The organism is Pseudarthrobacter sp. S6, from assembly GCF_050156575.1.
Lineage (GTDB): Bacteria > Actinomycetota > Actinomycetes > Actinomycetales > Micrococcaceae > Arthrobacter.
The window spans coordinates 1-40,664 of record NZ_CP189582.1 but is presented as its reverse complement, the minus strand read 5'-3'; the positions used below and the strand labels follow the sequence as shown (position 1 = coordinate 40,664).

64 protein-coding genes and 1 tRNA gene are annotated in these 40,664 nt (G+C 60.4%); 5 read left to right on the top strand and 60 right to left on the bottom strand.

The window, feature by feature from the left end:
* The first annotated feature begins 466 nt into the window (after positions 1 to 466).
* Together ACQCS0_RS19855 and ACQCS0_RS19850 are read left to right on the top strand one after the other, a co-directional pair.
* Positions 467 to 712 (top strand): hypothetical protein, encoded by a 246-nt coding sequence (locus ACQCS0_RS19855; protein WP_426940261.1) that lies wholly within the window; start codon positions 467 to 469, stop codon positions 710 to 712.
* Between the two features lie 8 nt (positions 713 to 720).
* Positions 721 to 2,028 carry an O-antigen ligase family protein gene (locus ACQCS0_RS19850; protein WP_426940260.1) on the top strand — a complete coding sequence of 436 codons (1,308 nt, stop codon included), beginning with the start codon at positions 721 to 723 and terminating at the stop codon, positions 2,026 to 2,028.
* Here ACQCS0_RS19850 and ACQCS0_RS19845 read toward each other — a convergent pair.
* From ACQCS0_RS19845 to ACQCS0_RS19805, 9 genes are all read right to left on the bottom strand, one after another.
* Positions 2,009 to 3,727, bottom strand: coding sequence for a hypothetical protein (locus ACQCS0_RS19845; RefSeq protein WP_426940259.1), 1,719 nt, complete (start codon positions 3,725 to 3,727; stop codon positions 2,009 to 2,011). The two genes, ACQCS0_RS19850 and ACQCS0_RS19845, sit on opposite strands and share 20 nt — an antisense overlap.
* A 9-nt stretch (positions 3,728 to 3,736) precedes the next feature.
* Positions 3,737 to 4,033 (bottom strand): hypothetical protein, encoded by a 297-nt coding sequence (locus tag ACQCS0_RS19840; RefSeq protein ID WP_426940258.1) that lies wholly within the window; start codon positions 4,031 to 4,033, stop codon positions 3,737 to 3,739.
* Positions 4,033 to 4,887 carry a hypothetical protein gene (locus tag ACQCS0_RS19835; RefSeq protein ID WP_426940257.1) on the bottom strand — a complete coding sequence of 285 codons (855 nt, stop codon included), beginning with the start codon at positions 4,885 to 4,887 and terminating at the stop codon, positions 4,033 to 4,035. The genes ACQCS0_RS19840 and ACQCS0_RS19835 overlap by 1 nt, the downstream gene beginning before the upstream one ends.
* Before the next feature lie 628 nt (positions 4,888 to 5,515).
* On the bottom strand, positions 5,516 to 5,779 hold the full coding sequence (locus ACQCS0_RS19830; protein WP_426940256.1) for a hypothetical protein: 264 nt from the start codon (positions 5,777 to 5,779) through the stop codon (positions 5,516 to 5,518).
* Between the two features lie 39 nt (positions 5,780 to 5,818).
* Complete coding sequence (locus ACQCS0_RS19825) at positions 5,819 to 6,421, bottom strand: hypothetical protein (protein WP_426940255.1); 603 nt, start codon at positions 6,419 to 6,421, stop codon at positions 5,819 to 5,821.
* 9 nt (positions 6,422 to 6,430) lie between these two features.
* Positions 6,431 to 7,369, bottom strand: a complete 939-nt coding sequence (locus tag ACQCS0_RS19820; RefSeq protein WP_426940254.1) for a hypothetical protein — start codon at positions 7,367 to 7,369, stop codon at positions 6,431 to 6,433.
* The gene (locus ACQCS0_RS19815) at positions 7,369 to 8,532 is read right to left on the bottom strand and encodes a hypothetical protein (RefSeq protein ID WP_426940253.1); all 1,164 of its coding nucleotides are present in this window, start codon (positions 8,530 to 8,532) and stop codon (positions 7,369 to 7,371) included. The genes ACQCS0_RS19820 and ACQCS0_RS19815 overlap by 1 nt, the downstream gene beginning before the upstream one ends.
* Before the next feature lie 334 nt (positions 8,533 to 8,866).
* Entirely contained in the window at positions 8,867 to 9,733 is an 867-nt protein-coding gene (locus ACQCS0_RS19810) for a hypothetical protein (protein ID WP_426940252.1), read from the bottom strand.
* The gene (locus tag ACQCS0_RS19805) at positions 9,730 to 12,681 is read right to left on the bottom strand and encodes a phage tail tape measure protein (protein ID WP_426940251.1); all 2,952 of its coding nucleotides are present in this window, start codon (positions 12,679 to 12,681) and stop codon (positions 9,730 to 9,732) included. Before ACQCS0_RS19805 ends, ACQCS0_RS19810 begins: the two co-directional genes overlap by 4 nt.
* A 46-nt stretch (positions 12,682 to 12,727) precedes the next feature.
* Between ACQCS0_RS19805 and ACQCS0_RS19800 the strand changes: the two genes are divergently transcribed.
* Positions 12,728 to 12,943 (top strand): hypothetical protein, encoded by a 216-nt coding sequence (locus ACQCS0_RS19800; RefSeq protein WP_426940250.1) that lies wholly within the window; start codon positions 12,728 to 12,730, stop codon positions 12,941 to 12,943.
* On the opposite strand, the gene ACQCS0_RS19795 is transcribed toward ACQCS0_RS19800, so the two are convergent.
* The 50 genes from ACQCS0_RS19795 to ACQCS0_RS19550 form a co-directional block, all read right to left on the bottom strand.
* Positions 12,940 to 13,245, bottom strand: a complete 306-nt coding sequence (locus ACQCS0_RS19795) for a hypothetical protein (RefSeq protein ID WP_426940249.1) — start codon at positions 13,243 to 13,245, stop codon at positions 12,940 to 12,942. The two genes, ACQCS0_RS19800 and ACQCS0_RS19795, sit on opposite strands and share 4 nt — an antisense overlap.
* A 65-nt stretch (positions 13,246 to 13,310) precedes the next feature.
* Complete coding sequence (locus tag ACQCS0_RS19790) at positions 13,311 to 13,868, bottom strand: hypothetical protein (protein WP_426940248.1); 558 nt, start codon at positions 13,866 to 13,868, stop codon at positions 13,311 to 13,313.
* 101 nt (positions 13,869 to 13,969) lie between these two features.
* A complete protein-coding gene (locus ACQCS0_RS19785) occupies positions 13,970 to 14,461 on the bottom strand; it encodes a hypothetical protein (RefSeq protein ID WP_426940247.1) in 492 nt (163 codons plus the stop codon).
* On the bottom strand, positions 14,461 to 14,619 hold the full coding sequence (locus tag ACQCS0_RS19780) for a hypothetical protein (protein WP_426940246.1): 159 nt from the start codon (positions 14,617 to 14,619) through the stop codon (positions 14,461 to 14,463). The genes ACQCS0_RS19785 and ACQCS0_RS19780 overlap by 1 nt, the downstream gene beginning before the upstream one ends.
* Before the next feature lie 20 nt (positions 14,620 to 14,639).
* Complete coding sequence (locus ACQCS0_RS19775; protein WP_426940245.1) at positions 14,640 to 15,050, bottom strand: hypothetical protein; 411 nt, start codon at positions 15,048 to 15,050, stop codon at positions 14,640 to 14,642.
* Positions 15,047 to 15,430, bottom strand: a complete 384-nt coding sequence (locus ACQCS0_RS19770; protein ID WP_426940244.1) for a hypothetical protein — start codon at positions 15,428 to 15,430, stop codon at positions 15,047 to 15,049. The genes ACQCS0_RS19775 and ACQCS0_RS19770 overlap by 4 nt, the downstream gene beginning before the upstream one ends.
* Positions 15,427 to 15,768, bottom strand: coding sequence for a DUF6093 family protein (locus ACQCS0_RS19765; protein ID WP_426940243.1), 342 nt, complete (start codon positions 15,766 to 15,768; stop codon positions 15,427 to 15,429). The genes ACQCS0_RS19770 and ACQCS0_RS19765 overlap by 4 nt, the downstream gene beginning before the upstream one ends.
* A gap of 53 nt (positions 15,769 to 15,821) precedes the next feature.
* Positions 15,822 to 16,406, bottom strand: a complete 585-nt coding sequence (locus ACQCS0_RS19760; RefSeq protein WP_426940242.1) for a hypothetical protein — start codon at positions 16,404 to 16,406, stop codon at positions 15,822 to 15,824.
* A 21-nt stretch (positions 16,407 to 16,427) separates the two neighbouring features.
* Complete coding sequence (locus ACQCS0_RS19755) at positions 16,428 to 17,603, bottom strand: SU10 major capsid protein (RefSeq protein ID WP_426940241.1); 1,176 nt, start codon at positions 17,601 to 17,603, stop codon at positions 16,428 to 16,430.
* A gap of 66 nt (positions 17,604 to 17,669) precedes the next feature.
* Positions 17,670 to 18,284, bottom strand: a complete 615-nt coding sequence (locus ACQCS0_RS19750) for a hypothetical protein (RefSeq protein WP_426940240.1) — start codon at positions 18,282 to 18,284, stop codon at positions 17,670 to 17,672.
* A gap of 42 nt (positions 18,285 to 18,326) precedes the next feature.
* Positions 18,327 to 19,382 carry a hypothetical protein gene (locus tag ACQCS0_RS19745; protein ID WP_426940239.1) on the bottom strand — a complete coding sequence of 352 codons (1,056 nt, stop codon included), beginning with the start codon at positions 19,380 to 19,382 and terminating at the stop codon, positions 18,327 to 18,329.
* The gene (locus tag ACQCS0_RS19740; RefSeq protein ID WP_426940302.1) at positions 19,379 to 20,836 is read right to left on the bottom strand and encodes a phage portal protein; all 1,458 of its coding nucleotides are present in this window, start codon (positions 20,834 to 20,836) and stop codon (positions 19,379 to 19,381) included. The genes ACQCS0_RS19745 and ACQCS0_RS19740 overlap by 4 nt, the downstream gene beginning before the upstream one ends.
* Positions 20,837 to 20,904: 68 nt before the next feature.
* Positions 20,905 to 22,527: a hypothetical protein gene (locus ACQCS0_RS19735; protein ID WP_426940301.1), complete on the bottom strand. Its 1,623-nt coding sequence runs from the start codon at positions 22,525 to 22,527 to the stop codon at positions 20,905 to 20,907.
* Positions 22,517 to 23,329: a hypothetical protein gene (locus tag ACQCS0_RS19730; protein ID WP_426940300.1), complete on the bottom strand. Its 813-nt coding sequence runs from the start codon at positions 23,327 to 23,329 to the stop codon at positions 22,517 to 22,519. Before ACQCS0_RS19730 ends, ACQCS0_RS19735 begins: the two co-directional genes overlap by 11 nt.
* 148 nt (positions 23,330 to 23,477) lie before the next feature.
* Positions 23,478 to 23,549 (bottom strand) — tRNA-Asn (locus tag ACQCS0_RS19725).
* 150 nt (positions 23,550 to 23,699) lie between these two features.
* On the bottom strand, positions 23,700 to 24,305 hold the full coding sequence (locus ACQCS0_RS19720) for a hypothetical protein (RefSeq protein WP_426940299.1): 606 nt from the start codon (positions 24,303 to 24,305) through the stop codon (positions 23,700 to 23,702).
* Positions 24,306 to 24,307: 2 nt separating this feature from the next.
* Entirely contained in the window at positions 24,308 to 24,880 is a 573-nt protein-coding gene (locus ACQCS0_RS19715) for an HNH endonuclease signature motif containing protein (protein ID WP_426940298.1), read from the bottom strand.
* A gap of 106 nt (positions 24,881 to 24,986) precedes the next feature.
* The gene (locus ACQCS0_RS19710; RefSeq protein WP_426940297.1) at positions 24,987 to 25,412 is read right to left on the bottom strand and encodes a RusA family crossover junction endodeoxyribonuclease; all 426 of its coding nucleotides are present in this window, start codon (positions 25,410 to 25,412) and stop codon (positions 24,987 to 24,989) included.
* The gene (locus ACQCS0_RS19705; protein WP_426940296.1) at positions 25,409 to 25,570 is read right to left on the bottom strand and encodes a hypothetical protein; all 162 of its coding nucleotides are present in this window, start codon (positions 25,568 to 25,570) and stop codon (positions 25,409 to 25,411) included. Before ACQCS0_RS19705 ends, ACQCS0_RS19710 begins: the two co-directional genes overlap by 4 nt.
* Entirely contained in the window at positions 25,567 to 26,088 is a 522-nt protein-coding gene (locus tag ACQCS0_RS19700) for a hypothetical protein (RefSeq protein WP_426940295.1), read from the bottom strand. Before ACQCS0_RS19700 ends, ACQCS0_RS19705 begins: the two co-directional genes overlap by 4 nt.
* Before the next feature lie 100 nt (positions 26,089 to 26,188).
* Entirely contained in the window at positions 26,189 to 26,458 is a 270-nt protein-coding gene (locus ACQCS0_RS19695) for a hypothetical protein (protein WP_426940294.1), read from the bottom strand.
* 308 nt (positions 26,459 to 26,766) lie between these two features.
* Complete coding sequence (locus ACQCS0_RS19690; protein WP_426940293.1) at positions 26,767 to 26,988, bottom strand: hypothetical protein; 222 nt, start codon at positions 26,986 to 26,988, stop codon at positions 26,767 to 26,769.
* 26 nt (positions 26,989 to 27,014) lie between these two features.
* Positions 27,015 to 27,383: a hypothetical protein gene (locus ACQCS0_RS19685; RefSeq protein ID WP_426940292.1), complete on the bottom strand. Its 369-nt coding sequence runs from the start codon at positions 27,381 to 27,383 to the stop codon at positions 27,015 to 27,017.
* The gene (locus tag ACQCS0_RS19680) at positions 27,384 to 28,334 is read right to left on the bottom strand and encodes a hypothetical protein (protein WP_426940291.1); all 951 of its coding nucleotides are present in this window, start codon (positions 28,332 to 28,334) and stop codon (positions 27,384 to 27,386) included.
* A gap of 27 nt (positions 28,335 to 28,361) precedes the next feature.
* Positions 28,362 to 28,682: a hypothetical protein gene (locus ACQCS0_RS19675; RefSeq protein WP_426940290.1), complete on the bottom strand. Its 321-nt coding sequence runs from the start codon at positions 28,680 to 28,682 to the stop codon at positions 28,362 to 28,364.
* 205 nt (positions 28,683 to 28,887) lie between these two features.
* Positions 28,888 to 29,565, bottom strand: a complete 678-nt coding sequence (locus tag ACQCS0_RS19670; protein WP_426940289.1) for a hypothetical protein — start codon at positions 29,563 to 29,565, stop codon at positions 28,888 to 28,890.
* Between the two features lie 98 nt (positions 29,566 to 29,663).
* Complete coding sequence (locus ACQCS0_RS19665) at positions 29,664 to 30,137, bottom strand: single-stranded DNA-binding protein (RefSeq protein WP_426940288.1); 474 nt, start codon at positions 30,135 to 30,137, stop codon at positions 29,664 to 29,666.
* Between the two features lie 2 nt (positions 30,138 to 30,139).
* Positions 30,140 to 30,331, bottom strand: coding sequence for a hypothetical protein (locus ACQCS0_RS19660; protein ID WP_426940287.1), 192 nt, complete (start codon positions 30,329 to 30,331; stop codon positions 30,140 to 30,142).
* Positions 30,328 to 30,870: a hypothetical protein gene (locus ACQCS0_RS19655; protein WP_426940286.1), complete on the bottom strand. Its 543-nt coding sequence runs from the start codon at positions 30,868 to 30,870 to the stop codon at positions 30,328 to 30,330. The genes ACQCS0_RS19660 and ACQCS0_RS19655 overlap by 4 nt, the downstream gene beginning before the upstream one ends.
* The gene (locus ACQCS0_RS19650; protein WP_426940285.1) at positions 30,867 to 31,664 is read right to left on the bottom strand and encodes a PD-(D/E)XK nuclease-like domain-containing protein; all 798 of its coding nucleotides are present in this window, start codon (positions 31,662 to 31,664) and stop codon (positions 30,867 to 30,869) included. Before ACQCS0_RS19650 ends, ACQCS0_RS19655 begins: the two co-directional genes overlap by 4 nt.
* A gap of 190 nt (positions 31,665 to 31,854) precedes the next feature.
* Positions 31,855 to 32,421: a hypothetical protein gene (locus ACQCS0_RS19645; protein ID WP_426940284.1), complete on the bottom strand. Its 567-nt coding sequence runs from the start codon at positions 32,419 to 32,421 to the stop codon at positions 31,855 to 31,857.
* Between the two features lie 161 nt (positions 32,422 to 32,582).
* On the bottom strand, positions 32,583 to 32,786 hold the full coding sequence (locus tag ACQCS0_RS19640) for a hypothetical protein (RefSeq protein WP_426940283.1): 204 nt from the start codon (positions 32,784 to 32,786) through the stop codon (positions 32,583 to 32,585).
* 112 nt (positions 32,787 to 32,898) lie between these two features.
* A complete protein-coding gene (locus ACQCS0_RS19635; RefSeq protein WP_426940282.1) occupies positions 32,899 to 33,270 on the bottom strand; it encodes a hypothetical protein in 372 nt (123 codons plus the stop codon).
* The gene (locus ACQCS0_RS19630; RefSeq protein WP_426940281.1) at positions 33,267 to 33,434 is read right to left on the bottom strand and encodes a hypothetical protein; all 168 of its coding nucleotides are present in this window, start codon (positions 33,432 to 33,434) and stop codon (positions 33,267 to 33,269) included. The genes ACQCS0_RS19635 and ACQCS0_RS19630 overlap by 4 nt, the downstream gene beginning before the upstream one ends.
* Positions 33,431 to 33,601 (bottom strand): hypothetical protein, encoded by a 171-nt coding sequence (locus ACQCS0_RS19625; protein ID WP_426940280.1) that lies wholly within the window; start codon positions 33,599 to 33,601, stop codon positions 33,431 to 33,433. Before ACQCS0_RS19625 ends, ACQCS0_RS19630 begins: the two co-directional genes overlap by 4 nt.
* Positions 33,598 to 33,738: a hypothetical protein gene (locus tag ACQCS0_RS19620; RefSeq protein WP_426940279.1), complete on the bottom strand. Its 141-nt coding sequence runs from the start codon at positions 33,736 to 33,738 to the stop codon at positions 33,598 to 33,600. Before ACQCS0_RS19620 ends, ACQCS0_RS19625 begins: the two co-directional genes overlap by 4 nt.
* Before the next feature lie 140 nt (positions 33,739 to 33,878).
* Entirely contained in the window at positions 33,879 to 34,103 is a 225-nt protein-coding gene (locus ACQCS0_RS19615; protein ID WP_426940278.1) for a hypothetical protein, read from the bottom strand.
* On the bottom strand, positions 34,100 to 34,243 hold the full coding sequence (locus ACQCS0_RS19610) for a hypothetical protein (protein ID WP_426940277.1): 144 nt from the start codon (positions 34,241 to 34,243) through the stop codon (positions 34,100 to 34,102). Before ACQCS0_RS19610 ends, ACQCS0_RS19615 begins: the two co-directional genes overlap by 4 nt.
* Positions 34,240 to 34,902: a hypothetical protein gene (locus tag ACQCS0_RS19605; RefSeq protein ID WP_426940276.1), complete on the bottom strand. Its 663-nt coding sequence runs from the start codon at positions 34,900 to 34,902 to the stop codon at positions 34,240 to 34,242. The genes ACQCS0_RS19610 and ACQCS0_RS19605 overlap by 4 nt, the downstream gene beginning before the upstream one ends.
* Positions 34,899 to 35,021, bottom strand: a complete 123-nt coding sequence (locus ACQCS0_RS19600; RefSeq protein ID WP_426940275.1) for a hypothetical protein — start codon at positions 35,019 to 35,021, stop codon at positions 34,899 to 34,901. The genes ACQCS0_RS19605 and ACQCS0_RS19600 overlap by 4 nt, the downstream gene beginning before the upstream one ends.
* Entirely contained in the window at positions 35,018 to 35,209 is a 192-nt protein-coding gene (locus ACQCS0_RS19595) for a hypothetical protein (protein WP_426940274.1), read from the bottom strand. Before ACQCS0_RS19595 ends, ACQCS0_RS19600 begins: the two co-directional genes overlap by 4 nt.
* 112 nt (positions 35,210 to 35,321) lie before the next feature.
* Complete coding sequence (locus tag ACQCS0_RS19590; RefSeq protein WP_426940273.1) at positions 35,322 to 35,549, bottom strand: hypothetical protein; 228 nt, start codon at positions 35,547 to 35,549, stop codon at positions 35,322 to 35,324.
* A complete protein-coding gene (locus ACQCS0_RS19585) occupies positions 35,543 to 35,719 on the bottom strand; it encodes a hypothetical protein (protein WP_426940272.1) in 177 nt (58 codons plus the stop codon). The genes ACQCS0_RS19590 and ACQCS0_RS19585 overlap by 7 nt, the downstream gene beginning before the upstream one ends.
* Entirely contained in the window at positions 35,716 to 36,117 is a 402-nt protein-coding gene (locus ACQCS0_RS19580; protein WP_426940271.1) for a hypothetical protein, read from the bottom strand. The genes ACQCS0_RS19585 and ACQCS0_RS19580 overlap by 4 nt, the downstream gene beginning before the upstream one ends.
* 142 nt (positions 36,118 to 36,259) lie before the next feature.
* Positions 36,260 to 36,532: a hypothetical protein gene (locus ACQCS0_RS19575; protein ID WP_426940270.1), complete on the bottom strand. Its 273-nt coding sequence runs from the start codon at positions 36,530 to 36,532 to the stop codon at positions 36,260 to 36,262.
* Entirely contained in the window at positions 36,529 to 36,804 is a 276-nt protein-coding gene (locus ACQCS0_RS19570) for a hypothetical protein (protein ID WP_426940269.1), read from the bottom strand. Before ACQCS0_RS19570 ends, ACQCS0_RS19575 begins: the two co-directional genes overlap by 4 nt.
* A complete protein-coding gene (locus ACQCS0_RS19565) occupies positions 36,801 to 37,037 on the bottom strand; it encodes a hypothetical protein (protein ID WP_426940268.1) in 237 nt (78 codons plus the stop codon). Before ACQCS0_RS19565 ends, ACQCS0_RS19570 begins: the two co-directional genes overlap by 4 nt.
* A 92-nt stretch (positions 37,038 to 37,129) precedes the next feature.
* The gene (locus ACQCS0_RS19560) at positions 37,130 to 37,642 is read right to left on the bottom strand and encodes a GIY-YIG nuclease family protein (RefSeq protein ID WP_426940267.1); all 513 of its coding nucleotides are present in this window, start codon (positions 37,640 to 37,642) and stop codon (positions 37,130 to 37,132) included.
* 2 nt (positions 37,643 to 37,644) lie between these two features.
* Positions 37,645 to 37,827 carry a hypothetical protein gene (locus ACQCS0_RS19555; protein ID WP_426940266.1) on the bottom strand — a complete coding sequence of 61 codons (183 nt, stop codon included), beginning with the start codon at positions 37,825 to 37,827 and terminating at the stop codon, positions 37,645 to 37,647.
* A complete protein-coding gene (locus ACQCS0_RS19550) occupies positions 37,824 to 38,081 on the bottom strand; it encodes a helix-turn-helix domain-containing protein (protein WP_426940265.1) in 258 nt (85 codons plus the stop codon). Before ACQCS0_RS19550 ends, ACQCS0_RS19555 begins: the two co-directional genes overlap by 4 nt.
* A gap of 138 nt (positions 38,082 to 38,219) precedes the next feature.
* Here ACQCS0_RS19550 and ACQCS0_RS19545 point away from each other — a divergent pair, with 138 nt between their 5' ends.
* Together ACQCS0_RS19545 and ACQCS0_RS19540 are read left to right on the top strand one after the other, a co-directional pair.
* Positions 38,220 to 38,477 (top strand): helix-turn-helix domain-containing protein, encoded by a 258-nt coding sequence (locus ACQCS0_RS19545; protein WP_426940264.1) that lies wholly within the window; start codon positions 38,220 to 38,222, stop codon positions 38,475 to 38,477.
* A 344-nt stretch (positions 38,478 to 38,821) separates the two neighbouring features.
* Entirely contained in the window at positions 38,822 to 39,079 is a 258-nt protein-coding gene (locus ACQCS0_RS19540; RefSeq protein WP_426940263.1) for a helix-turn-helix domain-containing protein, read from the top strand.
* 54 nt (positions 39,080 to 39,133) lie between these two features.
* On the opposite strand, the gene ACQCS0_RS19535 is transcribed toward ACQCS0_RS19540, so the two are convergent.
* Positions 39,134 to 40,474, bottom strand: coding sequence for a tyrosine-type recombinase/integrase (locus ACQCS0_RS19535; RefSeq protein WP_426940262.1), 1,341 nt, complete (start codon positions 40,472 to 40,474; stop codon positions 39,134 to 39,136).
* Positions 40,475 to 40,664: the final 190 nt, after the last annotated feature.

Here is a 40,664-nt window from a genome sequence, read left to right as displayed (position 1 = left end):
GCACGACTCATAATCGTGAGGTCGGGAGATCGAGCCTCCCCACCGCTACCAAAGAAAATCCCCTAGAACTCAACGGTTCTAGGGGATTTTTGCTTGTCTGGGAAGTGTCGCAAATAGGCCAACTTGAGCCGTCGCTGTAGCCTATCCCCAAAAAGCGTAACCGAGGGTCATTCAGCAGCGACCCCGGAACCCATTGAACCCAAGTAGCGCAAGTCTTGCATCCTCCACGAGTCACCACTATCATGCCCCATTCCCCACTCAAGAACCCCGGAATCTAGCGGTTTTCCTACCCGCTCCACCACTACGCGTCACGTCACGCCAGCATCCGCCACTCTTCAAACAACGACTAAACGACGAGTAAATGAGGGCACAAAAGAAGCGCCCCTCTCAGCCATGAGACTGAGAGGGGCGTAACTTTTGCAGGTAGGACAAAGCCGGTATTTATGTGCCGGGTAGAATCGGGCTCATGCTGAATACCCTCGTCACTAAAGTTGCCCTCGATCTTCTGGCAATGTCGCAGAAGGATCAGTGGTACCGGTACTGCATGTGGCTCGTGGTCATGGCCCTTGTTCCGCTCGCGCTCGTCGGGTTCCTTGTCGGTAACGCTTTTCTAACCGCGGCCGTCGGCGCGGTAGGTTACGCACTGTGGGCCTGCTGGATGGTACAAGTCCGGGCCAGGGTGAGGCACCTCAATGCCCTGTCTGACGTTTAGTGGCACGCATGCAGCCGTTTCAAGGTAAGCGTGCGTCACGCATCGCCACATCGTTCGTGTTCTTCTGGGCAGCCGGACTCGGCTTCCTGTGGTGGATCGTCACGCCGATATACCAGGCGATGAAATCCAAAACTAAACTCAAGGCCGCATCTGAGACTACGATCCTGATCGCGCTCGGCCTTTGGCTCTTGGTCACGCTGGCCGCCTCCATGGCTGCCGGGGTGGTGCAGTTTAGTCGAGTCCCTGGCGCGGCCTATGGGGCGCTGGTGTGGATTTGCGCGGGCATCCTGTTCCATGCGCTTCGAAAGCTCACTCCTGAGCAGAACAACTACTTCATCCGGGGGCTGATCTTCATCGGCTCCATTCAGGGCCTGCTTACCTCGGCCGCCGTGACACTGCACCCTTCCCCACTGAGCAAGTTCAATCTACTGGCCTCACCTGTCATTGGAGACTCATCAGGCATTGGCACGTGGGCGACGTCGAATCTCGCCTACGTGGACTACTTCGGCGGCGGCATTGTACGAAGCGCGGGGATGATGGCCACAGCAGCATGGTCCGGTGGCTACGCCTGTCTCGTCCTTATTCTGCTACTCATTGGCGGGAGGAAGCTGCGGGCCGCAGGCATGTCTAATCTGACATGGCTAGCTGCGGTTGCGCTGAATGCCGCGAGCCTTTACTTCTCATACTCCCGCGTGTCCATCGCCATTCTTGTCCTAATCGTGGCCGCCTATGCGTTGTACCGGATCTTGAGTGTTATTGATAGTGGTGGCCTGCTGGCAACCGTGACAGTGATTATAGGGGCGGTGTTCATGTTCACTCTGAGCCCTTGGCAGTCGTACATCTTGGAGCAGGACTCGCTTCGTCCGGGTTCCTCTGGTGCCAGGTTCCTGTCCTACGACGAGGGCTTCTCGGCCGCGTCTGAATCTGGCCCGCTGGTGTTCATCGCCGGTAACGGGGTGAAGCCCTTCCTGGAAGAGATCGGGCGCGGCGCTGGAAGTGAAAGCACCTATATGAGCCTACTTGTGCGCGGCGGGCTCATTGCCGTAGTGCTATTCCTTTGCTTCCTCATGACCCGCCTGAGCCGGGCATGGAAGGCGAGGGACTGGACCGGCGCTCTGCTGTTCCTCGCGCTGGCGATTCACGCGCTGGTGGAAGACCTCGACATCGGGACACTCACGCTCCTGCTGATCCTCATCGAACCAGCCCGCGTAGCGCTCAGCACGAAGCCAGAACTAGCCCCGGCCGTGGATCTATCCCCGGCCTACCGCAACATGGCAGAGCAGGCCGGGGATAATGTCACACTGCCGGGAAGATGACACCCGACAGACTGACAATGGTCGAGGACGCCACTGCCTGACCGAAGAACATTTCTCCGTTTGGCTCAACGTAGATGTCCGCCGTATGGTCGGCGCCGCCCGCATTTTGCGCCAGGAACCGGACACGGTTGGCGGGGCGGTGCCCAACCGGCAGCGTGCCGAACTTGGTGGACGCTGAGATGGTGCCGGACTTCATGGCCCCGTCCAGGATGATCATGCCGTCAGACGTGCGGTACGCGCTGGGCGCGTCGTGCGGTGCGCCGAAAGCAACCCATGAGGCAAGCAGGGGGATGGTGACCTTGCGGGGCTTCTTGTAGGTGACGTTGGCTCCGGTGGTCACGATGGTGAAGCTACAGTCTCCGGAGACGCTAAGGTCCGTGACCTCAGAGACGTTGAAATCCTGCGTCCCGGCGGCCACACTCCGAACCCTGCGGAGGGTGGCCCTATCGGTCAGACCAAGGCTTATACCCGTGGCCGAAGCATTGACAACTACGCCATCCAGCAGCACGTCGCTATTGCGTGCCCCAGCGTCACCAGACGTGATGTTGACGCCAATGCCGGTGGCTGAGATGACTTGCACGTCACGGAGCGCGATACGGTGGCAGGCGGTTTCGATGGCGATACCGTCAACGCCCGCCCTGGTTACGACGATCCGCTCCCAGGCGATGTTATCGATGCCATACTGGGCCGTGAGGCCCTTGCGGTCAGCGTCTAACGTAACGTCTGAGATATGGCAGTTTTTAACGCGAACGACGCCCAGCGCGTTGTCGGCAGTGCCGGAACCGCTGGCGACGATCTTGCCGCCCCTCCATCGGAAGCTGTTCCGTTGGGGTGTGGATACGTTGTTGGGGCTCAGAACGCCGTTGCCCATGAATGTCACGGCTGCGCCTGTTGTTGTGGCCGCAGTTGTGCGGATAACCGTGGAGGGGTCACACTCAACGGCGATATTTTCGCCGTCGAGAAGCCAGTTGTTGGACAGCCGATAATCGCCTGGACCAATGACAATCTTCGAGGGCGCACCGGAAGCGACCGCAGCAGCCACAGCGGCATTGAATGGAGCCAGGTTGTCCGTGCCTGTTGAGCCGTTCCAGTCGCCTACTGCACCGTAGTCCGCGACATTGATTTCCCGACGCTTCGCATAAGTGGCAGAAAGTGCCGCTACGGTGAGGTCTGGCCGGAGGTTCGCGTCAGGGACGACGCCGGTCAGTTTGGTGGCTGCGGCTCCGGTTGCTTCGAACTTCGCCGCGTCATAGCTGCCCGTGCTGGTGTGCGCGGTGGTGACTTTGACGAGATCGCCGGACGGGTTGGTGACGGGGGTGTTGAGCGGGTAGAAGGTTGTTGGCTTCCAGGTGGACACGTCGCCGGGTACACCCTGCGCGCCCGTGGCACCTGTTCCACCCGTGGCGCCGGCTGGTCCCGGTACTGGATCCGAGGTCGTCAGGACGGTTGCGAACGATACGCCCGCCTGCTTCCATACGCAGCTCGTCCGGTCCAGCAGCGTGAAGTCCGGGAGCAGTCCGTTAGCGTCCGAGCTGATCGACGTAACCACAGACCCGCCCACAACCAGCGTCATGTTCAGCGGGGTCGTGTAAGTCGTGTCACCAATCGCATAGACCGAGCCCGTAGCAGACCGGGCAATACTCGCGGGCGTGGTGTTGAAGTTGATCGTGGGAAGTTTCGAGTAGGTGTAATTCACCATAGCTGGCTCCTATTTGTCCGGGGCGAGGAAGGGGAGGTAGTCGCGCGTCCACGCGATCACACCGGGAATAGCAGCCACGCGGGCAATGGTTGCCGACGCCGCCGTGATAACCACGACAGCACCAGCGAGCAGCCCATAAATGTCCGGGGGAAGATGCCTGCCGAACCCGTCAAGGATCGCCTGCAACACCAGCGGGAGGATACCTAACAGGCCAATCACGGCGGGGAAGAAGGTCTGCACTGCTGTTCGGAGCGCGGCCCGGTTCGGGTATGCGGCCTGTGTTGACTCTGCGGAGTGGTCGCCCATTACTTGCCCGCCTCAACTGTGATCGTCAGGCCAGCCGCGATAGCCGACGACACGGCGGCACGTACAGCCTCCACGTCCAATCCCTGCTTCTCGGCCAGCAGTGTGGCGAGCTGGTTAGTTGCGGCGGTCAATGCGGCGAGCTGCCTGCCCTTGTTCGCCAGATCGCCGCGCAAGTCGATGTTCAGGTCAGACAGGCCGCGGACTTCGTTGGTGATGTTTTGCAGCGAACCGCGAACGTCCTTATCAAATGCGTCATTCCAGGGCATGTCGTCCTCCAGGGGTGTGATTGATTCGCTGCTGAATTGCAGGCCGCCGAGTGCTTGGGCGGTGTAGTTGAAGAAAAGCGCCCAGTTGAAATCAGCGCCGGGATCGGATCGGGCCACGCCGGAATCGCCGTGAGCCGCAAAGCCGGGAACGCGGGCTCGTGCTTCAGCCCCGGACAGTCGCCGGAGTGGAACCGCGACACCCTTAGATGCCATGTAGGTCACGAAGTCCGCGGCCATCCGGGCCATGTTCCGGTAGTAACCTTCGCGGACATCCGCCGGCATTATCGCCCAGTCAGAAGTCCGGCAGGCTGCTGCGATACCGACAGCCCAGTTATTCGTTTCGGAGTCCTGCCACGCCTCCCACTCCCACGGGTAGTACAGGGCAATGTCCTGCCAGTCGCAGGCGCGGTGGTAGCAGCCGTAGTCTGAGCGGGTCTGTACTAGCCGGGTCAGGGAGTCCACGCCAGCGGCCCAGTTGCCTTCGGACGTGTGGACAATACAGGTGCCGGAAAGGTTCGCGCCACCACGGCGCGGGAATACACCCTGCGCAGTGTATGGGTTTGGTGTGTCAACCAGGATGTAACTCATGGCAGCGGCCCTCCATCTGAAGCGCAGGTATATGTGGATGACCCGGGCGGGTTAGGCGTGCATGTGTATGCGGTGCCGGTCTTGTCTGTGAACGTGAATGATGATGGCGACTGTCCCGCCGCGCCATCCTGGCCGTCATTGCCCGCTGGACCCTGCGCGCCGGTAGCACCAGTCGCGCCCGCAGATCCAGACTCACCCTGCGGTCCTACCGGTCCGGGCGGGCCGGGTACGCTACTATCCAGCCCGTTGGCGCCGGTAGCGCCGCTGGATCCAGAAGCGCCCGCCGCCCCAATGTCGCCCTTAGCTCCAGCAGCACCCTGCGGTCCCGGCTGGCCCTGCTTGCCGTCCGCGCCTTGGGGTCCAGGCGGGCCGGGCACGAGCTTCTCCGGGGATGCGGCCACAGCTGCGGCCTTCTCGCAGAGGTTCCGGTCATTGCCTGTCAGTTGGTCCGTGGCGCACGCCTGCTTGACCTGCTCTGCGAGGGTTGCCGCGTTTGATGAGGCAACCTCGGAACGTTGCGCCGCCGCCGTACCCCACAGAAAAACGGCGATCAGTAACGCGGCCGTCAACATCCCGGTCAGCGCCGCGTATAGGTTGCGTTTCCTTCGTGTCGCTGAATCATGCACCACTAGTTACCGCCCATCTCGGGGTATCGGCAAGCCATAAGCTCGTCGTAGGTTTTCCGTTCCTTGGCTTCGGAATCAGCCAGCCTCTTAGTGAGGTCCACAATTTCCCGATCTTTCCGGGCAATGATCGTTTCCGTGTCAGCCCTGACGGCGCGGGATTCGCGCATCCACAACCACACGAACCCGCCGATGACGGCGAGGCCGAGACCGAAGATCCCGAGCTGAGCGAGCCAGGAGGACACGATGCCCGCTGCTTCTGCTTCCACACGTTCAGTCCTCCCGCGGGTATGCCTCTACAGGGCGGCTCACAGGTACCAGCCGGTGTTGAATGACAGGTGCGCGCCGGATGCGATGGCGACAGTAGAGACTGTGGCGTGCAGGATCAGCGCGCCCGTCGTGTCCACGGTGACGATTGGCTCGCCGTTATGCACGGTGCCTGTCGTGACGGGAGCGAGTGAGCTAATCGGGACGGTGGGACGCCATCCAGAAGGAATGTAGACGCCCATCGAAACGTCAGTACCAACGTTGACCGTCACAGCGCCACCAGCCTGGCGAAACATGATGCCGGTTAGTTGGATGAACGTTTTGCCCGACGTGATGGTCTTGACGAGCCCGCCGCCGTAGATCCAGTTCGTGTCCGTGGTGATGAAGTTGGAGTATTTTTGCTGCGTGTTCCAGACGGTCCCATCCCACGTCTCGTAGGTTGCGAGGTCTGCCCGGTAAACCATCGTGGGAACGGGCAGCACGCCGCCCGGTGCCGTGGCAGCGAGGCCGTTGCGTTCCGTCACGTTGGCGACACCGAAGACCAGTCCCGAAGTCTCTATGGCCTTCTTCCAGTCAGGTACGCCATTCCAGGGGTCTGTACCTGCTGGGACGGTTGCCTTATTCCAAGTTGTCTGACCAGCCATAGCGGGCTCCTATCGTTGCCAAGTAAGGTTTATTTGCCCGGATGCCGGATCGGCGTCACGGCCCACGAGCCCCATGTATGGGGATCCGGTAATGCCGATTCCGCCGCCTGTGATGAGTGCCGCGCCCCAGCCCGCTGGGAGGTCCACCCAGCCGCCGCCGTACCCTGCTGGGATACTCACGTCGATTGGGCCGGTTGTGCGGCTTACGTCGCCACCTGGGCGGGACGGGTTAGTGTGCAGCCACAGGTGAACGGTTGCCGCGCTACCGGACGCGCCACCGGAGCGGCGGGCCGGGATTCGGAACTGAACACCCGTCACGGTCGCGCCGGCCAACTGGCCCGCGCCGTTCCCGTAGAACCATGCGCCAGAGTTAGCGGACGGTGCGCCCCATGTGGAGCCGTCGCCCTGATAGACGCTATTGCCGTAGTATGCGTTCCAGCCGTAGAGCGAACCGGAGTAGGTGGCCGAATCGATAGCCGCGACGGGGAGTGTCCCTGAGGATGACGCGGGCGGTGGTGGTGCCGTCGATGGCGGGGCCGGTGCGGTGGTGGGCGTGATACCTACCTTGCCCAGTACGGTCCCGGATCCGCCCTGCCAGAACAGCCGCACCCGGTCACTGACAGTCGGCGCGTAGGACGTTAGGAAGGTGGCCGTGTAGTCCACGCCAGCAGCCGTGACGGTGATCGTGTCAGACCCGCCCGGTGCGGCCGTCACTGTCGCCTCGGTAGGGCCTGGAGCGCCAACCCTGCCAAGGACTAGCATCTGTGCCGGTGCGTCAGGCTTGCCGATAGTGCCAACGATGATCGACTCACCCGGCGCCGCATAGTCGCACAGCCATGTCGCGGGCTGCACCAAGCCGCGGTGCCTGATGTTGGGGTACACGTCAGCGAACCCGCCAGATACTTCAAACTCGCCAGCAGACGCGCCCAGCATGTCAACGAGACTCACTATGCGGCCTGCTTTCTCACGTACAGCCCAACGGTTGCGGCGTCCGTAGCGGAGACCTCCACGGTCAGGCTCATTGCGTCCACGCCAGCCGTTCCCCCAGAGAGAGTCATTGCGGTCACGATCCCGTCGAGCGGGAACGCCTTGCCGCCGATGACAGGCTGCGCGACACGAACCCAATCCCCGATCTGAATCCCAGGGTTAGGCAAACAGGTAACGTCGAGCTTCAGCGTCTTGGCGTAGGTTTTGTTATCCAGGTACGTTTGCGCGTCAGCCTGAACACCATCCGACGTATTCGCCAGTGCCGTGTGTTCCTGAATGAGCCAGCCGGCAGGACCGCCATACCGCAGCGGCCCGGAAGCAACCGTGGCGAGCTTCCGAATCTCTAGCGCCGGATCATTCGACGTGGACGCGACACCGTTTAGAATGTCCGTGCGGCGCTGCGTCCTAGCCACCTTGACGAGCGCCCCGCCAGACCCGCCCTGAATCGTCCATACCGGGGCCGTGCGCTCTTGTGAATAAATCTCCATCGACCCGTCCCCGGCCATGCGCACCCAAGCACCGATGCTGCGTACGAGGTCTAGGACGTGCGCGCCGTGATTGTCCTTGTAGACCATCGACGCGGGCACCGGCTTATCCGCGACACCAGCCGCGACAGTCACCGCGCAAATCTCAGCCATCAGCCGGCGAACCTCAGAAACAACCGTCGCACCAGCCGGGGGAGCTTCAGGAGCCCAGAACCTGTAGTCAGCAGCAAGTCGCGTCAGTTCCTCATAATCAACCGGGATCGACGCGCCACCGGACACCCATTGCAGGTTAGCCCCGGCAATCCGCCACATCTCGTTAGGCTGGTTCTGGGTGACCGTCCACCAGCCCAAGTTAGTGTCAGTCCCGGCGCACCTGAACACCGCTTGCAGCTTCGAGCCCGCCGCAGACAGTGGCTCATCCCAGCCCCACGGCGCCAACTCGCCCGTATCATCCACGACGGTCAGGTTCGCCTTGCCCTGAACAACCGCCGTATCCGAGCCATCCCAAGACAGGGACCACTTCTCAATCGGCAGATCCTTCTTGACAAGCACGCCGTCATACCACGCATGGCAGACAAGCCGCGCATCCTGAACCGAACCCGATAACGCATCCAACAAACCAGCCGGGAGAACCCGCACGGCGCCTCCTTTGGGCAACAAAAAAGCGCCCACAGGGAGCGCCTATTAATCGAACGGGCAAAATGAGATAATCGGATATGGCTAAATACGTGTTCCCTGAGTGGCTTACGCCCAAACCATCGGATAGAAAGATAGTTGGTGGCTGGCCCGCAAAGACCGCGCCAGGCCCGACTCTGACGCGATCCACGGAAGGCCCCGACTTTGAGGATTACGGCAAGGGGTACCTACCCGGAGGCAAGCGCGGCTTCGGGACGCATGGCGTCTGCATCGAATGCGGCGCGATGGTAGACGGCGAGTTCCTAAAGAAGCACGCCGCCCACCACGCAACGACCGCCTAGAGCGTCTGGTAGATCAGCGGGTCCTTCTGCACATCCAGATACGTCAGGCCGCTGTACTTCGCCTGCACCGCGTCATAGGTGACACCCGCGAGTAGCTGCTGGACTTGGTCATACGTGACGTAGCCGCTGATAGCCGCCTGTTTCACCGCCGCGATAAGGTCGCCCGTTACGGACCAATGGGTGAGTGAACCGCCAATATGGACATTCACCGGCTGCTCCTGCACATCCGCCAGCAAGTAGCTGAGTGCCGGGAGTGGCACCATGTCCGCCGTCGTCCGCAGCAACAGAATCGGAGTACCAGCCCGCAAATCACGGAACTTCGACGCCGTAACAGCATCATCCGAAGCAACCGACGTAGACACCTTCGACGCCGCAGCAACCTGCCCACCAATCGCCACCGGATACCTTGAGCCCATTACCTGGATCCGGGTAGACGGCGCCGAATAATCAGCCGTCTTGAGCGCATCACCTGCCATTGTCAGCGCGCCAGGATTCACGCCCGACGTGTAGACCTCCAAGAACTTGTCTGGCTGGATCGGATCTTGAATGATCGCCGTGGAGCTCGTCAGCGTAATTGTTGCCGACACCAGCGCACCCGCCGCCGTGGAAAGCGTATACAGGACCGGCCTGTTCAACGGCGCCGCCCAATCGATACTCACGTCCGAATCCGTGAACGTCTTCGGCGCATACCCTGGAACCGTCCAAGACTCGCCCTCACACAACCGGGTCAGCGTGAACGCCGTAGACGACGCCACACCCGTCACAGTCACCCGCACCCGCGGCGGAAGTGCCGCGGGTGCCGGATCAACCAGTGTCTCCAACTGCAACTGAACTGTGCCGCTGGACGCAACAACAACCGTCATCGCCTACCCCCTGCCATAGTTGCAACGTTGTTCATACCCGAGCTCACGCGCCCATCAACCTGCGCCAACAGATACTCGCCAGTGAATGGATTCTGAACATAAATCGGCGGCGCCTGCTGTGGAGTGCTACCGCCGCCACTGCTCATAGTTACCGCAGCCGGTGCTGATGCCCCGTACATGGGACGCACGCCGCCGTTATGGAGTTGCTTACGGAAGGCGTAGACCGCATCCTGACCGCCCATCGCGTCCACGTCAGAATCAGACAGAACATGCTCACCCCTAGCGCCCATGAATAGCTGCGAGTCAACACCCTTAGGGCCGCGAGCCATGTCCAAGTCGCCACCAGACGCACGGCCCGGAGTCAGTGCCGTCATTGATGGGTCGTCCGCGTAGCCGCCGCCCTTCACCTGGTTGTTGATGTGGTTGATAACGACATCCACGGACTTGCCCTTGATGCCGTCGATAGCGGTCTTGATCTGCTGAGCCTTTGCCATCGTGTCGGCGTAGTTCTGGATTGCCGTGTTGATCGGGACATCCTTGGGGATGCCCATGACCTTCCGCGCCATCGTGTCCGCTTCGTCGCCAGTGATGCCAAACTTCCCCGCGGCGCGGATCAGTGCGTCATATGTGCCCTGAAGTTGCTTCTGCACTTCCGGCTGAGTCGCGCCAGCCTTCGCCATCGCCTCTGCCGATCGCAGCCCAGCCCCGGCAATCCCGTCAAACGCGGCCTCGTTATCGCGGCCCTTCTGCGTTGTGATGTCCAGCGTTGTGCCGTTCTTCTTCAGTGACTCATCGAGGTCGTCGAGCGATTTCTCAAAGGCTCGTGCTGCGTCCTTCGCGGATAGGGTTATCAGCCCCGATGCGATCATCGACGCCACCAGCTTGTCCAGGTGAAGAATCGCACCGTCAGCGGCGATGCCAAGATCATCAAGGGCCTTCTGCTGCGCCTCGGTTGCCTTGGCGGCAATCTCCGCCATCTTCGCCTGACCCTCGGTAGAGTTCTTCGCATCAAGCATCTTCTGCGGGACTTCACCAAGAGCCCAGTTCAGGAGCTCCTGCTGGTCCAGCGGAACCTTCATGTCATTGGCGAGCTTTTGCAGGCTTGCCATGTACTGAGGGAAGGACTTGGCCGTGGTCTCGAAAGTCACGCCCTGCTTCTTGGCCTCATCCGCAATCTGCTTGAACCCCTTGGCAGCCATGTCGGCGCTACCACTGGAAGCGAGGTTTGACATTGCCGAGTCGATACCCTCAAGGGACTTGCGCAGCTCGGGCAGCTTGCCGCCGAGGTTGATAAAGCCATTCATGAAATCGTTGACGTTATCCGAGAATGACAAGTCATTCAGGCGGGCAATCGCGGAACCGGCAGTATCGATCTGCTCCGTCATACCCTTGATGCCGAACAGGCCATTGTTTGCCCTAGAGAACACGTCCTTGCCGAACGCCTCGTCAACAGTCTTCTTGCCCTTGCCCAACTCAAGGAGGGAGTTCGTCATTTCCTGCGTTGACTTCGACGCGGGCAGCATATCTTCGCCAATTTTCTTGACGATCAACAAGCCTACGAGTGCGGCAGCGGCAGGGAGCGCCACCTTGCCAAGGGATTCGATGGCGGCCATAGCATTAGGGGAGGCAGCCTTTAGCGCCTGGATAGCCTTCACGGTGTCGTAGATTTTCGGGATGGTCGTCAAGAGGGCGCCACCCAAAAGCAACGTGCCGCCCGACAGCCCGGCAATCGTCATAATGCTCCGCTGCGCAGCCGGGTCAAGGTTGCTAAACCCGGTAATCACATCCGTGATGCCCTGTACTAGCGGGCGCAGTGCGCCGTCAGCGGTGGACCCCATTTTGATCATTCCGGTTTCAAAGGACGCCTGCAATTTCTTGAAGTCGCCATTGAGTGAATCCATCTTGCCCGCGGCCTGCGTGGCCGCGAACCCCTGATCATTCACGTCAGAAATCCACTTGCGGATCCCGGTCGAGCCTTCCTTCATAAGGACGGCGGCGGAACGCATAGCATCCGTACCAAAGATCGTAGACAGTGCGGCGTTACGCTGCGCATCCGAGAGCGGCCCGAGCTTGTCATGCAACTGCCCAGCGAGGTTGGTAACGCCCTTGAAGTTACCCTTCGCGTCATACGCGCTGATGTTGTACTCGTCCAAAGCCTTCTGCGCAGCCTTCGACGGTGACGCCAAGGCTAGGAACATGGTCTTCATGGACGTGCCGGCGTCGGAACCCAAAATGCCAGCGTTAGCGAATGCCGAAAGCGTACCGACCGTGTCATCAATCGTGAGCCCGAACTGGGATGCGATCAGGCCACCCTGCTTCAGCCCGTCGCCAAGCTCAGAGACGCCACCGAGCGCCTTGTCAGCACCCGCGGCCAGAAGGTCAGCGACGTGCGGCACGTCCTTGCCCTTGAGGTTGAACTGGGTCAGTGCGATAGTTGCAATCTCAGTAGCCTTGCCCACGTCAATCTGACCAGCCGCAGCAAGAGCCAGAGCGCCAGGCAGTGCGCCGCCCATCATCTCTTTCACCGAGACTCCAGCCTTCACCAGCTCAATCTCAGCGTCAGCGACATCGTTCGCAGACAGCCCAAACGCCGTGCCCATCGACAATGCCGAGTTGGTGAGTATGTCCATCTCAGCCGCAGACGCATGGGAAAGAGACTGAACCTGAGCCATGCGGCCGGAAAACTCGCTGTATGCGTGAACCGCCAAGCCCATGCCCGCGAGAATGGCACCGCCCATAATCATGGCCCCGGTTCCCACCGACTGCATGTGGTCCCGGTTCTTCTCAACGAAACCCTGCGTGGTCTTGGATGCCTTCTCAGCCTCGGTCCCATACTTCGAGAATCCGGTCCCCGCCTTGCCAAGATCCTGCTCAGCCTTCGAGAGCCCCTTGGATAGCTCGGTTGTATCCGCCCGGACCTTGACATCAATCACATGCTCAGCAGCCACGAGGATCTCCTATTTAATTGAGGGAACCAGCAGTATGATTGCGTGCATGGCTCAAAATGACGTAGTACACGAAGAACCGAAAACGCCGTTCAAGTACAAGGCGGGAACGGTGCAGGTTTTCTTGGGGGCGGTTCTTCTATTGGCTGCGGCGGCGATTGGAAGCATGCGCCCGGAAACAGGCGCGATACTTGCGTGGTTTCTCGTCATTCTTATAGGCGTGAGCTTCTGCGCAACGGGCATCTTCCGCCGCGTCAGGCGCTAGCCGGCAACCTTCCGAACCACCCACACGTGTCCGGCCCTGTCCGCGTCCGGGTATGCCTTGTAGTAGGCTTCGGACGCCTGATCGCGGGCCTGCGCTGCGTAGTCCACGAGAGGTAGCCCTGGTGATCCAGCGAGCCCGGCAATGAACCCGTACTTCCGGTTCGGGTTGCCGGGGTCCGCGTCAGGCGAGATGGCCTCGGACAAGAGCTGCCCATGATTGCCGATATCCGCCTCATAATCAGCGAGTGCCGCAAGTAGCTCGTACTGCTCTTGATCGAACTCAGGCTCGGGGGCGGAAGACAACACCCTGCCGTCATCGTCGTGGGTGTAAACCGTTTCCGGCTCCCAGCCCCACAGCCTGCGCGGCGCTACTCCGAGGTCGCGGGCAAGCCTAACGTCCCGGTAGAGTCGGGCGTCTTCGTGGAACCTTTTTTTAGGAACCCAACACCAGCCCAACCGTCAGTCTCATTCAGGCGGGTAACGGCGCCCCAGATCCGGTCAAAGTCGCCACCGGACAGGTTCTCCCACAGGTCAGCCCATTCATCGGCGGGGATCGGCTCAGTTTTGTCGCCATCGACAACCCAGCCCGACGCTTCGGCCGCTGCCTTCGTCACGCCAACAATGTCATAGCCCTTGCGTGAATCCAGCGCCACACCCTCACGCGGGGGACGCAGCGCGATAATCCCATTCCAGCGATCAAAGGACAGCGCCCGGAGCCGCAGCGTCACAAGCTCGTCACGCATCGTCGCCTCAAGCGCATCAATGCGCGCCTGCACTGCGGCTACATCCTTGAAAGAACCGTTGGCCGCGGCGCCAAGTTCCTTGAGTAGAGCATCACGCTGCACACCCAACTCGCCATCCAAGCAAATCTCAACATCTTCAAAACGAAACGACGCCTTATCCAGGCTCTTACGCAGCTTCGACACGGTATAACTCCTAAGTGGGGTAGGTGGTGGGACGAAAGATTGGGGGTGGTGACCTGTCCGCCCGCGGTCCCACAACACACGGGCGGACAGGAGCTTGGGGGTTACGTAATCAGGACCGCGTCAGTCTGCACGGCGCCGGTCACGAACAGCTTCTGCTTCTTCGTGAACACGCCATTAGCAGTCGGTGCCGACTTCGCCTGGATGCCGCACTTGATCGGGATGACATCAACCTTCTGACCGATGGTCCACGCGGTAGCGTTCGGAATCGCATAGCGAACCACGATCCAGCCCGCAGTGTCCTTCGTGAGAGCGGCGCCGGCAACATCCCCGGCGTCACCAAACACGTACTCAACTTCGAGGGTTTCCTTGACGCGGCCGGCCTGCTCCAAAAGCTGAAGCATCGTCAGTCGCTCGTCAGAAACAGTGTCCTGAGTGGTCGCCCGGTTGAACCCGCCCGGAGTCAGGGAGTAGGTGATCGCCTTCGTCCCGGCTGCGATCAGGTTGGCGACAGACAGTGGGTTTCCGGTCGGTACGAACGAAACCAGAAGGTTGCCGTCCGAGTTGACGGAAAGCGGCGCAGTTTCAAGAGCCATTATTTATTCTCCTTATCGGTGCCGCTGGACGGCTTTGCAGACTTGGCGGGCGCCTCGTCAGGAATGGGGGTAAAGTCTTCGGGCCAGCGGGTCAGCCAAGACTCATCAACTGCCCCCTCGTCTCCCGTGTGGTTATTTTTGACGCGGATGATCGCCATGACGGCCTCCTACTTTTGGGTTATGCCTTGCGCGTTGTCAGGGAAAGGACGTCGCTGATGTACTGGGTTGGTGGTGACACGGCGTTGTCCGTCTGAACCGGCGCTGTGCGGCGATGCTGCACAGCCTGTGGGGACCAGCCGGCAACAACGGGACGCCAGCCCAGCAGTAGGGCCATGACCTTCTCAGCGAAAAACTCGGCCTGATCCGCATCAACCCCGACGCACTGTGTTGTAATCCTAAAGTCGGCTTGTGTCGGCTGCTCTGACGATTCCCGCTCAACCTGCCGCAACCCCGAGTCCATGTACACCACCACGTAGGGCGGTAGGACAGGTGCCGCATTCGGGTCAACCGCGCCGTCAATAACAACAGCGGCCAGTGCGGCATCAGACCTGAGCCGGGAAAGTATCTGCTGCTTGTGCGCCCGGATCATAGAGCCGCACCCGTCGCCATGCTGATGCCCTTCACGAGATCGGGAATGTTCCCGGTCAGCGCGGGCTCAAGGACCGGCTTAGGCGCGGTGTAGGGGGTGCCGTACTCCAACGGAATAGCGGCCTGCTTCCAACCCTTCACCGGACCAATCCAAGCCTCCACAATGCCGCGTGACGGCCTGTATATCTCGTACTGGTACGTGGACGCCTGATGCCTGACCGAGCCACCAAGGACTTCCCTGGCGGTTTTCTTCGCGTCATCCTTGATATGGCGGGCCGTGATCTCAACCGCCTTGCTAATGTTCGCCACGGCGTGACGGTCAATCTCAACCATGGACCGGATCACGCTTTCAATGCCCGTAATCTCAATGGAAAAACTCATGCGTAAGCCTCCACAAAGAAACGGCGGGCCGTCGCGTGCGTCTGCCCAGCGAAACCACGCAGGCGATACTTTCGGCCCACCAGCCCGGCATCAAGGGATGCAGTGAACAGGACAGCGTCACCGTCCTGCACGCCAGCAGACGCCACCATCGGCAGGTCAAGGCGCGCACTCTGCACAACCTCAACCTGACCAACCGCGGCAACATCCTGCGGCTGGCGCGGCTGAACAACCAACCGACACGCACCCACATAAACCGTTGTCGGAGTCTGCTCGTATTGACCCGTAGTCTCATTCAGCGTCCGGGCACCCTCGCGAGTGATCGTACAGGCGTCGTCCATGATCCCCTCATGCCAAGCCCTGCCCGCATCAAGGAACCCTGAAGCGAACCCCACTAGAGGACCGAGCCAGTCACATAGGAACTTGACCCATACGCGCTGCGCAACTGCTCCACAACACGCTCAGGAAGGACGAACCCGGACCCCTCACCGCCACCAGCCCACGCCATCTTGAAGTCATCAATCGACACCGAAGACAGGCCGGCCGAGGACAGCATGCCGAGCTTCTTCACAGCCTCAATAGCCTGCGCCGCCAGCACGCACGTCCATGACGTGAGGACCGAGGGAAGTACCGCATAGCCCGCCGTGAAAGTAATCTCGGCAATGCCCTTATCCTTGAACTGGATCCCGCCATCGAAGTCATCGACCGTCACCGCCGAACCGTCAACCAGCACAGCGCCGATTGACTGGACAGGCTGAACCGGGATCCGGTAAAAGTCCCCGATATTCACCTTCGTCCTGACCGTGACCGTGGCCTGCGGGTAAACCTGCCAACCAAGGACCGAACGTAGATGCTCCGTAGCGTCCCCAAGGATCGCATTCAGCCAGTCCGTTTCCCCAGCCGTGAACGTCTTATTCAAGCGGTATTGGAGGTCGGCTATCTCAGCGAACCTCGGCTTCTGAACCAAAATAACCGGCATAGCCGACCTCCAAGAACCTAGTTAGACCGCAAGGCCGTTGATGACACCATGAGAGCTCTCAGCGCCGTAGGACAGTCCAACCTCGCCGTAGAGCATGACCTCGTCGGCCGAGCCGGTCTTAGCCAGCGGCTCAGCGAAGAAGTGACCCTTGCCCGGAACCTCCAGGTAGACGGGGGAGCACTCAGCCAGCGACACGAGCGAGATGGTGTCCTGCGGGATCGCACGATCCAACATGATGCCCAGTTCGCCAAAGTCGGTGATGACGGTGGAGATATTCACGCCACCGACCGAGCGGCTGTTCTCCTGGAACTGCGAACCGAAAGCACCCGACAGGGCAACCTTCTGCGCCGAGTTCACGGCAAACACGCCGGTCAGCTGGTCGTTGATGCCGCCGTTGTCGTACACGAGCTGCGCGAGGCCGTTCACGACACCCTTAGTGAGCGCCGTTGCGGTGGCCTTGCGGAAGCTGATGCCAGTTCCGGTGCCAACAGTCAGTGCGGATCCGCCCGAGGTGGCAGCGATCTTGAAGCTGACCGTAGTGGACACGGACGCAACGAAGTACACGCGGCCCGGAACAATCGCAGCGGCGCCGACAGTATCGAAGATGACCTTGTCGCCAGCGGTCAGTGCGTGCGTGCCGGTGATCGTGTCAGTAGCGGACGTGAAGCCCGTGTAGGACAGCGAGCCGGTAGCGGCCTGACGGTTGGTAGTGATCGCCTGAAGCAGACCACGAGTCTGACGGGCCGTGGCATTGTCGGACGGCTTGACGTACTTGCCGTTCCAGAAGCCCCAGTTCACGTCGCGGACCATCTGGGTAAGCATGGTGCGGACCTGGAAGTCGGTCTCGTTGGTGATCGGGTTGGAAGCGTCGTTGTTCGTACCGTTCTTCTGACCATAAGCGGCCAGCTTGGTGTACGAAACAGCAACCTTTTCCTGGTGGATCTCCACCACGTTGGTTACGTTCGCACGAACGCGAGACTGCGCGGTCGGTGCCGCTGCGCCTTCAAGGGCGACATTCTGCCCCGGAGCGCGCAGGTCAACAGTTTCCCACTCAAATTCAGTGGAAGTCGTCTGACCGCCACCGGACAGCCCGCCGATAGCCGAGTAAAACGGCGTAGCGGTAGGGGAAAGCTGGTGAAGAACACCAGTGTAGTTAGGCAGATTGTAGGTAGTGCCCAGACCCGTGATACCAGCCATTGCCGGAACTCCTTTAGAGAGGAAAGGCGCACCCAGCAAAGGGAGCGCCTAGGGGATTGAAGGAAGCTACTTCGATTCGAGCAGCTTCCTGTTTTGTAGTGCGATGACCGTATTCACGTCACCCTTCTGCTGCGCTGCGGCGATCTGATCGCTCAGCGAGATGGGGGTAGACGGCTTATTGGCCGGGTCAGCGGGAACCACGGGAATCCGCTTGCCGCCTTGCGCGGCTTTACTAAGGTGGGGCTTTCGCCGCACCAAATCTTTGAGAGCATCAGCGATCTCGTCAGGGTCAAACTCGCCCTGCGAATCAGGGACAAACTCGGACAGGTCCAGGAACGCGAGCGCGTCGGACGGATCGGCCAGAACGTCGGAAGCAGCGACCCGCAGGTCAGCTTTCAAGACGCGCAGATTGGCCCGCTCGTTAGCCTTGCGGTCAGCCTCGGCAGTGATCTTATCCACGTCCGGGGCGTCCACCTTAGGCGCATCCCGCGCCTTCTCTGCGGCGATACGGGCGGCCTTCTCAGCCTTGAGTTTCGCCTTCATCGACTCAAGGGCGCGCTTCCCGGCATCGCCAAGCGCTTCCGCGCCATCCGGGTCCGCGTCGTCAACGTCCGCGTCTACGGCGTCAACGTCGGCATCCGGCTCAACGTCCGGGTCAAGTACAGGTTCAATATCAGGCATAGCAGGTTACCCCTCATTGTGAGTGCCCATTGCGGGCGTGGATCAGATGATGTATCGGTAATGGCGAAGTAGCCTTAGGGCGTCCTCGCGGGTTGGTGCGATCTTGAAAATCTCTTCCGGCATCAGTCGGGCCTGAACGGTGCGCCCATACTTTGACTTGGCTCCGGTCTTCGTGAACTCCGTCTGCGATGAGCCATAGAGCCCGCGCTTAGTCGTTCCCATGCGCGTAGCAAGCCGTCCATCGTCCGTCTGGTAGATACCTTGACGGGCGTTGACCACCTGATTCATGTCCGCGCCCGCGTCAATCGCCTTGACGCCAGCCTTCCCAAGCGCCTTTATCTTCTCGGCTTCAGACAAGCCTTCGTAGTAGGCGTTCGGATCGGTCGCCGGGTAGTCGTCCAAGTTCTCGTCAATCGGTATATGAGTGCAGTGGCAATGTGGATGGCGAAGGAACGGCGACTGCTTCTCATAACGCTTCCCAGCCAGGATGATGCACCGGGAACACGCCCCGGCGTTCACAAACCGCACATAAGACTGGGCCCGGAAATGCGGGACCGTCCGCCCATTGCCGTCCCTGACATACATGCGCCCACCCGGGCCCTTGAAAGGCTGGGCAGAAGCAGGCGCAGGCTCGTCGCGGGTAAACATCGCCACACTGACCGCAGTGCGCCCCGCATCAGCAACCTGCGACGTCGCCATGACCCGCATGACCGCGCCACCAGACTGAAGCGCCGACTGGACGGACGCGCCCGCGCTGATCGCATTCTTAGACGCCACCACCGCAGCCTCAAGCATCCCCGAAAGGTTCCGCCCATCAGACGCAGCCCCGCCAAAGCCAGCCGCATACACCGGACCATTAGCGAACGACGCGCCACCAAACGCGGCAGACACGGAATCCAGATAGCCATCAGCCAGCGCCGCAGCCTGAACCTGACCCCGCGCCAACACCACAGCAGCGGCCGGCGCAACAGACCCCCACGACGCCGAAATATCGGCGCCCGTAACGCGGCCCCACAAACCAAGGATCTGATTCGACGTGATCGCCGCTATGCGGATCTGCTGCGCCTGATAGTCGGACGCAACAACCTCAACCGTCACGGGACACTAACCCCAGTAGGTGGCATCGGTGCATTGATCAGCGACGAAACGCCAACCATCATCGCCTGATTCTGCTCAGCCTGAGCCATCGCCACAATCCGCTTGATCTCAGCCGGCGAATGACCCTGCTTCTCAAGCAGATACTCGAACGGATATCCGGCAGTCTTGTTCTTCACCATCGCATCCGCAGCCTGAGCCTCAGACCGCGACTCGCGATCCTTCCACTTCACAACACCAAGACGCGCCTCAGCGGCCATCTTGTCATCGCCAAGCTGCAACGCGATCAACTCGAACAAATCACGCACCCGCGGCTCGAAGAACTCGACCGCCTGGTCAGTCTTGCGAACAAGCCCAACCTCGGCAGCCTTGAGCGCATCGCCCGAAATGTTACTGATGCCCTTATTGGCAACCAGATAATGCGGGGGAGTGCGGGTCTGCGCCGCGATATGCCCAACCGCCTGCTCAATAACAGCCGTGAACACGTCCAGCTTCGCAGCATCCCACTGCCCAACCGTCGTATTCTGACCCGTCAGCCACAACATGCGGCCCTGAGTCAGCGCCTTCTCATCAACCGGCCGCTCACCAATCTTGTCGCCCGTCACCGGGTCAAGGATCGGGATCTTCGGCGGCGACTGACCCATAACCACACGCGCCGGCATAGACGCATAATCGGCCGCATTGAACAGGTACGCCCACAGCAGGTTTATGGCGTTCTGCATCGCCGTCGTACCGGAAATATCAGACAGCGGCCCAACACCAAGGATGGGACGGTTCTGGAACTCCACCAACGGGACGACGCCCAAGTGATTCGGCCCAGACTCAGACTCGCGATACTCCCAACCGCCACCGCCAGCAAAGATCAACTCGGGCAAGATCAGCCCAGTATCGCCCTTGTACACGGATCCGCGGCTGAACTTGTACACCCAATCCGGGGTATACAGCGTGCCGAACTCCAACTGCCGGTCCAGGTCATCCCAAACCACAAACCCATACTCACGCTTACGCCCAGACTCCGCGTCATACCAGACCATCGCCTGCTCTGAGGACTTCCAGTTGATGATCGGCTCACCATTCGGATCGCCCCAAACAAGGGCGTAAGAACGGCGCGCAATGATCGACTCAAGGAACCCCTGCGCAGACAGCGAATCCTGCTCATTGCGCAGCCACGAGTCATACAGGAACTTCTCAGCCTTCGACTGCCGAGACTGCGTGGATGACGGCAGTTTGAAACCCTGAACCGCGATCCGCTCACTGGTCGAGTTGGCAACAACCTCGCACCAGTTATCCGCAAAATCCTTATAGCGGTCCTGATGCTGCTTAGCCCACTCATCCGACGCATAAGCAAGCGGCTGCTTACCCGCATAGAACGACTTCAGCTCCCGCGCCTCAGTAGCCCGCGACGACAAAACCCGGTACATGCGGTTGACCCGCTGCTTCGCATCCTGCGGAGACATTACGCCGACACGAAGGCTGGGGACGGGCGTGAAAGGCTCATTCGGTATCAGCACCGGCCCCACCTCTCTTAGAAAACGTATGCGTACTGGTCTTCGTCAGCCTTATTAGCGCCTGACGCGACAGCATCAGCCGCCGCCTCATGCGCCAAGACGGACGACATAGCAAGGTCAATCTTTTGGAGCTCGGACGCCTTGCCGAGAATGTAGGTCTGCCCCTGGCGTGCGCGCTCCACCGCGTTTCGCATATGAAAGGACGTGGTTTCACAACCGTCATGAGAGAACTTCGAATCCGGCTCAACAATGTCCGTCTTCATCCGCTCCAACGAGGCATGCATCTGTGAAATGCGGTTAGTCCGCCACTCGAAAAACACCTTGTCCCCATAAGCGGCCTTCCACTCATCAAGCTCAGTCTCAAACTTGAACGGGTCACAGTAGGCGCGGACAATCTCAAACTGGTTATTGATGTCCTCCCACGCCCTATGAATCTCTGGGCGTGGGACGCGGCCCTGCCATTCCCTCGGATCCCAGATCGTTTCGCGCTCCCCATCGAAATAGCGGGGCGTGAACTGGTGAAAGTCCAGCGTTTCCAGCCGGATCCCGGTCACGTCATTCGTTTCCGAACCATCGAAACCCGCACAAACCTTCGTGCGCGGCCTAATTGACGTGACAGCCTTCCGCGATTCCCACTGACCAGGCTGCAACCATGACCGCGAACCAGCCACAATCCGATTACCGAAGAAACGCTCAGCCTCAGCCGGGTTAGCCTCCATTACCGACGCGGCCTCAGCCTCAATCGACCGGATATCAACCCACGGAGAAAACTTGTAGTTGAACGCAAAAATCTTCTTGCGGTCAGCCTTCAGCTTGAAATTCAGCTTCGGATCAGGCGGAAAGTAATGCTTGTACACGTCCTTCTGCCTGGACTCAAACAACGCCTGCGCCTGCGAGTTCTCGGCGGGGTCATAGCAGTTAGTCGAACAAGACATCCGCCCACCCATACCGGCAGTACCACGCGCCAAAGTTCGGAAGAACTTCTTCATCTTATTCGAGTCGCTCCACAAGCCGATCTCATCCGGGAATGCAGCACTAATACGCGCACCAAGACGGCCATCAGCCTTCGAGGTCACCGTCTCAATACGCGAGTCACGATTCTTGTTCGGATGCTTGATGAACGCTTCGCCGGTCTTCAGCAAGTTCGCCAGCGGGCCGTTGTCGATCATGGGCACAAGCGCGCCCCAGGTATTCTCTACCTGATCCTCAACGACGGCGGCAATCTGAATGCGCGGCGTAGACCAAGGCTTACCCATCGGCTCACCAGTCGCATACTCATACACCCAGCCACACGGGCAACCATGATCCTTGCACCGGTACGTCTGCCCGGACTCGGCCCAGCCGTTGAATAGCGCGGGCCCGACGAACTCAAACACCGCCTGCGAGGCAATACCAGGAGACTTGCCGATCTTCTGCGCAGCCATCCACAACCCGACGCGGTGAGAGAACGCAACGTTCTTCTCACCAACCTGCGCAGCCGGGCGGACCTCGTAGTAATTCGCAAGGTAGACGGCGTGATCCACGGTCGGCGTAAACGGATCGCCCGCCGTATCACCCTCAGGAACTACACAATGAGCCTGAATCCATCCCGTAGCCAGTCGGCCCATATGGATCTTCGGGATGGTGTAATCATGCTCCACGAACCTTTACGCCTGAGAACAGGTCCGTGACGTTGGCGGGCTTGCCGGTTGGCTTCTCGGTCACAATCTCGGCAGACATCCCCTCATGGCCCTTGAAGCGCCACTTGTTTTTCAGTAGGCCATCCGTTGACAGCCCAAGCATTTCCTGTTGCCTGCGCAATTCAGCCAGCAATGGCGCGGACTTCGTAGACACCGAAGTCTCAACCACCACCAGCAGCCGCACATACAGCGCGACGGCGAACTCCTGCTTATCCAGGATCCACGCCGGCGCCTGCCCCTGAGCCCACAGCTTGGCCCATAGTTCCAGCTCGCGGGCGTTCCTAAATTCGGGAATGCCGGTCTCCGGGTCCATCGGGTCATCCAGCGGCCACTCGGGCGCCGGATGTGACCATGAATCAGGCAAAACCACCCAGTCGGCAGAGTCGCGCTCCCGAGCAAAAGCATCCAAATCAGCCAATGGACCACTATGCGCCCTGCGACCACCACGAGCCATAACAGGCCTCCAATCGCCCCATTGCGGGGCATAGAAGCAGCCGGCAGCATTGCGCTGACCAGCGGTGAAACTCGGCCTTGTGGGAGCCTTTTGAAACCCTTTGAACCCGCCCGCGGTTTTTCCGCCCAGCGCGTCCGCATCACGGTCTAGCACGCCGAGCCTAAACCTGATGCGGTGGCCCTTTGTGTTGTACGCCTTGGTGTTGTCCCAATGCTGCTTGCGTGCGGCCTTGGTGTGGGTGGGGCAGCGTGAGCCTGGGCCGTCGTGAATGGCTGGGCATCCAGAGGTGGAGCAGATGCGACTAGGCATTAGCACTCCCTGAAGTTTCGTGGGCGCCAGCCTGTCCAACGCTGGTCGTTTAATGCCACGCCACGACAGCGGACACCCATGAAGGGGGGTTGAGCTTCCCGGCTCACGCTGCCTAATCAAATGTTGACCAGCGGCCGGTAATGCTCAGCTGGCTACCGTGGATTCGAACCACGAACCGACGCATTAACAGTGCGTTGCTCTGCCGTTGAGCTAGTAACCAAAGTGCCGGCGTCTCCCGACGTGCGGCGTTGCGCGTAAGCCTGCGCGGCAGATTGCGCCTCCATGGGGGATTCGGGCAGCAAAAAGGAGCGGACCGTTTCCGGTTTCGCTCCTGTGTGGGGAACAACTGTCCCCTCAGATTGACACGGTATCAGTTTTTGGGGCTGGTTGCTAGTTGTGTGGCGCGTGTGTCGTGCCAGGCGTTGAGTACTTCGTGTGGGTGGTAGGTGGGTTGTGGTTCACGGTCTACGGCTACGAGTTTCCCGCGGCGCGCCCAGTTGCGGATGTCGAACGCGGTGATGGTGATCTTTGCGTTTGCTCTGAGCCAGGGCAGTAGTGTGCGTGTTGGCATGGGGGGTGCGATGTTCTGCACTCTTGCCCGGATGGCTACATGGTTGATGTGCTCAGCCTCGGGACCACTGACCAGTAACTCAGCCTTCGTCACCCAATCCTGAATCAGCCATGCAAGCCCTGCCGCCCGTTCGTCGTGTGCGTAGGCTTTCGCGTCCGTGCCGACACTGCTGAGGTTCTGCGCGAGTTGGAGCGCGTCAAGGTTGATGGGTGCGGCAGATCCTGGCTTAGCACCGCCACCGCCACCACCACCAGCCGGTCGCACGTTGTCGAGCTTGGCTATCGTCGTCCCGATTTCCTCCAGTAAAACCGGGATCTTGCTAAGCCACTGCTGAAGGTCCGACACGCACCGGGTGCAAAGGTAGGTAGAAGTGAAGTTCTGGCAATCCTCAGTTGTGCACTCCATGCTCACGCGGTCATCCTGTCGAGGTCGTTGTGGGTGAAGAGTTCGTTTCGTTTGGCAACGGCTGCGGCCTCTGCGTCTGCCAGGTCGGCAAAGTGCCCGGCGAAGTAGGGCTTGCCCTGATGCGTGGCTTGAGCTACCCATTTTTGGTATTGCTTGCTCCAGTGGACGCCTCGGACGCCTGATGCTGATGTCTTGTTGGCGCCGACGCGGTGCTCCTCGTTTTGCTTTGGAGTAACTGCCCGCAGATGGCTCGGGTTCACGCAGGCGCGGTTGTGGCACATGTGATCGATTAGCAGACCGGCGGGGATGCTTCCGCGGTGGAGGGTGTATGAGTAGCGGTGAGCGAGCCTAGATCGACCGTCCACGTTGAGTAGCGCGTAGCCCTTTGCGTTCTTCGCTGCGGTCCATTCCCAGCAGTTGCCGGATTTGTTGACTTTTGCCCAGAACCGTTCTGCTGTGGTCGGCAGGGGAGGAAGTTGCCCTAGTCGGGCGAGCTTTGCATAGTGCGACCTGCAATGCCCGCGAGCGCTGTAAGGCTCAGTGCAGTCTTTAAAAGTGCAGGTTGTGGGTACCATAGCGGTAGCCCTCCAATCGGTAGTGACGATCTGTAGGGTTAGGCCCCGGCGAGTGTTGCAAGCACTCTTCGGGGCTGTCTCTATTATCCCATGAAATCCGCGGATTCTAGGGGTTTTTGGGGTCATTTCGGCTTTCCATTTCTGCAATTTCCAGGTCTGCGCCGGGCATGTCCACGGCCCAGACTTTGGCGATGTCCCAGTGGACGATTCGGGCGTCGTTGGTGAGGATGCCGGCGGATTCGAGGGCGTCTCCGATTGCGCGTTGCATCTTGTCGAGGTCTTTGGGTCCGGCTGGGTAGTCCTGGAATTTGGTGGTCGCTGGTTTGCGGATCCTGATTTCGCCACTGACTTTCACGGGAGCGTCGATTGGCTCCCAGTCGGGTCCGGCAGCTTGTTTCGCGGCTGCCTTGACGGCAGACCTCCACGCGGGCAGCGTCTTGTCCGACTCCACCATTTGCCCGCGCCCGTAGCTCGTCTTGCTGCCTTGGGATGCTGGTGTGCCGTGCGTAATAATGCGGATCGTCCGGCTCATTTCACCCACCGTGCCCAGCGTTTGCCGATCTCGTTGCGCCCGGCTGGGTTGGCGGTGAGTGTCCAGACGAGGAATGTGTAGCCCCAGTGGTTTTCGCGGCCGGTGAATTGCCATTGTTCGCGGCGTCGCTGGTTCTGGCAGCATTCAAAGTCGTTCATGGCTTCCTTCCGACGTGCCGGAGTTCTTCGCATGGGACGCTCATAATTACGCGATTGCCCCGTTCGCGCTGGATTGACGCGTACTTGTCGTCGTAGATGTTGGACGGGATTACTTTCCAGATACCACCCTCGCCATACCATTCGACTAGATCTCCCTCTCGGAACTGCCACGCGTCGATCTCCGGCCCTAGTTCCGCCCCAGCGCCCTCCACTGCCACTACAGACCCACGCGGCTCTCCTGCCCCACTAGGAGCGGCTGGGATGGGGGTTAGCGCGGCGGCGATGGCGGCGCGGGTCTGAGCTACGGCGAACTCGACGCTCAACTTCTGCTCCCCGAAGACCTCGTGAGCTCTTGACTCACAGCCCGCACTGTCCTGCCAGTAATCAGCCAACATCGTCACCGCATCAACGGCCGCGATTAGAGGCTCAACGTCCCGCTGAGATTGCTCGATGGTCACACTGCCGGGATAGTCGCACGCCGCTTCCAGTCGTGCCCTGATCTCGTCTAGCTCTTTCATGCGTCCCCCTCGTTGGTGCTGAATGTGGCCACGCATTCCCGGCATCCCTCGCATGGGCATTCGGCCGCGCTGGCTCCTGAAATATGCTGAGCTTCCTGGCTCACTTGTCCCCCTCGGTTTGTCCCCATGCGTAGCGCACGAGTGTTTTGTAGTTCCGGCTGGTTTTCCCGCCGTCGTCTTTTCGAAGCGTGTATGAGAACGCGCCGAACTGGTTCACGGACTCCCGCAGGATCCGCCACGTCGCCCTGTTGCGCACGTCCCCGTCGCGGCTTATCTCGTACCGGCCGAATCCTGGGATGGTGCGGAACTCGGCGTGTGACAAGTCCCGGCCGTCCGTGGTGCGTGTCGGCCAGAGGGTTGGGGCGGTCATGCGAGGTCACTCTTAGGATGGCCGCAGCCTTCGAACAACGCCCCGCAGCTACAGTTGTGCGGCATCTCGTGGCCTTCCAGTTCGATGCAGACGCACGTTTCGCCATCCAACTTCCAAATTGGACCAACCCAGTGTCCACACTCGCGCTCACTCATCAAAAGCTCACTTTCTGTTTGCCCCAGCCGTAGAACTTTTGGCGGGTTGCGGGGTGTATGTTTCGTCTTCGAGGATCCGCATTAGGACGTTCCTCGCGGTGGGTGTCATCTCGTCCGGGTACAGGAGGCGGATCGCGGCTTCGAGGCGGTCTTTCATGCGTCGCTCTCGCCTTCTGTTCGCTGGATGGCGGCCAGCACTTCGGCTCGCCCATATCTCGTGGCGCACTCGGCGCATTCCTTGTATCGCTGCGGGCGCTTGGGTTCGGCGACGTACTCGTGATAGCCGGTGTCGTCGCCGGCGAGCGCGGTATGCGTCAGGTAGCGCTCGCCCGGCTGGATCTTGCCAGCCCTCGCGCACCCGTCGCAGCGATGCACCTTTCGCGCCTTGTGGGATCGCGTGATCACAGCAGCCCCCGCGCCATCAGTTCGGCCCGGCGTTGTTCCTGGCCTTCCTCGAATAGCCGGTCCCACTCGGCGGGATTCCGGGACCGCCAGGAGTTCGGGTGCTTGATGGGCGGGAGCGCTTCGAGCGCGTTCGTTTTTGCTTCCCGGCTGTTTTTTATGTTCGCGGCCCGCTTGCTGATCGCGCCGGGTGATGCGGCGATGGACTCGTTGGCTTTGTAGTGCTCAAGGACGGCCTGCTTGGCGACATCGGGGGCCGTGTTGGTCATGGCATATGCCCAGACATCGACGTTCGCCTCGTTGAGCATCACGCGGGGGTCTACCTGGTTGATCCATGTGAGCATGGCGATGGTCTGCTTGTGGTCCATCTAGGCCTCCAATTCAAAAGGTTCGGTTTGTTGCGCGTCGTAGGCCTGGAGCATCGCCATGCCCTTAGCGAGACCTCGGGAGCTGTGGTCCATGACCTGTCCGCCGCGTGCCGGCAGTGGCTCGTCGTCCCATGAGCCCGCGTTGAGCCATGTGCCGAAGTGCTTGGTGAACTTGGCTTCGCGGTTCGGGTCGTCGCGGTACTGGACCACGCCAGCGGTCAGTGTTTCGTAGTCCACTTCCTTGGCTGCTTTTTGGTAGGCCTTGTATGCGGCCTTCTTGTCTCGCTTTGCGGGATAGAGGTTCCAAAGCTTTTCGAAGTCGGCGGGATAGCCACCGCGTGGCGGGGAGTAAGGAGTAGGGGAGTTGGGAGTAGGGAGAAGGGAGTAGGGAGCATCGGAAGGGTTCCCGTTTTGATTTGAAAGGGTTCCGGGAAGGGTTTCGGGAACCCTTTCAATAGGGCTTGTGGAAGGGTTGAAAAGTTCAAGCTCTCGGGGGTCCATTGACCGCTTATCCAGGAGGTCTCGGCACTGATCCCAGCCCTTCAGGTGCGGCTCTTCGTCGTAGAGGCGCTTGAGTTCGTGGACCACTACGCCGCGGATGGCACGCGAACCGATTTCCGAGAACTTCCGATACATGGCCTTGGCGATGTTGGGCGATGTCAGCAGCCCGTCGTTGCGGATGAATGACCTAACCAGCACTTCGCCGGTCGTCTCGTCGATGACCAGATACAAGCCCGCGGACAATTCCGCCGCAGCCGCTTCTACCTTGGCGATGGTCCATCCGTGCGCGAGTTGGGTAAGCCTGCCGGGGTGCCATGCGGTGACGCCGCAGAAGTTCAAGGACATCTGAGTGGTGACCACGAGATATAGGTGCTGCGCCTCGGGGGACAGGTCTAGGAAGTCATCGTCAAGCCATATGGCGGTTTGGATTCGGGCGTGTTCACGCGCCATTCGATTACTCCTTTCTTGGTTGTTGTGTCACGCGACTTGCCCGGTCAGCAGTCGCCGGCGTTTATCCCAGCGCGCAGACTCTTCAGCAGCGCGCTTTAGCCCCTCAGTGCCGCCCCAAATAATGGCGGGCTGGGCAAGTTGGCGGGCTGCGAGTTCGGCGCGGTTGCGGGCCAGGTCTAGCTGCTTGGCGGCTTCGATGCGGCGGCGTTGCAGCTTGGCGAGTTCCTGCTCTTCCGCGACAACGGCGGCCAACTCAGCCTCGGCCTTCTCGACTGCCGCGGCGGCTATCTGGCGCTGGATCCGGAGCGCTTCAAGGTTCTGCTTCGGGGCGTTGCGAATGTAGGTCACGCCGATCCTCCTTATATTCGTGGGCGTTTGGGGTTGCGGGCGCGCATGACGTTGGCGATGGCGCGGCGGGCCGTGGGGTCTGAGTGGGTGCGTGCGTCACCGGTGCGGGGCTCGTTGCGGGGCACGTCCAGCCAGTGGCACGGGCAGGTGCGCTGCTGGGCGCATACCTCGAATGCGGTCCAGCAGCAGCCTCGGGCGCAGGGGGTCATGCGGCGGATTCCGCAAGTTCCCGCTGCGTCTCAAGTAGCGCCATAAGCTGCCCGCCGATGAACCGCGTATAAGCCCTGGGGATACTCTCGGCAATGCTCTTGCGGTTGCTGGTCCAGTGCATATCCATGGCCCCCTGCCACTGCGCCACGGTGCCCTTGCCGCCACCTTCGCCGTACACGGCAAAATATGGGCCGTCGAACCATTCGCCATGACGCCAGCCAGCAACGCGTCCCCTATGTGGCTTGTGCGGCGTCGGGATTGCAGCCCAGCCGCCAAGCTCGAAGTACCGGTGCCGGATGACGCCTAGCCCGAACATTTCGCCGCACAGGGTCAAGTCGCGGCGCAGGTCGGATCCTTGCACGTTCTCAATGACGTAGGGCTTGCCGGAAATGTCGAGCAGCGCCCTGGTTGCGGGGATGAGGTTCAGGTATTCCTTGCCCTGGTTGGTGCCCTTAGTGAGGGTGCATGACGCCTGGCATGGGGGCGATGCGTGAATGGCGTCGTACTCGTGGCCATGAGCGGCCAGGTAGGCGATGGCGTCGGACTGGATGAATGTTCCGGGGTAGTCAGGCTGGGGCTCAATGTCGATCCCGGTCACGTCGAACCCGGCGTCCATGTACCCCTTGCCGGCACCTCCCGCGCCGGCGAATAGATCAAGTAGCTTCGGTTTCATTGCTTGCCTTTCGGGGGTGGGCACAAAGGCGGCGCCCGACAATCTGCCGGGCGCCGCTTGGGTGGGGCCGCACTATGGCGACCGGGGGTGGGTGTGGGCTAGAAGGGCGGCTCTGAATCGGGGCCGTTCCCCCAGCCGCCGCCATTGTTCGGATTGACTGCTGGTGTCGCCCACGGGTCTTCCTTCGCGGCCGGCTGACGATTGCCGCCGGACTGCTGCTGATTGCCTCGTTGCTGTCCATTGCTATTCTTCGACGGCAATATGTCCACGCCCTTCACGTTCACGTCCAGGCTGGTCCCGGCAGATCCGTCCTTGGCCTCATACTTGCGGGACATGAAGTCGCCGTAGACCGTGACGCGGCTACCGCGGGTCAGTTTGCCGTCGTAGTGCTCGGCTAGGCTGCCCCAGATTGTGCATTCGAGCCACTGTTCAGCGAGGGTTTCCCAGTCGCCGCCCTCCGTCTTGCGTGACCTTGAATCGGCCACGCTGAAGCTCATGAACGGGCTACCGGATTTCGTGTACTTCAACTCTGCGTCCCGGCCAAGATTGCCGGTGAATTTGATATCTGCCATGTTTACTTTTCCTCTGCCGTGATGGTTTCGAGTACGCCAATCCACTGCTGTGCAATGGCGGGCGTGATGCTGATGTACAGGTTGTCGCCCATGGAGACCTGCTTGCCGATCTCGGGGTGGATGGGCTGGCTTGTGGCCCTGATGTGTCCGGCAATGACGGACACGGACGTATGGCCGGTTGTCTTGTAGCTCATGCGAGGCTCCTAATAGCGGTCAGTATGGTTGCGTCCGCGCCGTTCGCTTCTGCGTCGGCGTAGATCTTCTGGAGCCGGGGCACGTCACCCTTGGCTTGTTCCGCGTGTGCGAGCCAGTCGACGGGCTCGATAGGCGGTTGCGGGGTGGTCGGTTTGGGTGCCTCCTTGAGGGGCTGCACGGTATAGGTCTCACGCTTACCCCGGGAGGTAGTTACCTTGAAATTCACGGCCTTATCGATGTGCGAGAGATGCGAAATCCTGATGCCGCCAGGGACTTCCTTGCCAAACCTGACGGCTTGATCCCGGAAGAGTGTGACGCGCCGCCCTGTCCAGACGTTCGACTCGTCGCCCCATGCCTGCATGAGTACCCGGAGCATGCCGAGCGGTGGACGCCACGCCCTGGCCTCGCCCTCTAAAGCGATGTCGTATTTCTGTTCGGCCGCTCCGTCCTTGACCGCGGCGATGGTGAATGTCCGGGGTCCGCCTAGGAAGTCGTCTGCGTTCCATTGATCCGAGCGTGGTTCTGCGGTGATTTTCAAAGCTTCAACTCCAGTTCACTGATGCCAAGCAGTTCTTCGGCTTGGTAGACGGCGTAGTTGGGTAGGGCGATTGGTTCGGCGGGCTGGTATCCGGGCCAGTTGCCAGAGTCGGCACATTCGCGGTAGATGCGTTTTGCGCGGTCGTTGAGCTGCCTGCCGATGTCGATTGCTTCCCAATCCAGTTCGACCACGGACACAAAGTAAGGCGCCGTCTTTTCGACCAGCACAAAGTGGAAGGGCAACTCTTCGCCGGTCGCAGCTTTCACGCCGTCGATGTAGTGCGCCACTGATTGGTGGTAGCCGTACTCGTGGGCAGTCTTGCCGAAGTCGTTCGGGGATGCGCTGCGGGTGGTCTTGAGGTCCACGAGTCGTTCGCCGTCATGCCATGCGTCCGGGCGGCACTTCAGCGCGAGTCCATCCTCTTCCCAGAACACGGACTGTTCGGCCTTGTGTCCGGTGAATAGTTCCCGTGCGCGTGGGTGGGACATAACCGAGGCGTGCATAGCCTGGATGGGCGTCCACTCCTTCTCCAGGAGCGCTATCTTCCCGGTTGCGCGCGCCTCATCCTTGGCTTCTTTCGCGGCCTTGGTGCGCCAGTCTGCTGCGTCCACGATGACGACGCCGGAAGTGTCGCCTTCGAGGATGAGACTGTGCGCTGCGGTGCCTACGTCATAGGCGTCCTTGTGGACCGGGTTGTCGCGCTCGTGCACCCAGTGCGCAGGCGTGCGGGTGGCAAGCGTTTTTAAGGATGTCGAGCCAAGAGCGGCGTGCGCATGGTACGCCCGATTGCTCATGTTCGGGATGATTTCGGTTTTCAATTGGTCCCCCTGGTTGTTTTCGGTCACAAAAAAGCCGCCAGTCCGTGGCGGCTTCGGTTAGTTCGCGTCTGGCCTGAACCCTTGGGCGGCGCAGACTAGTTCGTAGATGGGTGTCTGGTCGGCGGCTTCCCGTTCGCGGGTCGAGCGGGCGGCGTGGTCCTGGAGGCTACACATCGGCGGCACTCGGCTTCTTGACCCACGGGAGGCGGGCTGACGTGTAGCCGCGTTCGATTGAAGCGGCAGCGTAGCCCTCTTCGATGATTCCCGCAGCGGTTAGCGCCTTGAGTAGGTCCACGTACTGGAGTGGCGTCATCGGCTTGTCGATGTATAGGTGATGGTGCCCCGGCGTGCTCGATGGAATCAACGCAGCCGGGATGTCGATGTCTAGGACGGGGCGGTGCATGTAGGTGTCTAGATCCAGACTGGAAACCACTTCGGCATCATCAGCCGTCTTTGGTAGTTCGTGGGAGCAGTCGTAATCGCCGTCTTCAAGTAGAGCTTTGATCTTCGCTTTTCGTTGCACCTCCGTGTCGTCGGCGGTGAGGCTGGCGCTGATCTTGAATACGGCGCTGGTCCGCATCCACTCGGGCAGTTGCTCCCAGCGTCCGTCTATGGCGGGGAGGATGGGCCCTTGGCCGTAGCGCTTTGTGAAGTAATCCACCTGCGCTTCCTTGTTACTCTTCGCTTTGCTCTCCTCGTAGTCGCGGAGTAGGTCTTTCCAGTTAGTCGTCATGCTGCTGTCTCATTTCCGTGCATCGCACAGTTCGGGTCTGTCGGTTTCGGGTGTCGCGGGTTGTATCGCCATGGTGGGCAGGTGCAGCCGGGTTGTGGGTTGGTCCCGCGTGACCAGTTCTCCTGCTGCTGATCATGGAGCATCTTCGAAGCCACTCTCGGTTAGGTGGTCAGGTTGTCGGCGCGGGCACGGAGCCAGTCCATATATGGGCCTTGGTACTCCCATGCGTCTTCGATGTGGGCCCATCGCCTACCGTCGCGCCGGGCCCACTCGTCAAACTCTTGAACGCCCATGTTGTCCTCGAAGTCCTCCACGGCTTCCCGGAGCGCTTCGGCTTGGGCGGCGGCGAACAACGGGGCGAGCATGGCGGCTTGGTGTTCGGGGTGCGAGCGTCCAAGTTCAGCCCACCCGCAAATGCAGCTACCCGCGTTCTGGCGCTGATGCCGCACAAGAATGTCAGTGGCCCCCTCCAGCGCGTCACTCACCAGACACCACCGGGGAGTAAAGAACCGTCGCGGGGAGGAAGTTGTCAGGGTGCGTGTCGCCGCTACGTGCGCCACGGTGCCAGTCGCCGTCGTCCCACCGCTGGAAAGAGATCTTCTGGCCGCTCTGCCCCGTGTAGGCATCGGACAGCACAACGGAACCAATGGGCAGCGCGTCCAGTTCCTCAACCGTTGTGACCTCGAGGGGCTTGTGGAGGACTTCGCCTACGTAGGCGGCCTGATCGGCGGTCAGTGGGATCGCCTTGGAGAGTTCGCCGTCAACGTACTGCTCAATGCGGACATCGTCCCCAAGCTTCACGTGGACAAAGTTGGTGCTGTATTCGTTCGTCACGTCGTTTCCTTTCATGCGCCCATCCTCCATCTGAGGTCGGCGCGTTCCGTATCAGTCATTGCCATCCACGCGGCCATCGTGATGTCGGCCCGGTAGATGAGGTCCGAATCCTCGCGGCTGATCCGTGGAATGTCGGGGAGGTTTATTGGTTTGCGGTGGGCGTCGAAAATCCCCGTCATGCCGTCCGCGCCTGTTCTGTTTTGCGCTCGTAGATGGCTGTCTGTTCGGTCGCATAGGCGGCGAGTTCCCGGAGTTCCGCCAGCAGTTCGGCGTACGGCGAGTTCCAGCCGGTGGATACTTCCAGGCCCTCAGCGAGGCGCAGGGCGTGGGCTACGGTTGCGGTCATAACGCGTCCTCATATCGGAGTGTGATGGTTGAGTCGGCGTTATCCACGTAGGTGAGCGTCATACCGTCGCGGGTGAACAGGAGGCCCTGATCGCGGAGACGGGCGGCGCGTTCGATGATGGCCTCGGTAGCGGTCACGTAATGGTCCTCGTGCACGGACCGGGAGACGCTTGTGATCGTGACCGTGTGGCGCACGTGCTCGAATGGCTGTATCGCCTGCTGACCGCGCCCACCGACCGTCGCAACTCCCGTGTCGTAAGGCTGGCCGGGAGTGTGGGTCATGGCGTGTCATCCCAATCAAGGGCCGATGACTCAATGAACCCATCAGCCTTCCGGTAGTCGTTGCCAGCTAATCGAAGATGCCGCGACAGTTGGGACCGCGCAGCCTTGAGCGTGGTGTACGGGCCATACTTCCGCTGCTGGTAGTAGCCATTTCCGTCCGCGTACTGGTGATTGATCGTCACGCGGTATACGCGGTCAGTCCACTCTGGTTCTCGCGTCATGCCACCACCACCCGTCGTGGCGTAACAGCAAAGAATGCGGGCTGCGTGACTGGCTCATACGGGACAACCAACCATTGGCCGCTATAGAACTCCACGTACGAGTCGGACGGGCAGCGGGTGAACGCTTCATCGCGGGTCATGAGGTCAGCCCTTCGTTCAGTGCGACGGCGAGCTTCTGCGCGTCTTCCAGGGTTGTGAATCCATAGCTATGCGGATCCTTGACCATCTCGGCAAGGGCAACGTTTTCCGCGGATTTCAGTACGGTTGGCGAACCGAAGGAATCATCATCACCGAAGTACCTGCCAGCGTCTGAGTACCAAGCGAGAATCTTGCCGTTGCGCTTGGCTACCTCGTGGACCAAGACTTCTTCCGCCGTGTAGCGCCTTGTCTTGGCCGAGCATTCGCAGGCCTCCTCAGCTTTCCGGCCCCTCGGTGTCGTGTAGTGCAGCTTGCGGTCCTCGGCGCACCGGTCACATTTCGGCAGAGCGTCCCATGCGATAGTCACCTTGAAGCGGGGTTCCTTCAGGATTGCCAGCAGTTTCCGCAGGCCTTCCTTTTCGACAGTGCGGCGCGCCGTTGCTTCGGCCTGATGGAGTTTGACCTCATATCCACGCCGGGCCATCTCTGCTTCACGCTCAAGCTTGTGAAGCCCGGCTAGCTTCGCCGACATCTCCGTGTTGGATTCGCGCAGGGTCTTCAGCTCTTCCTGGACTTCTTGCTTGACCGATTCCCGCAGTGCGGCCTTGAATCCCTCCACTTCCTCATCGAATGGGCTGAGGTCGTCGTAGTAGTCGCTCACGACGTCAATCCCTCGTTATAGCCAACCGCATGGGCGAGCATCTGGACGGCGGCGGACAGTTGCTCGATCTCGTCACGCAACACAACGGCGTGCCAGGATTCGGGGCCTTTGGATTTCACGGCGCATACTCCTTCTTCAGGTTCAGGTAAACGGTTTCGAGTGCCGCAAGGTGGGCTTCCAGTGCCTCAGCTTCTGCGGCGATAACGGGATCTTCGCGGGCTTGTTCGGCCACGCGTCGGGCACGGTTCAACGCCCGGAACATCTTCGCCAGTTCAAGGGCTGGGGCGGATTCGAGCGGGGTGGTCATGACTCGCCTTTTCGGTGCGCGTCGGCGTCGTTGGCGGTGCTGGTGTCGGCTAGGTCGGCCAGCTCGTCGTAGTCGGTGGATTCGGGCTCTTCTAGTGCGCGGTCAGGGCTCACTACCAGCCCCGCGACTTCTTGAGGATCCCGAGTCGTGCGCAATGACGGATAGCCGCGAGGTCACGCAGCATGGCGTCCATCATCTTCTGCCAGCTCGCCGTGTTGTCCGACGCGAGGACGTTGCCCGTCTCGGCATCGAATACTCGGTAATACCAGCAGTACATGTGGCCGCGTCGGTCAAAGCGGGTCTTCTCTTTGCGGCAGTAGAGTTGCGCCCGGATTACCATTTCCGCGCCCGATCCAGCACGTCGGGAAATTCCGCCAGTACCGCGGCCAGTTCCTCGTCGTCCAGCCGTTCCAGCGCGGCCATGTTGCGGTCGTGGCGGATAGCTTTGGGGATCCAGTAGACGGCGCCCACGATTGTTGCGGCCAGGACTAGGACGTAGAAGCCGTTCATGATTCCCTCTCGAATGGTGCGAAGAAATCCTCAACATGGAGAATGCCCAAGCCGGACGGGTGCGGATCGTGGATAAGGTTGCCTGCGCGATCCACGATGACGGCATGGTGGAAGCTTCCGCGTGGAGATGGGCCCGTGCCAATAAAGAACTCGATGCCTTCCGGGATGAACTTCGAGTCGCGCCACTTCGTGAGGTTCTTGCCCGTAAGATCCCAGACGTAGCGGTTCGTCTCGCCCCACCAGTCCTTGAAGGTGACGAAATGCGGAACCGAGTCATATTCGGGCACGGACAGCAGGGAAGCAACGCACGCCTTCCAACAGTCACCGGGAACGCCGGCCGAGTTATGGCCGTCGCCGCGTGTTGGGTCGGCAATGATTTGCTGCGTGTAGGGAATCACTTTTCCTCCTTAGATGGGTCACGGTCGAGGGCGTCAAGGAACCACTGCGGCGTTGATACGCAGCGATTGGCGGTGTCGCACGCCTTCCGGTCGTCGCATGGGCCATAGAGCCTGCACCGCTCTTCGCAAATAATCACAGCGCTCATGAGTCCTCCTTGATGGCGGCCCAGGTGCGGAGTGACCCGTTTTTCCGTGACCGTGCGGTTGATATTGAGTGGGATACGGCTTCGATGTAGCCGAGGCGTTTTGCGGTGGTGAATGCGATGCCAACGAGATTGGGATGGGGCGGGGTGCGCATCTCCTTGCGGAGCCAGTCGGCAGTGATTGCCGGATGCGCGTGGGCTAGTGCGTGGATCGTGGCTACTGCGTCCTCTAACCAATCGGCGTGCGAGTCCTCCAGTGCTGCCGCGATCATCGGTTTTCCTTTCGGCGCCGGTCTGGCATGACTGCTTGGCCGTGCGTCATGAGGCTGGCGTAGTGGGTCGAGCAGTAGCCCCGCGCCTTATGTCTCCCTGCGCATTCGTCCACGGCGCAAAGTTTCGCGTCCGGGTCGAGCTCCTTCACTTCCATGCGCGCCGGCTTCACGTAAGGCTCCGTGCCGCCGTAGACGTATGGCTTGCCTTGGAATGACGGGCCGGAATTAACGCGCCGTCCGCGGATGATCAGGGTGGTGGTTGGGTTGCTCATGCGGCGGCCGCGTCGAGCTTGGTGAACATGTCGTTCATCCAGCGGCGGACGGCTTCTGTTCCGGTGGGGTCTGCGTAGTCGGTGCGGCCGTCGTCTAGTTCCGGGTCCATCTCGGCCAGGTAGCGGCCAGCCAACGCTTTAGCGCGATTGCCGGTCATTTTCACATCCCACAATGGCGCGGCGTCGATGATCCACTTCTTGATCTGGATGAATGACGGGGTGATTTCGGGCATGGAAAGGCCTCATTTCTCAGCTTGGGGTAGCTTGCCGCCAGACAGCGGTCTTGGTGATGCGGAGTGTTTGCCCGAGTGGGCGGGGGTGCCGGTTAGGCGGCGTCGAAGGCTTCGGCCCATTCGGGGTCGAGGCGTTCCTTTGTTGCCACGTGCTTCTGGTACATCTCGCCAAGGTTGGCGTCTACTGCCGGCCACGATCCGGCGCTAACCATCTCGTCGCGGTGCGCGACGTGGGCTCCTAGTTCCATAAGGCATTGCTGCTGCTGCGCCTCTTGTACGTGCTCGATAAGTTCGTCATTCATCAAGAACCATTCGCCGTTATCGCGGAGGCTTGCGAACTGCCGGTGAAGTTCCCGCTCCTTGGCGACATTGCCGGGTATGTATGCGATGAGGCGCGGATCTTCTACCCAGATTGAGGGCCGGATAGCCTTACCGCCGCGCCGCAGTTGATCGACGCGGGACTCCGGATTGATGCTGGTTCCGATCTTGATGAACGATCCGCACTGAATGTAGTAGACGAAGGGTCCGAGCTCGGGGAATGTGGAGAGTGGATAGGGTCCGTTGATTGCCCATCCGGCGGAGGCGATATCTGCGTAGTCGTCCATGGTTAGCGCTTCGGGGCTTCTGTGGGGAGCGCTTCGAGCCAGCCGGAGAGTTCGGTGGACAGGATGACCGGCTTCGAGTTTGCGTAGCGGGCGGTCATGTCATTGTTGCGGAGTGCGCGGCGGATGGTGTCGGTGCTATATCCGGTGGCCTCGGCTGCTTCTTCAATCGAGTAGCTGACCTTCATGCCGCGACCTGCTTTGCGGTGAGGTCTTCGGGGAGTAGGTCGGAGGGCCAGATGTTGAGGGCCGCTGCGATCTTGCGTAGTTCCCTGAGTGTCAGTAATCCATCGCCTTCGAGTCGGCGGCAAAGCGTCTTGTAGGGTATCCCGGTTTCATCTGCGAGGGAGTTTTTACTGACTCCCTTGTCATTGACCGCCTGGTTGATGATGTCGATTTCAGTGTGGTTTGTGGGCTGCTTCCCAGCGAATGTCTTAGCCATATGACTAACAGTACTTAGTCGATCGACTAAGCGCAACCCCGAACCAAGTAGTTGTTTCGTGTCGTGCGAGTATCCGATCGACTAACCCACTTAGCCGTTCTATTGCAAACTGTGACCATATGCCCATAAGCTAGCCGCATGACTAACGTATTCGAAGGTTTGGAAGCAGCCTTAGCAACTCAGGTGAAGGTAGAGCTTGTAGAGCGCGGACTGGACCAGAAGACGTTGGCCGAGCGCGTAGGCATCCACCCAGTAACGATGACCAAGTACCTCAAGAATCAGCGGAGCATGCCACTGCCGGTCCTTATCGACATCGCCAGCGAACTTGGCGTCAGCCCTCGCGTCTTGATGCAGCGAGCCGAAGCCAGGCTTCGGTCAGCATCTCAGACGGCATAGTCCCCAGCGAGGCAGCTTGGGCGCATAGGTCACGTACCGTTATGCCAGACATTGTGGCGTGGTGAATGACGCTGATGGCCTGAATGGTGTGCACTACAACTGCCCCCGAGTTTAGAACTAGTATTCGATCCATAGAGACCATAAGCCGGGCCACTGACATCCAGTCGTGGCCCGGTTTTTTGTGGAATCAGCGGCCAGATTACCCCATATAAAACCGTTTGATAAATCCCGCTTCCTACTTGCGAGTATCTAAAATTGGTTCCATATAGACACGCCGTCCTTGTATGCGCTATAACTGCTGGTCAAGGGCACTTATGCCCCATTGGAGGCTTACGATGGTGATCATGCCCGCAGGAAAAGAGCCGGAACCCGGCGCGTTCGCCCGCGCCGTGTCCGATGAGATCCGGCACGCCTTGACGCGCCACCGGACCAGCGGCGCGCAACTGGCCGGCATGATCGGCAGGTCTAAGAGCTACGTGTCGAAACGGCTCCGCAACGAGAGTTCGTTCACGGCGAACGACGTTGAGGCAATCTGTCGAGTCCTAGGCGAGAATCTGCTTCAACTCCTAACCAGGGCCATCCGATCAATGAACGGCAGGTAGGCACGCAAAATAGGCCCCCAACCTCGGGTAGTGAGGTTGGGGGCCTATTGGTGACTATGCTTCGATCTGCGGGCGCAGGAGCGCGGACAACGCCTCCATTCCTTCGCGCAAGCGGGCGGCGTCTGTGCGGGTCCGATAGGAACGCGTCATAGCCCTTGTGGAGTGCCCGACGATGGCCTGGATAATGTCTTCGGGGACTCCTGCCGCGTAGAGTAGGTCCACGGTTGTGTGCCGAGCGCCATGTAGTACGACATCCTCTGGCAACCCGGCGCCTCGCATAAGCTTCTTCCACGCCTTGGTGACCCGGTCGGGATCCCATGGGCGCCCGTCCTCGCGGAAGATTAGCCCGTCTGGTGCGGCCTGCATGTGGAGCTCAAGGATGGACTTTAGCGGGTCCACGAGCGGGATGATGCGCCACCCGGTCCTTGACTTGGGCCGGGTGAGATACAGCGTTCCCTTGATTTGCCGATACTCGAAGTCGTCAGGAGCTTTCTTGATGTCCGTTATCCGCTGGGTTTGCCACGATAGGTCAAGTACGTCCGTTACCCTGTCACGCTCCAGCCCGATAATTTCGCCGCGCCTGGATCCGGTAAGCAGGTAGGTGGCCCATAGTGCTGCATCCTTTCGGGTAGCAAGGTGCGCGAGTAGTTGGATTGACTGGTCGAGGGTGAGCGCGGACTGTTCAGTGATACGCGCACGCGGGCGACTGACCATATCGCAGGGGTTGGCATTTACCTTTCCATCCTGCATGGCGGCGCCAAGCATTACCGAGAGCGCATTGTGTGCCAGTAGCGTGTATGTACTGGAGAGCATGATGGTTCCACCGGGCAACTCCCTCCCGTCCCGCAGGTTCTGATCCTTCGGGGTCGCGGCCATGACCTCGTGCAGCCGGCGTACGTCTTGGGCGTTGATCTTATCGAGCATCCGCTTACCTAGCAGTGGGACGATATAGCCATTGATGACCGTCCTGTATCCGGCGAGAGTGCGGGGCTTGATGTCTTTGGGCGCAATCCGGTCCATCCAGTGATCGGCCCACTTGGCGAGGCTGATGGAGCTGGTTGAGAGGTTGCCCTGCTTCTCCAGTTCGCGCTGGAGTGTGCGCATCTCACTAATTACCTGGCCCTTATCTTTCCGGGCGAGGACTTTGCGGCGGCGTTTCCCGTCGAGTCCTTGGGGTAGTTCGATGGTGGCACACCACATGCCGTCTGCGCGCTGGTAGACGCCGCCTTCACCTTTGGGGCGGCGCGGCTTGGATGCCTTGCGGCGTTCGAGAAGCTCGGCGTATTCGGCAGCGAGCCATTCGGAAGGCTCTTCGCCACGCGCCTTCATCTTGCGGATCACGGCGCGGTCCGCGGTGAGGTTGCGCTCGTCTTCTTGGGTCCATTTCGCTGCCATAAAGTCCACTGTAGCCTATTCGTTAGCCGATGCCAGCGTCTGCTAGCCTATTCCGCTCAATCGTGCGGTCGGTGAAAGTGCCTAGTTTCCGCGTGTTTCCGCGTATTTTGTGAGTCTAAAACGAATGGATTAAATATAGCCGCACGACTCATAATCGTGAGGTCGGGAGATCGAGCCTCCCCACCGCTAC

Bases quoted from the DNA above. Each gene is read 5' to 3' on its own strand.
- ACQCS0_RS19695 (WP_426940294.1), bottom strand. From the start codon at position 26,458: ATGACCGCCCCAACCCTCTGGCCGACACGCACCACGGACGGCCGGGAC.
- ACQCS0_RS19645 (WP_426940284.1), bottom strand. From the start codon at position 32,421: ATGACGACTAACTGGAAAGACCTACTCCGCGACTACGAGGAGAGCAAA.
- ACQCS0_RS19825 (WP_426940255.1), bottom strand. From the start codon at position 6,421: ATGGCTGGTCAGACAACTTGGAATAAGGCAACCGTCCCAGCAGGTACA.
- ACQCS0_RS19610 (WP_426940277.1), bottom strand. From the start codon at position 34,243: ATGACCCGCGATGAAGCGTTCACCCGCTGCCCGTCCGACTCGTACGTG.
- ACQCS0_RS19835 (WP_426940257.1), bottom strand. From the start codon at position 4,887: ATGAGTTACATCCTGGTTGACACACCAAACCCATACACTGCGCAGGGT.
- ACQCS0_RS19775 (WP_426940245.1), bottom strand. From the start codon at position 15,050: ATGATCCGGGCGCACAAGCAGCAGATACTTTCCCGGCTCAGGTCTGAT.
- ACQCS0_RS19715 (WP_426940298.1), bottom strand. From the start codon at position 24,880: ATGGTACCCACAACCTGCACTTTTAAAGACTGCACTGAGCCTTACAGC.
- ACQCS0_RS19555 (WP_426940266.1), bottom strand. From the start codon at position 37,827: ATGAAGGTCAGCTACTCGATTGAAGAAGCAGCCGAGGCCACCGGATAT.
- ACQCS0_RS19810 (WP_426940252.1), bottom strand. From the start codon at position 9,733: ATGACGGTTGTTGTTGCGTCCAGCGGCACAGTTCAGTTGCAGTTGGAG.
- ACQCS0_RS19565 (WP_426940268.1), bottom strand. From the start codon at position 37,037: ATGCCCGAAATCACCCCGTCATTCATCCAGATCAAGAAGTGGATCATC.
- ACQCS0_RS19685 (WP_426940292.1), bottom strand. From the start codon at position 27,383: ATGGACCACAAGCAGACCATCGCCATGCTCACATGGATCAACCAGGTA.
- ACQCS0_RS19855 (WP_426940261.1), top strand. From the start codon at position 467: ATGCTGAATACCCTCGTCACTAAAGTTGCCCTCGATCTTCTGGCAATG.
- ACQCS0_RS19630 (WP_426940281.1), bottom strand. From the start codon at position 33,434: ATGACGGGGATTTTCGACGCCCACCGCAAACCAATAAACCTCCCCGAC.
- ACQCS0_RS19755 (WP_426940241.1), bottom strand. From the start codon at position 17,603: ATGGCTGGTATCACGGGTCTGGGCACTACCTACAATCTGCCTAACTAC.
- ACQCS0_RS19570 (WP_426940269.1), bottom strand. From the start codon at position 36,804: ATGAGCAACCCAACCACCACCCTGATCATCCGCGGACGGCGCGTTAAT.
- ACQCS0_RS19595 (WP_426940274.1), bottom strand. From the start codon at position 35,209: ATGACCACCCCGCTCGAATCCGCCCCAGCCCTTGAACTGGCGAAGATG.
- ACQCS0_RS19680 (WP_426940291.1), bottom strand. From the start codon at position 28,334: ATGGCGCGTGAACACGCCCGAATCCAAACCGCCATATGGCTTGACGAT.
- ACQCS0_RS19760 (WP_426940242.1), bottom strand. From the start codon at position 16,406: ATGCCGGTTATTTTGGTTCAGAAGCCGAGGTTCGCTGAGATAGCCGAC.
- ACQCS0_RS19575 (WP_426940270.1), bottom strand. From the start codon at position 36,532: ATGATCGCGGCAGCACTGGAGGACTCGCACGCCGATTGGTTAGAGGAC.
- ACQCS0_RS19700 (WP_426940295.1), bottom strand. From the start codon at position 26,088: ATGAAAGAGCTAGACGAGATCAGGGCACGACTGGAAGCGGCGTGCGAC.
- ACQCS0_RS19640 (WP_426940283.1), bottom strand. From the start codon at position 32,786: ATGCTCGCCCCGTTGTTCGCCGCCGCCCAAGCCGAAGCGCTCCGGGAA.
- ACQCS0_RS19540 (WP_426940263.1), top strand. From the start codon at position 38,822: ATGCCCGCAGGAAAAGAGCCGGAACCCGGCGCGTTCGCCCGCGCCGTG.
- ACQCS0_RS19650 (WP_426940285.1), bottom strand. From the start codon at position 31,664: ATGAGCAATCGGGCGTACCATGCGCACGCCGCTCTTGGCTCGACATCC.
- ACQCS0_RS19750 (WP_426940240.1), bottom strand. From the start codon at position 18,284: ATGCCTGATATTGAACCTGTACTTGACCCGGACGTTGAGCCGGATGCC.
- ACQCS0_RS19720 (WP_426940299.1), bottom strand. From the start codon at position 24,305: ATGGAGTGCACAACTGAGGATTGCCAGAACTTCACTTCTACCTACCTT.
- ACQCS0_RS19615 (WP_426940278.1), bottom strand. From the start codon at position 34,103: ATGACGCGAGAACCAGAGTGGACTGACCGCGTATACCGCGTGACGATC.
- ACQCS0_RS19550 (WP_426940265.1), bottom strand. From the start codon at position 38,081: ATGGCTAAGACATTCGCTGGGAAGCAGCCCACAAACCACACTGAAATC.
- ACQCS0_RS19740 (WP_426940302.1), bottom strand. From the start codon at position 20,836: ATGTCTCCGCAGGATGCGAAGCAGCGGGTCAACCGCATGTACCGGGTT.
- ACQCS0_RS19660 (WP_426940287.1), bottom strand. From the start codon at position 30,331: ATGAGCTACAAGACAACCGGCCATACGTCCGTGTCCGTCATTGCCGGA.
- ACQCS0_RS19765 (WP_426940243.1), bottom strand. From the start codon at position 15,768: ATGGACGACGCCTGTACGATCACTCGCGAGGGTGCCCGGACGCTGAAT.
- ACQCS0_RS19560 (WP_426940267.1), bottom strand. From the start codon at position 37,642: ATGGACGACTACGCAGATATCGCCTCCGCCGGATGGGCAATCAACGGA.
- ACQCS0_RS19625 (WP_426940280.1), bottom strand. From the start codon at position 33,601: ATGACCGCAACCGTAGCCCACGCCCTGCGCCTCGCTGAGGGCCTGGAA.
- ACQCS0_RS19665 (WP_426940288.1), bottom strand. From the start codon at position 30,137: ATGGCAGATATCAAATTCACCGGCAATCTTGGCCGGGACGCAGAGTTG.
- ACQCS0_RS19770 (WP_426940244.1), bottom strand. From the start codon at position 15,430: ATGAGTTTTTCCATTGAGATTACGGGCATTGAAAGCGTGATCCGGTCC.
- ACQCS0_RS19705 (WP_426940296.1), bottom strand. From the start codon at position 25,570: ATGAACGACTTTGAATGCTGCCAGAACCAGCGACGCCGCGAACAATGG.
- ACQCS0_RS19545 (WP_426940264.1), top strand. From the start codon at position 38,220: ATGACTAACGTATTCGAAGGTTTGGAAGCAGCCTTAGCAACTCAGGTG.
- ACQCS0_RS19590 (WP_426940273.1), bottom strand. From the start codon at position 35,549: ATGGTAATCCGGGCGCAACTCTACTGCCGCAAAGAGAAGACCCGCTTT.
- ACQCS0_RS19710 (WP_426940297.1), bottom strand. From the start codon at position 25,412: ATGAGCCGGACGATCCGCATTATTACGCACGGCACACCAGCATCCCAA.
- ACQCS0_RS19635 (WP_426940282.1), bottom strand. From the start codon at position 33,270: ATGAAAGGAAACGACGTGACGAACGAATACAGCACCAACTTTGTCCAC.
- ACQCS0_RS19850 (WP_426940260.1), top strand. From the start codon at position 721: ATGCAGCCGTTTCAAGGTAAGCGTGCGTCACGCATCGCCACATCGTTC.
- ACQCS0_RS19845 (WP_426940259.1), bottom strand. From the start codon at position 3,727: ATGGTGAATTACACCTACTCGAAACTTCCCACGATCAACTTCAACACC.
- ACQCS0_RS19780 (WP_426940246.1), bottom strand. From the start codon at position 14,619: ATGGCGATCATCCGCGTCAAAAATAACCACACGGGAGACGAGGGGGCA.
- ACQCS0_RS19585 (WP_426940272.1), bottom strand. From the start codon at position 35,719: ATGAACGGCTTCTACGTCCTAGTCCTGGCCGCAACAATCGTGGGCGCC.
- ACQCS0_RS19730 (WP_426940300.1), bottom strand. From the start codon at position 23,329: ATGCCTAGTCGCATCTGCTCCACCTCTGGATGCCCAGCCATTCACGAC.
- ACQCS0_RS19785 (WP_426940247.1), bottom strand. From the start codon at position 14,461: ATGGCTCTTGAAACTGCGCCGCTTTCCGTCAACTCGGACGGCAACCTT.
- ACQCS0_RS19670 (WP_426940289.1), bottom strand. From the start codon at position 29,565: ATGAAACCGAAGCTACTTGATCTATTCGCCGGCGCGGGAGGTGCCGGC.
- ACQCS0_RS19840 (WP_426940258.1), bottom strand. From the start codon at position 4,033: ATGGGCGACCACTCCGCAGAGTCAACACAGGCCGCATACCCGAACCGG.
- ACQCS0_RS19535 (WP_426940262.1), bottom strand. From the start codon at position 40,474: ATGGCAGCGAAATGGACCCAAGAAGACGAGCGCAACCTCACCGCGGAC.
- ACQCS0_RS19800 (WP_426940250.1), top strand. From the start codon at position 12,728: ATGGCTCAAAATGACGTAGTACACGAAGAACCGAAAACGCCGTTCAAG.